At 68.8% G+C, this 56114-nt stretch carries 54 protein-coding genes and 9 pseudogenes (1 of these 63 running past the window's edge); 32 read left to right on the plus strand and 31 right to left on the minus strand.

Annotation, left to right across the window (positions count from 1 at the left end; all coding sequences use genetic code 11):
- Window positions 1-13 precede the first annotated feature (13 nt).
- The 8 genes and pseudogenes from PV419_RS26650 to PV419_RS26685 all read right to left on the minus strand — a co-directional run bounded on the left by PV419_RS26650 (window position 14) and on the right by PV419_RS26685 (window position 4541).
- A complete protein-coding gene (locus PV419_RS26650) occupies window positions 14-679 on the minus strand; it encodes an HAD-IA family hydrolase (protein WP_319693276.1) in 666 nt (221 codons plus the stop codon).
- 54 nt (window positions 680-733) lie between these two features.
- Window positions 734-889, minus strand: a complete 156-nt coding sequence (locus PV419_RS26655; RefSeq protein ID WP_319693277.1) for a hypothetical protein — start codon at window positions 887-889, stop codon at window positions 734-736.
- Window positions 882-1121 carry a hypothetical protein gene (locus PV419_RS26660; RefSeq protein WP_319693278.1) on the minus strand — a complete coding sequence of 80 codons (240 nt, stop codon included), beginning with the start codon at window positions 1119-1121 and terminating at the stop codon, window positions 882-884. The genes PV419_RS26655 and PV419_RS26660 overlap by 8 nt, the downstream gene beginning before the upstream one ends.
- Window positions 1105-1293 (minus strand): hypothetical protein, encoded by a 189-nt coding sequence (locus PV419_RS26665; RefSeq protein WP_319693280.1) that lies wholly within the window; start codon window positions 1291-1293, stop codon window positions 1105-1107. Before PV419_RS26665 ends, PV419_RS26660 begins: the two co-directional genes overlap by 17 nt.
- 291 nt (window positions 1294-1584) lie before the next feature.
- Window positions 1585-1965 (minus strand): VOC family protein, encoded by a 381-nt coding sequence (locus tag PV419_RS26670; RefSeq protein ID WP_319693553.1) that lies wholly within the window; start codon window positions 1963-1965, stop codon window positions 1585-1587.
- A 105-nt stretch (window positions 1966-2070) separates the two neighbouring features.
- A pseudogene (locus tag PV419_RS26675) lies at window positions 2071-3599 on the minus strand (ISKra4 family transposase); the annotation flags it as partial.
- 70 nt (window positions 3600-3669) lie between these two features.
- Window positions 3670-4212, minus strand: a complete 543-nt coding sequence (locus PV419_RS26680; protein ID WP_319693281.1) for a hypothetical protein — start codon at window positions 4210-4212, stop codon at window positions 3670-3672.
- A gap of 122 nt (window positions 4213-4334) precedes the next feature.
- Entirely contained in the window at window positions 4335-4541 is a 207-nt protein-coding gene (locus PV419_RS26685; protein ID WP_415925388.1) for a hypothetical protein, read from the minus strand.
- Between the two features lie 135 nt (window positions 4542-4676).
- On the opposite strand from PV419_RS26685, the gene PV419_RS26690 reads away from it, so the two are divergent.
- Window positions 4677-5378: a 2-phosphosulfolactate phosphatase gene (locus PV419_RS26690; protein WP_319693283.1), complete on the plus strand. Its 702-nt coding sequence runs from the start codon at window positions 4677-4679 to the stop codon at window positions 5376-5378.
- A gap of 59 nt (window positions 5379-5437) precedes the next feature.
- Here PV419_RS26690 and PV419_RS26695 read toward each other — a convergent pair whose 3' ends face one another.
- The 6 genes from PV419_RS26695 to PV419_RS53380 all read right to left on the minus strand — a co-directional run bounded on the left by PV419_RS26695 (window position 5438) and on the right by PV419_RS53380 (window position 10071).
- Entirely contained in the window at window positions 5438-5788 is a 351-nt protein-coding gene (locus tag PV419_RS26695; RefSeq protein ID WP_319693285.1) for a hypothetical protein, read from the minus strand.
- Window positions 5785-5994, minus strand: a complete 210-nt coding sequence (locus PV419_RS26700) for a hypothetical protein (protein ID WP_319693286.1) — start codon at window positions 5992-5994, stop codon at window positions 5785-5787. The genes PV419_RS26695 and PV419_RS26700 overlap by 4 nt, the downstream gene beginning before the upstream one ends.
- 5 nt (window positions 5995-5999) lie before the next feature.
- Window positions 6000-6299 carry a hypothetical protein gene (locus tag PV419_RS26705; RefSeq protein WP_319693288.1) on the minus strand — a complete coding sequence of 100 codons (300 nt, stop codon included), beginning with the start codon at window positions 6297-6299 and terminating at the stop codon, window positions 6000-6002.
- 691 nt (window positions 6300-6990) lie between these two features.
- On the minus strand, window positions 6991-7170 hold the full coding sequence (locus PV419_RS26710) for a hypothetical protein (protein WP_319693290.1): 180 nt from the start codon (window positions 7168-7170) through the stop codon (window positions 6991-6993).
- A 534-nt stretch (window positions 7171-7704) separates the two neighbouring features.
- Window positions 7705-8982, minus strand: coding sequence for a hypothetical protein (locus tag PV419_RS26715; protein ID WP_319693291.1), 1278 nt, complete (start codon window positions 8980-8982; stop codon window positions 7705-7707).
- Window positions 8983-9756: 774 nt separating this feature from the next.
- Complete coding sequence (locus PV419_RS53380) at window positions 9757-10071, minus strand: NAD(P)-dependent oxidoreductase (protein WP_415925389.1); 315 nt, start codon at window positions 10069-10071, stop codon at window positions 9757-9759.
- Window positions 10072-11328: 1257 nt separating this feature from the next.
- Here PV419_RS53380 and PV419_RS26720 point away from each other — a divergent pair.
- Genes PV419_RS26720 through PV419_RS26755 form a run of 8 tightly spaced genes read left to right on the plus strand, consistent with a single transcriptional unit; the run spans window position 11329 to window position 23767 of the window.
- The gene (locus PV419_RS26720) at window positions 11329-12213 is read left to right on the plus strand and encodes a TauD/TfdA dioxygenase family protein (RefSeq protein WP_319693554.1); all 885 of its coding nucleotides are present in this window, start codon (window positions 11329-11331) and stop codon (window positions 12211-12213) included.
- A complete protein-coding gene (locus tag PV419_RS26725; RefSeq protein WP_319693292.1) occupies window positions 12213-12776 on the plus strand; it encodes an FcoT family thioesterase in 564 nt (187 codons plus the stop codon). Before PV419_RS26720 ends, PV419_RS26725 begins: the two co-directional genes overlap by 1 nt.
- Window positions 12773-13156, plus strand: a complete 384-nt coding sequence (locus PV419_RS26730) for an acyl carrier protein (protein WP_319693294.1) — start codon at window positions 12773-12775, stop codon at window positions 13154-13156. Before PV419_RS26725 ends, PV419_RS26730 begins: the two co-directional genes overlap by 4 nt.
- A 39-nt stretch (window positions 13157-13195) precedes the next feature.
- The gene (locus tag PV419_RS26735) at window positions 13196-18598 is read left to right on the plus strand and encodes a type I polyketide synthase (protein ID WP_319693296.1); all 5403 of its coding nucleotides are present in this window, start codon (window positions 13196-13198) and stop codon (window positions 18596-18598) included.
- Window positions 18595-20052, plus strand: a complete 1458-nt coding sequence (locus tag PV419_RS26740) for a polyketide synthase (protein WP_319693298.1) — start codon at window positions 18595-18597, stop codon at window positions 20050-20052. Before PV419_RS26735 ends, PV419_RS26740 begins: the two co-directional genes overlap by 4 nt.
- 28 nt (window positions 20053-20080) lie before the next feature.
- Window positions 20081-21652 (plus strand): long-chain-fatty-acid--CoA ligase, encoded by a 1572-nt coding sequence (locus PV419_RS26745; protein WP_319693299.1) that lies wholly within the window; start codon window positions 20081-20083, stop codon window positions 21650-21652.
- A gap of 20 nt (window positions 21653-21672) precedes the next feature.
- Window positions 21673-22947, plus strand: a complete 1275-nt coding sequence (locus PV419_RS26750; protein WP_319693301.1) for a cytochrome P450 — start codon at window positions 21673-21675, stop codon at window positions 22945-22947.
- 58 nt (window positions 22948-23005) lie between these two features.
- On the plus strand, window positions 23006-23767 hold the full coding sequence (locus PV419_RS26755) for an IS982 family transposase (RefSeq protein WP_319693303.1): 762 nt from the start codon (window positions 23006-23008) through the stop codon (window positions 23765-23767).
- Here PV419_RS26755 and PV419_RS26760 read toward each other — a convergent pair.
- Window positions 23723-24160, minus strand: a complete 438-nt coding sequence (locus PV419_RS26760; protein WP_319693304.1) for a VOC family protein — start codon at window positions 24158-24160, stop codon at window positions 23723-23725. The two genes, PV419_RS26755 and PV419_RS26760, sit on opposite strands and share 45 nt — an antisense overlap.
- A 145-nt stretch (window positions 24161-24305) precedes the next feature.
- Between PV419_RS26760 and PV419_RS26765 the strand changes: the two genes are divergently transcribed.
- Together PV419_RS26765 and PV419_RS26770 are read left to right on the plus strand one after the other, a co-directional pair.
- Complete coding sequence (locus tag PV419_RS26765) at window positions 24306-25043, plus strand: acetoacetate decarboxylase (protein ID WP_319693306.1); 738 nt, start codon at window positions 24306-24308, stop codon at window positions 25041-25043.
- Between the two features lie 322 nt (window positions 25044-25365).
- Complete coding sequence (locus tag PV419_RS26770; RefSeq protein ID WP_319693308.1) at window positions 25366-25812, plus strand: hypothetical protein; 447 nt, start codon at window positions 25366-25368, stop codon at window positions 25810-25812.
- Between the two features lie 31 nt (window positions 25813-25843).
- On the opposite strand, the gene PV419_RS26775 is transcribed toward PV419_RS26770, so the two are convergent.
- The 3 genes and pseudogenes from PV419_RS26775 to PV419_RS26785 form a co-directional block, all read right to left on the minus strand.
- On the minus strand, window positions 25844-26395 hold the full coding sequence (locus PV419_RS26775; RefSeq protein ID WP_319693310.1) for a DinB family protein: 552 nt from the start codon (window positions 26393-26395) through the stop codon (window positions 25844-25846).
- 26 nt (window positions 26396-26421) lie between these two features.
- Window positions 26422-26784 (minus strand): annotated as a pseudogene (locus PV419_RS26780) (MFS transporter); the annotation flags it as partial.
- Window positions 26785-26919: 135 nt separating this feature from the next.
- Window positions 26920-27540, minus strand: a complete 621-nt coding sequence (locus tag PV419_RS26785) for a LysR family transcriptional regulator (protein WP_319693312.1) — start codon at window positions 27538-27540, stop codon at window positions 26920-26922.
- 130 nt (window positions 27541-27670) lie between these two features.
- On the opposite strand from PV419_RS26785, the gene PV419_RS26790 reads away from it, so the two are divergent.
- The 4 genes and pseudogenes from PV419_RS26790 to PV419_RS53385 all read left to right on the plus strand — a co-directional run.
- The gene (locus PV419_RS26790; RefSeq protein WP_319693313.1) at window positions 27671-28633 is read left to right on the plus strand and encodes an alcohol dehydrogenase catalytic domain-containing protein; all 963 of its coding nucleotides are present in this window, start codon (window positions 27671-27673) and stop codon (window positions 28631-28633) included.
- Between the two features lie 147 nt (window positions 28634-28780).
- Window positions 28781-29614, plus strand: a pseudogene (locus tag PV419_RS26795) (FAD-dependent oxidoreductase); the annotation flags it as partial.
- A gap of 35 nt (window positions 29615-29649) precedes the next feature.
- Window positions 29650-29886 carry an FAD-dependent oxidoreductase gene (locus tag PV419_RS26800; RefSeq protein WP_319693557.1) on the plus strand — a complete coding sequence of 79 codons (237 nt, stop codon included), beginning with the start codon at window positions 29650-29652 and terminating at the stop codon, window positions 29884-29886.
- 228 nt (window positions 29887-30114) lie between these two features.
- Window positions 30115-30354 (plus strand): annotated as a pseudogene (locus PV419_RS53385) (FAD-dependent oxidoreductase); the annotation flags it as partial.
- 249 nt (window positions 30355-30603) lie between these two features.
- Here the strand turns inward: PV419_RS53385 and PV419_RS26805 are convergent.
- Together PV419_RS26805 and PV419_RS26810 are read right to left on the minus strand one after the other, a co-directional pair.
- Window positions 30604-31875: an MFS transporter gene (locus tag PV419_RS26805; RefSeq protein ID WP_319693315.1), complete on the minus strand. Its 1272-nt coding sequence runs from the start codon at window positions 31873-31875 to the stop codon at window positions 30604-30606.
- Between the two features lie 380 nt (window positions 31876-32255).
- Window positions 32256-32864 (minus strand): hypothetical protein, encoded by a 609-nt coding sequence (locus PV419_RS26810; RefSeq protein ID WP_319693316.1) that lies wholly within the window; start codon window positions 32862-32864, stop codon window positions 32256-32258.
- Window positions 32865-33702: 838 nt separating this feature from the next.
- Here PV419_RS26810 and PV419_RS26815 point away from each other — a divergent pair.
- The 7 genes from PV419_RS26815 to PV419_RS26845 all read left to right on the plus strand — a co-directional run bounded on the left by PV419_RS26815 (window position 33703) and on the right by PV419_RS26845 (window position 36981).
- Window positions 33703-33930 carry a hypothetical protein gene (locus PV419_RS26815; protein WP_319693317.1) on the plus strand — a complete coding sequence of 76 codons (228 nt, stop codon included), beginning with the start codon at window positions 33703-33705 and terminating at the stop codon, window positions 33928-33930.
- Window positions 33927-34115, plus strand: coding sequence for a hypothetical protein (locus PV419_RS26820; RefSeq protein WP_319693318.1), 189 nt, complete (start codon window positions 33927-33929; stop codon window positions 34113-34115). The genes PV419_RS26815 and PV419_RS26820 overlap by 4 nt, the downstream gene beginning before the upstream one ends.
- 71 nt (window positions 34116-34186) lie before the next feature.
- A complete protein-coding gene (locus PV419_RS26825; protein ID WP_319693320.1) occupies window positions 34187-34477 on the plus strand; it encodes a hypothetical protein in 291 nt (96 codons plus the stop codon).
- Between the two features lie 17 nt (window positions 34478-34494).
- Window positions 34495-34665 carry a hypothetical protein gene (locus tag PV419_RS26830; RefSeq protein WP_319693322.1) on the plus strand — a complete coding sequence of 57 codons (171 nt, stop codon included), beginning with the start codon at window positions 34495-34497 and terminating at the stop codon, window positions 34663-34665.
- Window positions 34666-34899: 234 nt separating this feature from the next.
- Window positions 34900-35481: a hypothetical protein gene (locus tag PV419_RS26835; protein WP_319693323.1), complete on the plus strand. Its 582-nt coding sequence runs from the start codon at window positions 34900-34902 to the stop codon at window positions 35479-35481.
- Window positions 35482-36089: 608 nt separating this feature from the next.
- Window positions 36090-36632 carry a class I SAM-dependent methyltransferase gene (locus PV419_RS26840; protein ID WP_319693324.1) on the plus strand — a complete coding sequence of 181 codons (543 nt, stop codon included), beginning with the start codon at window positions 36090-36092 and terminating at the stop codon, window positions 36630-36632.
- Between the two features lie 121 nt (window positions 36633-36753).
- On the plus strand, window positions 36754-36981 hold the full coding sequence (locus PV419_RS26845) for a hypothetical protein (protein ID WP_319693326.1): 228 nt from the start codon (window positions 36754-36756) through the stop codon (window positions 36979-36981).
- Between the two features lie 101 nt (window positions 36982-37082).
- Here the strand turns inward: PV419_RS26845 and PV419_RS26850 are convergent, their stop codons facing one another.
- Window positions 37083-38327, minus strand: coding sequence for an MFS transporter (locus tag PV419_RS26850; RefSeq protein ID WP_319693327.1), 1245 nt, complete (start codon window positions 38325-38327; stop codon window positions 37083-37085).
- A gap of 95 nt (window positions 38328-38422) precedes the next feature.
- On the opposite strand from PV419_RS26850, the gene PV419_RS26855 reads away from it, so the two are divergent.
- The 4 genes and pseudogenes from PV419_RS26855 (at window position 38423) to PV419_RS26870 (ending at window position 40958) form a co-directional block, all read left to right on the plus strand.
- Complete coding sequence (locus PV419_RS26855; protein WP_319693329.1) at window positions 38423-38875, plus strand: helix-turn-helix domain-containing protein; 453 nt, start codon at window positions 38423-38425, stop codon at window positions 38873-38875.
- 123 nt (window positions 38876-38998) lie between these two features.
- The gene (locus PV419_RS26860) at window positions 38999-39349 is read left to right on the plus strand and encodes a pyridoxal-phosphate dependent enzyme (RefSeq protein ID WP_319693331.1); all 351 of its coding nucleotides are present in this window, start codon (window positions 38999-39001) and stop codon (window positions 39347-39349) included.
- A 26-nt stretch (window positions 39350-39375) separates the two neighbouring features.
- Window positions 39376-39701: pseudogene (locus tag PV419_RS26865) on the plus strand (hydrolase); the annotation flags it as partial.
- A gap of 783 nt (window positions 39702-40484) precedes the next feature.
- Window positions 40485-40958 (plus strand): SRPBCC family protein, encoded by a 474-nt coding sequence (locus tag PV419_RS26870; RefSeq protein ID WP_319693332.1) that lies wholly within the window; start codon window positions 40485-40487, stop codon window positions 40956-40958.
- A gap of 766 nt (window positions 40959-41724) precedes the next feature.
- Here the strand turns inward: PV419_RS26870 and PV419_RS26875 are convergent.
- Window positions 41725-42276 (minus strand): YciI family protein, encoded by a 552-nt coding sequence (locus PV419_RS26875; protein ID WP_319693333.1) that lies wholly within the window; start codon window positions 42274-42276, stop codon window positions 41725-41727.
- 260 nt (window positions 42277-42536) lie between these two features.
- On the opposite strand from PV419_RS26875, the gene PV419_RS26880 reads away from it, so the two are divergent.
- From PV419_RS26880 to PV419_RS26890, 3 genes and pseudogenes are all read left to right on the plus strand, one after another.
- A complete protein-coding gene (locus PV419_RS26880; protein WP_319693558.1) occupies window positions 42537-43031 on the plus strand; it encodes a hypothetical protein in 495 nt (164 codons plus the stop codon).
- 97 nt (window positions 43032-43128) lie between these two features.
- A pseudogene (locus tag PV419_RS26885) lies at window positions 43129-43654 on the plus strand (zinc-binding dehydrogenase); the annotation flags it as partial.
- A 16-nt stretch (window positions 43655-43670) separates the two neighbouring features.
- Window positions 43671-44332: pseudogene (locus PV419_RS26890) on the plus strand (SDR family NAD(P)-dependent oxidoreductase); the annotation flags it as partial.
- 718 nt (window positions 44333-45050) lie between these two features.
- On the opposite strand, the gene PV419_RS26895 reads toward PV419_RS26890, so the two are convergent.
- Window positions 45051-45938, minus strand: a complete 888-nt coding sequence (locus tag PV419_RS26895) for a hypothetical protein (RefSeq protein WP_319693335.1) — start codon at window positions 45936-45938, stop codon at window positions 45051-45053.
- 1090 nt (window positions 45939-47028) lie between these two features.
- Between PV419_RS26895 and PV419_RS26900 the strand changes: the two genes are divergently transcribed.
- Together PV419_RS26900 and PV419_RS26905 are read left to right on the plus strand one after the other, a co-directional pair.
- On the plus strand, window positions 47029-47463 hold the full coding sequence (locus PV419_RS26900) for a helix-turn-helix domain-containing protein (protein ID WP_319693336.1): 435 nt from the start codon (window positions 47029-47031) through the stop codon (window positions 47461-47463).
- A 102-nt stretch (window positions 47464-47565) separates the two neighbouring features.
- Window positions 47566-47791: pseudogene (locus PV419_RS26905) on the plus strand (inositol monophosphatase family protein); the annotation flags it as partial.
- A 364-nt stretch (window positions 47792-48155) separates the two neighbouring features.
- Here PV419_RS26905 and PV419_RS26910 read toward each other — a convergent pair.
- The 8 genes and pseudogenes from PV419_RS26910 to PV419_RS26945 form a co-directional block, all read right to left on the minus strand.
- Window positions 48156-48836, minus strand: coding sequence for a VOC family protein (locus tag PV419_RS26910; RefSeq protein ID WP_319693337.1), 681 nt, complete (start codon window positions 48834-48836; stop codon window positions 48156-48158).
- Window positions 48837-49013: 177 nt separating this feature from the next.
- Entirely contained in the window at window positions 49014-49286 is a 273-nt protein-coding gene (locus PV419_RS26915) for a hypothetical protein (protein ID WP_319693338.1), read from the minus strand.
- Window positions 49287-49550: 264 nt separating this feature from the next.
- On the minus strand, window positions 49551-50195 hold the full coding sequence (locus tag PV419_RS26920) for a hypothetical protein (RefSeq protein WP_319693340.1): 645 nt from the start codon (window positions 50193-50195) through the stop codon (window positions 49551-49553).
- Window positions 50196-50368: 173 nt separating this feature from the next.
- Window positions 50369-51604, minus strand: a complete 1236-nt coding sequence (locus PV419_RS26925; protein WP_319693560.1) for an MFS transporter — start codon at window positions 51602-51604, stop codon at window positions 50369-50371.
- Between the two features lie 173 nt (window positions 51605-51777).
- Window positions 51778-52962 carry an ArgE/DapE family deacylase gene (locus tag PV419_RS26930; RefSeq protein ID WP_319693342.1) on the minus strand — a complete coding sequence of 395 codons (1185 nt, stop codon included), beginning with the start codon at window positions 52960-52962 and terminating at the stop codon, window positions 51778-51780.
- 247 nt (window positions 52963-53209) lie between these two features.
- Window positions 53210-54394 carry an MFS transporter gene (locus PV419_RS26935; protein WP_319693343.1) on the minus strand — a complete coding sequence of 395 codons (1185 nt, stop codon included), beginning with the start codon at window positions 54392-54394 and terminating at the stop codon, window positions 53210-53212.
- Between the two features lie 419 nt (window positions 54395-54813).
- Window positions 54814-55045, minus strand: a pseudogene (locus PV419_RS26940) (MFS transporter); the annotation flags it as partial.
- Window positions 55046-55189: 144 nt separating this feature from the next.
- Window positions 55190-55978, minus strand: coding sequence for an MBL fold metallo-hydrolase (locus PV419_RS26945; RefSeq protein WP_319693344.1), 789 nt, complete (start codon window positions 55976-55978; stop codon window positions 55190-55192).
- Between the two features lie 85 nt (window positions 55979-56063).
- Here PV419_RS26945 and PV419_RS26950 point away from each other — a divergent pair, with 85 nt between their 5' ends.
- Window positions 56064-56114: the 5' end (the start) of a CGNR zinc finger domain-containing protein gene (locus tag PV419_RS26950; RefSeq protein WP_319693346.1), read on the plus strand. Its footprint extends 549 nt past the window's final position; 51 of the gene's 600 nt are visible here — the first part of the coding sequence; the start codon lies at window positions 56064-56066; its stop codon lies off the right edge, out of view.

A 56114-nucleotide genomic window follows, 5' to 3' on the forward strand; every position in this document is an offset into this window, starting at 1 on the left:
GGAGGCCCCGTCTTCATGCTCTCGCCACGGCAGGATCACCCGACCGGGAATCCGCGTTCGACCGCCACCACCCAAGATCGAAAAGACAACAGCTACTTAGATCTTCGGGCTGACGGTAGTGAAGGGCGGTCATTCCCACCTCTCGCGCTGCCACCACGTTGGCGGCGGTGTCGTCGATGAAGAGGCAGCGGTCTGCTGCGGCGCCGAGTCGTTCGGCGGCGATGCGGTAGACCTGCGGGTCGGGCTTGGCGACGCCGATGCGGGCGGTGTTCACGACGGTGTCAGCCAGGTCAGCGAGTCCCTGTCGTTGCAGGTCCCACTCCAGTCGGGTGGTCGCGTTGGAGACCAGAGCGACGGGCGCGACTTTGCGTGCCTGTCGAAGCAGTGCGACTACTTCTTGATCGATCACTGGAAGGAGATCCGACCAGGCCGTGACTGCGGCGAGTGCCCGCTCGCGGGATCCGCAGGTGTCGGTGAGGTCCGCCGCGACCGCGGACCGCCATTGCTCGTCGGTGATCTTTCCGGTGATGGCGGGCTGCAGGCGGCCTGGTGCGAAGGCCGCGGCTGCGAGGGCGCCGTGGGGCAGTCCGTGCGCTTGCTCAAGCGCGTCGGCAGCGGGCCAGTGCCGGACGACGCCGTCGATGTCGCACAGCACGGCGTCATAGGGCGGAAGCGGCATGGTCGATTACTCCTTGTTGGTCGTTCGGCGGCTGATCTCGGCGGCGTAGGCGGCTCAGTCGTCGGCGGCTCGCTGCCATTTGAGCATGGCGATGTTGAGGCCGAGGGTACGGGCGAGGACTACTGCGGGTAGCTCGGTGGCCAGCTGGAACAACGCGGTCGAACGGGCTTCCGCGAGCCGGATGCCGAGATTGCGGAGCCGTTCACCCATGGCCCAGGCGCTGATCGGGCGGCCGGACTGGCCGCCGGGGAAGAGCCAGGACGAGAGTCGCCAGGGCGTCTGCGAGGCGCCGTGACTTCGCGCGGCCGCCCGCGATCGCTGCGACCACGGCCCAAATGGTCTCGGTGTCCAGGTCCTTCTCGACGTCGGCAACGAGATCTGCGATCAGGCCGATCGGGTCGGCAAGAGCGCGGTCGAGCTCGTGATCATGGCCGGTCGGCACCCCGGATCCGGGCCCGCTTGGGCCGCAGCCCGCCCAGGCCCTCCGCGTCGGCGGCCGTGCCGCCGACAGCTGCCTTCTTCGGCTTCGAGGATGTCGAGCAGGGCATTAAGGATCTTTCGCGGTCGGCCATGTCTTTGCGCAGATGCCAGTGGTAGTCGAGTTTGGCGGCCATCGCTGATGGGTGCGGATCCTTTGAAGGGAAAGGCTCGTGCTGAGCTGGGCCGTAGCTATGAAGCGTCGGCGCAGGCGAGGTGGGTGCCGCAGACGGGTCAGCGGATGAGCTTGCGCCCTGCCGGGTTTCGCGCTTCAAGGACGTGTGGAAACTCTCGCAGGCCCCGTCCGCGCAGCTGCCGACCGCGCCCATCGACTGGGCGCCCCCGAGCGGGGTGCAGAGGTCGGTGAACGGGCGGGGCGTCAATTGTGGCCCGCTGCGGAATGAAGACTGCTTCCCCTCACTGCATCGTCATGGCCAAACGTTGGCCTGTGCTCGGAAGGCTTCGGGGTCGCTCTCCACAGGCAGTACGCACATCAAATGACCGCCAGGCACTCGTAGCACGCGGCACTCCTGCCACTGCGAAACCTGCTCAGCACCCAAGGCGATCAAGCGCGTGGTTTCCCCTTCGATATCGTCGGTCTCGATATCCAGGTGGATACGGGGCGCGTCATCGACCGCTTGGACCGCCATGATCAGCCCCGGCAGAGCCTCATGGAGCGTGGTGAACTCCGGTGCCGGCGGAAACGGCCGGGCAACAACACCGAGTGCCGCTGACCAAAAGTCCGCTGCCCGGGCAGCGTCCGCTTCGGGTGTGTCGATCAGGACGGCGTATACGCGGCTTCTATGCATTGAGTCTCTTCCATCTTTACGACGACGTGCGCTGATACACATCAGGACGGCTGGGCTGTGATCCTGATGGGTCGCAGTCTGTCCGCAAGCACGCCCGCGATCAAGCGTGAGGTCGAAGCCCTGCTGGTCAGGGGCGATAGAGACGCTGGTGCTCTCGGGCGGTGTGGCAGCCCCAGTAGGGGTCGAGGTCCCCGTTGGAGACGACGGCGCGTAGTCGCAGGACGGCTTCCGCGCCGGGAAGGCCCCAGCGGGCGCCGGTCATGTCGAGGCGGTCAGCGATCAGGTGGCGGCAGGCGCCCTCGACCGCGCCGGTGGAGATCGGCCATCCGCGTGTTAGTGCCGTGTCGTAGTGGAGTTGGTCGAGGTGGCCGGTCAGGTAGCGGTGGCAGGCGTCGATGGCCTCGCGCCGGGCAGCCGACAGGTGTTCCCGCTCCGCCTGGGCGGTCATCTCGGCGGCGCGTGCGGTGTGGCCGGCGAGGATCGCGGTCAGATGGTCGGCTGCCCAGGCTTCGGCCTCGGCGGTGCCCGGTTTGTGGAATGCGTGGGCGGCGGCCCAGGCGTACTCGGCGACGTGAACGAAGTCCAGCAGGACGTGGACCGTGACGCCGCGGCGGCCGGTTTCTGCCGCGATCAGGTCGAGCTGGTGGCGGGCGCCGTCGACCAGGACGATCCACGGCCGCAGGTGCTTCGGGTCGCGGGCCTCGGCCTGGTCGAAGGCGTCGGCGATGACCTGCTCGGGCGAGCGGACGAGCGAGGCGGTGCACCACTTGTTCTCGGCCCTCGGCCCTCGGCCCCGGGCGGGCGGGGCGCTCGCCGCTGTGGCCGCCGGGCGGGTGGATCACATCGTGCGGGCGTCTGGGCGCCGGACGGGTGTCGAAGACGCAGGCCACGGTCGCCATTCGCTTCTGGTTCGGCTTCTCGCCCGGCGCGAGCCGACCGCGATGGCCGCCAGCTGTCCTGGCGGCGGCCCGGCGGGTGGCCTCGCGCAGAGCCTGCGGGCGCATGACCACGCCCTTGCCGTCCACCTGGACCACCAGCGGCATCTCGCGGCTGCACGGGACCGGGATCTGGGTTCGGCCGAAGCCGTCGACGTCGACCGCGGCGGCGACCACGAGCTCTTCGAGACGTCGCTTGCCGAGCACTTTCCCGCAGCGGCGCTCGACCGCCTGGTGGGCCTGGTCGAACGAGCCGCGGACGGCTTCGGCGACCGCGAGCCGTCGTAAGCCCGTCGAGTGCCGGCCCGCCGGCAGCGACAGCACAGCGTCGGCAGGGTGGACGTTGCCCACGTCCCGGCCACGGTGGGCGACCCGGGTGACGCGGACCATCCCGAACACGGTGGCCAGCCAGCGCGAGTGCCCCGTCTCGCGCCAGGGCCGAACTCGGCCTTCCGGCCCGACCACAACCGGGCCGCCAACGGAACGAACGTGTTCCTCATCCGGTGTCGCGCGCAGGTCGAGGTGGTCCTGCAGCAGCAGCCGAAGCAGTTCCCGTCCGGCCGATTCGAGGTGTTCCTCAGCCTCGGCGTGGGTCCAAGCACGCGCCTGGCCGTTTGACAGCATGGCGGTCAGCGTCTCGAAGGCGCTGAGGGAGCGGGCAAAGGGGTCAGTGGTGGCATGGGTGTCGTACGGTGTCATCTCCAGGGCTTTTCCCGTCCAGCATCGATTGGGTCACACCTTCGAATGTAGGCGCGGAAGAGCCCTGCTGTTAACGGGAGTTGGACGAAACGCCACCCCGGCGGCGGGCCAAGGTGAAAAGGCCGGGAACATCCTCGTCCAGCCAGCCACGCTCCACCAGCCGCTTCAACTTCGACCGCCTGCACTCGATCTTCCCGGTCTCGGCCGGCAGACCGATCCTCGGCACGATCTGCTTGGCGCGGACCGGCCCCGGCGCGTCCGCCACCACCTCGACAATGTCCCTACACACGCGCGGCAGGACCTCCGGTCCCATCCCCGGCTGCCAGTTCGGCACGGCCAGCACCCCGATGACCTGCCGCTCGGCCCCCGCATAAGCCGACGCCACCGGCGCACTCGTAGCTGGCTGCCTGGCATCGCCCCCCATAGCCGCCTTCTCCGGGGTCATCTCCGCGAGGACCTCGGCGACCGTCTCCCGCGCGATCCGCAACCGCTCCAGACTCTCCCGGGCCAGTCCCAGCTTCCCGGACAGCTCGGCGACCTCGGCTTCCAGCTCCTCCACCCGAACCCGGGCAGCTGCTTCGCGTGCTGCCAACTCCTCGAACAGCGAGTTCATCCGCCACTCCTCCTCCACCACCACGGTAAAGACGAGCGGACCCGAGCACAGCCCCGCTCAGCGTTCCTCCAGCTCAGCCCTTCCCTTCAGAGGAACTGCACCCATCGCTGATTCCCTCCTCATCAAGCCCCGGCGAACGCCGGGGCCAGTGCCTTGCGCAGGGAAGTGTTCATGAAGTCGTCGCTGACGTGTGTGTAGATGGCCAGGGAGCTGTCGCACTCGTGGCCGACCTGCTGCTGAAGGAAGCGCCGGTCCACCCCGTCCTCGGTGTCAGGTGCGTGACGTACGGGTGCCTTGTGCCCGCAGAGACCGTGTGCGGATGACCCCATGTGGCGATTGAGCAGGCTGTCGTTGCGTACTGCTTTCGCCACGCAGGCGGCCGGAGGTGTTACATTCCGAGACCGTCGATGTGATGCGCATCACTGCCTGGGGGCTTTGGGTCGGGCATGCGCGATCATGACCGGATGGACTCTCGTTTCCTTGGCATCGCTGAGCTGGTCGAAGCCCCGTCCGTGGCGGTCGTAATCGACGTCATGCGTGCTTTCACGGTGGCTGCCTGGGCCTTTGCCCAGGGGGCGGAAAAGATCGTTCTTGCTGAGTCGCTGGACGAAGCCCTGGCGCTCAAGGCTCACCACCCGGATTGGGTGGCGCTCAAAGACGGTCCGCTCGCGCCCGGGTTCGACACCGTCAACTCGCCGGGCCTGCTGCGGTCTATTGACCTTGGCGGACGGACCGTTGTGCAGAAAACCACGGCAGGGACGGTCGGCGCCCTTGCGGTCAAGGAGGCGTCGCTGGTGCTGTGCGCCAGCTTCGTGGTGGCGGAGGCAACAGCTCGGCTCTTGCGGACACGCGAGTGTGACAGTGTCGCGTTCGTGGTCACTGGCGAAGATGGGCACGCCGATGAGGATCTGGCGTGCGCTCAATACATCGCTCGGAGGGCCACCGAGGCTGGGACGGATGCAGCTGAGTTCCTCCGTCGCGCCGGCGAGTCGCGCGCCGCCGCCGAGCTGGCGGAGGGTGTGCGTCAAGGAGTCCATCCTGATGACGTCGCACTCTGTCTTGAGCTCGACCGGTTCCCCTTTGCCATGGTGGCGACCTTGGAAGACTCGCTCATGGTCCTCCGTCCGTGCGCCGTGCCTTCACTGACCGACGAGGCTTCGATCTGATCGCTGGTGAGGTCCGACTCCCCCCATGCGAGAGCCCGCATCCGGTTGGGTATGCGGCATCAGCTGCGTGTCCCGATGCGGAAGCCCGTGAGCTCGTCGATCGTCCGCTCCGACTGGGCCAGCCGCTCGTTGGGCTTGGCGTTCCGCGCTTTGAGGCGGGTGATTTGGGCTTCGCGGAGGTCGGGGACGTCTCCGCCCTGCTGCAGGGCCTGGAGATGTCGCTCGAATTCGGCGCGGAGGTGTGCGTAGGCGCGGGTGCCGTAGAAGGCAGTGCGGTCGACGGCCGCTTCGCGGGCGGGGGTCTTGACGTCGCACTTTCCGCCGGGTGGGATCTCGCCGCGCAGGAGGCGGTCCATGGCGGCCCGGATGCGGTTCTCGTTTTCGGTCCGCTGAGCTTGGGAGATTGTCATGCGGATTCCTCAGAGGTGGTGGCGGCGGCGATCTGGGCGATGGCGCGGAGGGCCCGGTCGTAGTCGGCCTGTAGCCGGGTGCGTTCGGTCTTGCGGGTGGTGCCGAGCTGGCCGAGGAAGATCTTGGTGCGTTCGGCGTGTTCGGCCGAGGCGGGCCGGTGACAGGGGTGGTGGGTGGCCTGCGGGCAATGGGCGGAGTCACACATCCCGGTCAGGGGCGATCCGCCGTCGGGGTGCCGGCCAGTCTGAGGCAGAGCGCCCGGGACGGGTCGGTGAACCAGCAGTAGTTCGCCAGGCCGAGGTGGAGGACCTTGGCGCGTTTGGTCAGCAGGTTGAGCACGTCGCGGTCGCTGGGCTGTGTCCTGGGCGCCGTTGCTGCTGCCGGATCGAGCTTCTCGTCGATGCTGGTGAAGAACTCGGTGGGCTTGGGGCTCCGGGGCCGGCCGGGGAGGATGCCCTGCCGGTAGTTTCGGAACTCTTCCAGCCGGGACGATGCCGCCGTGGATGTCAAACAGCAGCCGGTAGGCGATCAGCACGTCCACGTGCGGGAACGCGATCCGTACCGATGCTGACGGGCCCGACCCGGGCCAGCAGCCAGCGCAGATTGCCCGGCTGCCAGCCGCCTCCGAGCGGATGCCGTCCCCTGACTGCATCCTCGAGAGCCCGGCGGTGAGCGGCGTACGAATCGTCGACCAAGGTACGGCAGACCACCGTCAGCCGCTGCCATTCCTCCTCCGGATAAGGCGGCAACGGGTGGTGGTAGGGCTGGATGTTGACGTGTGCGGCCCGGCGGCAAGCTCCAGCACCCCTCACCGAGCGGGCCCCTGCCCCGGACATAGCCCTCCGACAAGCTGCGGGTCATGGCCTCCAGCCTTGGCGGACTGAACATTTAGAAGTCGGCCGGCTGCCCCCGCCGCAGATAAGCGGCCGTCCTCGATCTCGTCATGAACTCGGCCGCGGCTTCTCTCTCGGCCACCGCGCCTTCGGTCAGTCCGGCTTCCGCCCCGGCCTCGTCGTATGCCTCCCGGTAGATGGGCGTCGTGTCCAGGCGGCGGAGGTACTTTTCCGTGCATCGGTGTCCCGCACGACTCTCGCGGCCTGTCGGTAATGCCCGGTGACCAGGTATTCCAAGGTCCTCATCGAGAAAAAGTGGCGGAGCCGATGGGGTCAGGCCCGCCGCCGCTCTTCACCGCCGGCAGGCACTAATCGCCGTTCGGGGCGACCAGCCGACGCGGCGGCCGCCACCGGGTGCCCCCGGCGGTGACGGCCCGGTCCGGCTCCACGTAGTCGTGCACCGCGGCGAGGGCCTCGTAGGAGATCCAGGTGGTGCGGAACTTCTTGCCTCTGGTGATCTCGGCTGGCGCCGGGAACGGGATCGGCACCGCGGTCGGCGCGGGCGGCAGCGCGGGTTCTCCCAGGGCAGCAAGTAGGTGAGCCCCTGCAGCCGCCGCAGCCCGGTGGCCAGTGCGAGATCGCCGATCGCGGCGTTGCGGGTCATCTCCCGGCCGTGGAAGCCGGTGTCCTGCGAGCCGCCCGGAGGGAGTGCGCGCAGTCCTTTGCGGAACAGCTCGGCGAAGTCCGGCTCCAGGTACTTGATCGTCACATGCGACTTCGGAGTGCGGCGGACCGCGGGATGCTCATGCGCTGACCTCAGGTCGTCGCCACGAACCGGACCTTCAACGCCCGCGGCCCGGTGCTCGGCGTACCGGCTCGGCCCCGCCCTTATCCACTCCTTGACCGCCCGCACGTAGTTCTCCCACGAACTCGGCGCCGGCGCCCCGCTGGCGGGGAGCTCACGCAGCCACCGGTTCATCATCGCTGTCGGACGCGGCGCGGCCGGTCCGCCCTCGAAGCGCAGGTCTCGTCGACGAGCACAGGCATCCCCGCGGGGATCAACGGTCGATCTTTGTGACCTCTCAGTCCAGCAAGGCGATGACCTCCAGGAAGTCATCGTAGGCCTCGCCGTACTGTTGGGCAGCGACGAGGAACATGGAACGGTCGGTCAGGGCTCTGCCCAGCGCTTCTCGATCTCGATCCGCGCCTGCCAAGTCGGCCAGGCGGCGGGCGAGTGCCACACCTTCGTCGAGGACCGGGCGTAGCGGTTTCAGGATGAGGTGGCTGCGGTTCTCCCAGTAGAGCGCCGAACGGGTGGTCAGCCTGCGGTGTACGGCGACCAGTTCCGGGAGGTGTTCGTGCGGGTCGGTCTTGGCCGTCTCTGCCAGGGCGGCGGCCTCCTCCTCGAGGGTGGACAGGCCGCGGAAGTACGCCTGCCGGATGTCCGGCGACCAGTTGTGGAGGTCCGATCCGAACGCAGGTGCTGGTGCGCTGGGAGACGCCGCGGGCTCCGCAGACCGGCCCGACAAGGCGAGCAGGATGCTCCACCACGAGAGGAAGTTGCTCCAGCCCGTGCGCTCCCCGGTCTCACCCAACTCAGCAAGGAGGGCCAGGGCCTCCTTCCGGGCCCCTCCGGCCTCGGTGCGGCGCCCGGCTGTGTCCAGCATCCCCGCGTGATGGACCAGGTGCCACGTCAGGATGGCAAGCGAAGTGCTGCCGGTCCCGAGTTCGCCACGGCTGGCGCCCACGACTTCCGCGAAGGCCTTCAGGGCCGCGTCGTGATGTCCGGCGGCATCCAGCTCGGCCACCCACTCGACCATGGTCCATAAGGAGACACCTGCTCGGCTCTCCGGCCGCGCGGCTTGAACGATCTTCCCGCAGATCTCCGCGGCCTCCCGGTGACGTCCTTCCTCGGCCAGTACGGCCGCCAGCCGCCTGTGCCCGTACATGGGGCTCGGCACTTGCCCCTGCTCGAACCCCCACCGCCCGGTCTCGGCCATCTCCTCGCACACGGCGAAGCCCTCCGCCCGTCGGCCGGCGGAGTACAGATCGGCCTGGTAGGCGGCCAGGGCACCGACAAGCACCTGTGTCCTCTTCGGGTGGCTTGCGTGGACGCGCCGGGCGGTGGCTACCGCCTCGGCGTGCAGAGCCAGACGCATGTCCGGCCGATCCCGGAACTCTGCCGCGTACCCCTGCGAGACCAATGCGTCGGACAGCTTCGGCAGATAGGCCAGCGGGCTCACCTCCGCGAGCACCTGGTACGCCTCGATCCGTTGGCCGAGGCTCAGATACCCGGATCCGAGCAGCATCATCCGTGCCCTCAGCACAGCATCCTCGTCGACCTTTTCGGAGTAATCCATGACGGCGATTCTCAGAGCCGGAGAAGAGGACGGACAAGGCTGCTGAGCTGTGCTATCGGTCCTACGAAAAGGGCCGCTGAGCTGTCATGATGGGTATGGTTTCAGCTATCGGCGGCTCCACTGGCACGGATGCCGATGGAACAAACCTGGATCCGGACATCGTGACGCCCGGATCAGTCAGGCGTCATGGCCGGCATCTTCCGCCGATTCACGCGATCAGTACCGCAGTCCCGGCCAGCGCAACCGCCCCCGCAGGCCATTCGCGACCTCGGCGACAAGGTCGCTGCCCGCCACATCGCCCAGCGCGCCGGCGCGCCGCTCGTGGCCGGCACGCCCGAGACCTGGTGTCCGGCTCGGAGGAGGTCGTCGCCTTCGCCCAGGAGCAGGGCGTCGCTGCCCGGCAGGGCCGATTGCTGACCACGCTGCTCCCCGGTGGAAGGCGTGCCCCAGTCGTTCCCTGGAGGCCATGATTTTCTGGCGGGTGGCGTCCGAGAGACGGCCACCGCCTCTGAGCACCAGTGAGGCCGTCGCACATCGGACGCCGGTTCCCGCCCCGTAATGCGCGCGGCGAACCGGCGCCATCAAGGGCTGACGTCCGCCGGGCAGAGGGGAGGTCGTGGTCGATGGTGACGCCGCTGGCGTAGCCGCTGTACGCCGGCGTCTCACCGAGCAGTGCCGACTGTGCCATCAGAGGCAAACGTCCCATGATGGAGACCCGCGCGAGACAACAGACCGCTTGGGCTGCCGGTCGCAGCGCCGCCAAGGCCTCCTCCCCTACCAGTTCCTTGGGCGCTGGGGTGAGAGGCGCCGCACGACAAGGAAGTCCGCGGTGACCACGAGGTCGACGTCGCGAATGGTGTCGTGGTGCCGGCGGGCCGCGCCCACCACCGTTCTATGGCAGGCCTTGGCCTTCCGAGCGAGGTCACGTCCGATCGCGCCCATTCCGACCACGACCACCGTCCGTCCGGCGAATTTGCCGTGCGGGTGGCGGTCCCACCCTCGAGTCAGCGAGCGCCGGCGGTCAGGCGCCAGGCGGCGGCGTGTCACGGCTTCGGCGGCGTGTTCCGCCCATGGCGCGGTATCCCGCATGGGGACGACGGGACCGATCGTTCCTTGGCGCGCCGGGCCGGCGTGATCGGCTCCTTCGCGTCCCTGCCGGTTGCGGCGTGCAGGACCGCGGCAAACCGAGCCAGGTCCTACTCGAGGAGCGCGCCCGTCACAGGGTCGGCGCCCTTCTGCGGACCGATGACCTTGCCGTCCCACCGCATCAGAGCGGCGGGGATCGGCAGGTAGGCATCCATGTACCCCGGGAGGCGGATACGACGCGATGTCGACCGCGGTCCCGTTGGGCGATCTGTTCCTATTCTGCCTCGCGCCGAAGTGGCTGTGGCGGAGGGGCGATCGCGTACGGATTTTCCGGTTGTCCCAGTTCTCGGCGTCAGGGTCCGATAGCGGGCAGCTCTCCTGGAGGTCGACGAGTTTCGCCGTTGCGCCGTGATATCCCTATGCGCCGGGCACTTGATGATGTCGACCCTGGCGGCGACGCTCCGGCCGGGGGGCGACACGATCACCTCAGCGATGCCGTTGGTTCCCCGCGACGGGTTGCAATCGATAACCCGGCCCGTCCGCGTTCCAGAGTTGGGTGGCGTATGCCTGCGGTGCGGGGCGCCGATGCCGACACTGGTGGACACTCGGCCTCGAAGGCGTAATTGCTCGAATGCGAGGTGTAACCGCGTTCATCTGCGGGATATCGGGCATTCCCGCTTCTTCGTGTCGATCCGGAACTGGCGGAATGTTATTCTCCGTTTCATCTTCATGGAGTTGATGAGCGTCGTCCCTTGCTTCCCGGCCGTCGGCCTGGGTAGCGTTGCCGGTGGTCGCTGGGGCAAGTGAATACGTGCAGGTTTCACGGGTATCGCGGACTGCGGGAATTGTCGATGGCTGTGCGGTCAGCTGACTACGGGCCAGGAGGAAAGAGGCTCCAAGAATTTCCATCGGAGCGCTCCTCGCTTGATTCATGAGCAGGGGCTGTGCACAACTGCTCCCCAGACCGCTTTCCCGAGAACGTCGCGATCACCACCGCGGGTGATCGGCCCTGAGAGCGCGTGCTTCCGCCATGCACAATGTGATCAGTGTGCTGCGGCGACAGCTACTGGCGCCGACCTATTTACAGATCTGGGTGAATGCTGCCTTCCGCTGGTTATCGCGCTGAGCGCACCGGGACTACACCGGCAGGAAAATGCCAACTTCCTTGCCCGAGCGGACACTGCGATGGAAGAATCGCCCAGCGGACCGGCGCAGGGTCCAGTCACAGGGCTCCCGATGGCCGAGGAACGGATTATTCACATGAAGATCACGCCGCAAGTCGACCAGAAAATGGGTGCTACGGTCACCGAGTTCGACGTCGAAACGCTGTCGACGTCCGATGTACGCTGCCTGAAGGATGCGATCTATCGGGAGAAGTTACTGATCCTGAAGGACCAGAACCTCAGTCCACAGCAGTTCATCGCACTCGGAAAGGCACTCGGTACGATCGAGGTCTATTACGAGCCGATGTACCACCACCCCGACCACGAAGAGATATTCGTGTCCTCCAGCACCCCGGAGTCGGCACAGCAGGTGGGGGTCCCCAGGACCGGCGCGTTCTGGCACGCTGACTACTCGTTCATGCCCAGGCCGTTCGGCATCACGATGACCTACCCACAAGTGGTCCCCAAGACAAACCGGGGAACGCACTACATCGATATGGGAAAGGTGTTCGCCGGCCTGCCCGAACAACTGCGTTCGATGGCGAGGACGACCAAGGGACTGCACAGCGCGAGGCGCTATTTCAAGATCCGGCCGTCCGATGTCTACCGCCCCATCTGTGAACTCCTGGACGAGATCGAGAAGAAGACCCCGCCGGTGATCCACCCCACAGTCTTCGTCCACCCGGCCACCGGGGAAGAGGTGCTCTATGTCAGCGAGGCCCTGACCTGCGAGCTGCACGACCGCCACGGCCGGCCGCTGGAGGACGACTCGCTGCACCGGCTGCTCGAGGCCAGTGGTCAACTCGACACGACGTTCAGCGACGAGCACATTCACACCCAGAGGTTCACCGAAGGCGACCTGCTCATCTGGGACAACCGCAGCCTCGTCCACCGCGCGTTGCACAGCCCGACACCGGAGCCCAGCACCTCGTACCGGGTGACCGTCCACGACGAGCATCCCTTTTACCGGATGGTGGCATGATGGCCGGCCCCTTCGCGCAGCCGACCGCCGGGACCGGCACGGTACACCCCGACGACCCGGCTCTGCGTGAACGGGTTCTGCGCCCCTACCGCACGAACTGCCGGTACCTCGGCCCCGTTGACGTATGCCTGGACAACGGGACCGTCACCGCCTCCGGCGCGTTCCGCATCACCGAGTCGTGCTACATCGACGACACCGGCCACTTCAACGCGGTCGAGTTCAACATCTGCTTCAACCAGATTGCCTACTACCTGATCGCCAAGTGCGTCGAGAACCGGCTGCCTCCCGTCTTCGATGCCTGGACACTCGACGACTACTGGCAGCGCCAGCTCTCCGACATTCTGATCACCCGGTACACCAGCAGGTTCCACCGCGCGATCCGGGGACAGGAGTTCCGCGGCGAGCTGAGCTTCACCGACGTCAAGCTGCGCTCCGGCGAGAATGGCAAGGCGCCGTTGGCCCTCATCGAGAGCGAGTGCCGGTTCTGGGACGAGGACGGTGGGCGGTGCACGGGCGAGATCCAGATCGCGCTGACCAACCCGCCGCAGGGTGCGCCGCGATGACCGAACCGGCGGACGCGGTGGACCTGCTGCTCTCGCTTCCCCGGGCGCGCCGCAGAAAGACGCTGGCGAACCTGGTCGAGGCCGAGGTCAGAGAAGTCCTGCTGCTCCCGGAAGACGCTGAGCTGGGCGCCGACGTCAGCTTTTTCGACCTGGGAATGACCTCGCTCCGGCTGACCGAGCTTCGCCAGCGTCTGACCCGGAGGCTCGACAGGAGGATCGAGATCGAGGCGTTGTTCGAACACCCGACGTCCCAGAGCCTGACCGATCATCTCGCGGGCACCGTGCTCTCCGATGTGTTCCCCGCCACCACACCCGCGCCGCAGAACGCTCAGGAGCTGCCGCCGATGGTCCACGAGATCCTGCGGAACCTCTACCGCTGAGGCCTGCGGAGCGGCCGTGCACCTCACACCAGGAGCGATATGACGACACCCATGGGCAGCCAGAGCGGTCGGCAGAAGGCCGCCGACCCTGACGGAGAGCTGCTCCAGCGACTGCTGCTGGAGAAGTACGAACCGATCGCCATCGTGGGCATCGGTCTGCGGCTGCCGGGCGGTAACGACACGCGGGACTCCTTGGCGGAGTTTCTGCGCTCCGGGCGGGACGGCACCGGACCCATTCCCTCCGACCGCTGGGACGTCGCCGCGTTCGAGAGCACCGACCCGGCCGCGAAAGGCACGATCCGTACACGTGGCGGCGGCTTCCTCGAGGGCATCGACCGGTTCGACCCCGCGTTCTTCGGCATATCGCCGAAGGAGGCCGACTACGTGGACCCGCAGCAGCGGCTACTGCTGGAGACGGCGTGGGAGGCACTGGAGGACGCGGGGCTCGACGCGCACGCGCTACGCGGCAGCGACGGCGGTGTCTACGTGGGGATCAGCTCGGCGGACTACATGATCGCCGCGGAGACCCTGCCGTACGAGGCGATCAACGGTTATCTGGGAACCGGGACCGCCCACAGCGCCGCCTCGGGTCGGCTTTCCTATGTCCTCGGCTGGCACGGCCCCTGCGCGAGCTTCGACACGGCCTGCTCGTCGTCACTGGTGGCCCTGCACATGGCCGTACAGGACTTGCGGCAGCGGCAGTGCGACATCGCCCTGTGCGGCGGGGTCAACCTGGTCCACCATCCGCAGGCGCACATCGTGACCACCGATGCCAACATGCTGGCGCCGGACGGGCGTTGCAAAACCTTCGACGACCGCGCGGACGGATACTCCCGCAGCGAAGGGTGCGGTGTGCTGGCACTCAAGCGGCTGTCCGACGCCCAGCATGACGGCGACCGGATCCTGGCCCTGGTACGCGGCTCGGCGATCCGCCAGGACGGCGAGGGTGCCGGTCTCACGGTCCCCAACGGAAGCTCGCAGCAGCGAGTGATGCGCGCGGCGCTGCTCAACTCGGCGGTGCGGCCCGAGGACATCCAGTACGTCGAGGCGCACGGGACCGGCACCGCGCTGGGCGATCCCATCGAGTTATCGGCGATCGCCAAGGTCTTCGCCGAGTCGCACAGCCACGGCTCCCCGGTCTTCGTCGCGTCGGGCAAGACCAACCTCGGCCATGCCGAGGCCGCTGCCGGTGTCAGCGGAATCATCAAAGTGGCGCTGCAGTTGGGCGAGGGGCTCATCTACCCGCACCTGAACATGGACATCCCCTCCACTCATGTCGCATGGGACGAGCTCCCGGTCGCGGTGCCCCGCGAGCCCGTGTCCTGGCCGACCGGAACCCGCAGGGCGTTGGTGAACTCCTTCGGCTTCGCGGGCACGATCGCGTCCGCGGTCATCGAGCAGGCTCCCGCGTCCGATGCGGCACGGAATGCGAGCACCCGGCCTCGGTCCGGCGCGGCCGTGTTCACCCTGTCGGCCCGGACCCGCAAGGCACTGGCACTCCAGGTGGAGCGGTACCGGCGCTATCTCGCCGACCATCCGGATGCCGACGTCGAGGAGTTGTGCCACGCGAGCAATGTCCTGCGGGCGCATCATGTCTCGCGCGTCGCCGGAGTCGTCGGCGGCCTGGGAGATCTGGAGGCGCTGCTGGCCCGGCATGTCCACGGGACCGAGGACACCCCACAGCAGCGCAAAGTGGCTTTCCTGTTCAGCGGTCAGGGCTCCCAGTACCCCGGCATGGCTGCCGGGCTCTACCGAAGCCACCGGGTCTTCCGCGACACCGTCGACGCTTGCGACCGGCTGTTCGCGGAACACCTGGACGGGCCGCCCGTCCGCGATGTGATGTTCGGTGAAGGCCACGCCGCCGGACTGCTGGACCAGACCCGGTACACCCAGCCGGCACTGTTCACACTGGAATTAGGCCTGGCAGCGCTGTGGAAGTCGTGGGGCATCCGTCCGGACGTGGTGATCGGGCACAGCATCGGTGAGGTGGCCGCGGCCACCGTGGCGGGGGTCTTCCCCCTCCCCGACGCGATCGGGCTGGTGGCGGCGCGGGCCCGGCTCATGCAGTCGGTGTCCGCACCGGGCGGGATGATGGCGGTGCGGGCATCGGGTGAAGAGATCGCTCCGTTGCTCGGCCAGTACCCCGGCCTCTCGCTCGCCGCGATCAACGCTCCCGACCAGTGCGTGGTGTCGGGGGCCGCGGAGCCACTGGAGGCGATGGCCGCGGAGCTGACCGGGCATGGCCTGCGTACCAAGCGGCTGCCGGTATCCCATGCCTTTCACTCACCGCTGATGGACGAAGTGCTGGGGGAGTTCCGGAGCCTCATCTCCGGCGTGCGGTTCCAGGAGCCCGAGACCACCCTGATCTCCAACCTGAGTGGTCAGATCGCCGAGGTGGACGAGGTGTGCTCCGCCGACTACTGGGCGCGGCTGATCCGTGAACCCGTCGACTTCGCCGGTGGCATCCGGACACTGGCCGACCAGGGACCACACGCCATGGTGGAGATCGGGCCGGGCCGATCTCTGATCAACTCCGGACGCGCGGGTGTGACGGCCTCCCGGCACCTGTGGGCGGCATCGCTGGGAGCCGCGGGAGAGCAGGAGCGGGCGCCGTACGAGGCCGCCGCCCAGCTCTACGCGGCGGGCCTGCCCCTGTCGTGGCGAGGGTTCCACGAAGGCCGGCCGAAGCCGCGGCTCACCCTGCCGACCTACTGTTTTGACCGCAAGCGGTACTGGCTGCCGGAGTTCGGCAAAACCACGGGAGTCGGCGCCCATCATCCCCTTCTCGGCACCGAGACCACGACCGAGGAGCAACGCAGCGCCTTCGTAGGGGAGTTCGCCAGCAGAATCAGTGCCGACCGGCCGGACTACCTGGTGGATCACATGGTCGTCGGCCAAGTGGTCTTCCCAGCGGCGGGGTTCATAGAACTGCTCATCGCAGCGGTGGACGCCGTGCACGGCCACACCGGGCTTCCCATCGACGACATGCGCATCCATGAGCCACTGCTGCTGTCGGACGACGCCATCAGCTTGCGTACCCGGATCAGGACCACGGGGGACGGTGACGAGCTCATCGAGATCCTCAGTGTCAGCGACGACGCGGGCATCGAGAGGCTGCATGTCACCGCGATCATCGGCAAGGAGAGCCAGGACGCCGTACCGCTCGACGACGGCTCCGAACTGCTGGAAGAGATCGCCGGAGCCGAGGCCGGGGAGGAACAGCGGGGTCGGCGGATCACCGAGCTGTACGCGGACTTCGCGGATTCCGGTATGGGCTACGGCCCGCGTTTCCGTCTCATCGAGTCCTTCACCCGCCGCGGTGGCAACCTCGCGACGGCACAGATCACCGGTCCGGCGGGCGTGACCACCGAAAACCTCCCCCCAGCGATCCTCGACTGCGCGCTGCAGACCCTGGCCACCATCACCCAGCCCGGCCTTCCCGTCCGGCTGCGGTCCTTCCGACTGCTCAGTCGGCCCCGTGGCGCGACACTGCGCAGCGTGGTCCGGCTGCTCCCCGCACAGCCGTCCACCGATGCGGACTTCGTCGCCGATGTGGTGCTCTGGGACGGCGAACGAGTCGTATGCGTGCTGAACGGCCTGGAACTCAGGCGGATGTCATCGGTCGGCGTCGCTCGGCGGCGGATGTTCTATCAGACCCAGTGGGTCGAAGCGGCCTCCTCGGCCACGCCTGTCCCGGGACGTCGTGTCGCGCTGCTGCACAGTGGCCTGGAGGGGGAGAAGTCACTGGCCGAAGAGGCGGAGCGCACCGGCACCTCACTGGCCTTCGCCTCCGACCTGGCCCAGCTCCCCGAACTGCTCGCGCAAAGACCGGCCGATCTGTGCTGGTTCTGGCAGCCGGGTGAGCAGCCCGGCCTCGACGGCCTGCGTGCCGAATGCGAGCGGCAGTACACCGAGCTGCTGGAGCTGGTTGGCCTCCTGGAGACCTGCGGATTCGGGCCGGACCAGCGGCTGTGGCTGGTGACCAGAGGGGGCCAGTGGTTTCCCCAGGACGAGGCCGACGACGGCCGACGGCTGTCCGCCTCCAGCGTCTGGGGCTTCGGGGCGGTATTGCTGAGCGAGTATCCGAACCACCGGGTGTCTCTCCTGGATCTGCCGGTGGGCGAGACCGACCCGGCCACGGTGCTCAGGGAGTTGTTGAGCAGCGAACCCGACGAGTTCCAGATCGCCTACCGTGACGGCCGACGCCACGTCCGCCGACTGGTCCCGAGCGGCCCCGAGGAGCGGCTCGGGACCGAGGAGCGGCTCGGGACCGAGCCGGAGCCGTCGCCGGTCGACGGTGACCACACCTACCTCATCACCGGCGGGCTCGGTGGCCTGGGCCTGCTGACCGCTCGGACGTTGGTGGACCGCGGCGCGCGCCACCTGGCGCTGGTCAGCAGGCGAGAACCCGACGACGAGGAGCTCCAAAGGGTCAGGCAGACCCTCGGCGAGCAGGTCAGTGTCCGTGTGCACACCGCGGATATCGCGGAACCCGCCGCCGTCGACGCCTTGTTCGAGAGTCTCACCAAGGAAGGACCGGCCGTGGGCGGTGTCGTCCACGCGGCGGGGGTACTGTCCGACCGGCCCGTGAACTCGCAGGACTGGGACAACATCGACAAGGTCTTCCGGGCCAAGGTCTACGGAAGCTGGCTGCTGCACCAGGCCACATCCGACCTCCCCGAGGTCAGGTTCTTCATTGGATACGGATCCAGCTCCGCCGTGCTGGGCCAAGCGGGCCAATGCAACTACGCCGCGGGCAACGCCTTTCTGGACGCGCTCATGCACTGGCGCGGCGCTCTCGGCCTGCCCGGTACCGCGATCGACTGGGGTCCATGGGCGGAGATCGGCATGGCTGCCGCCCTGGACGAGGCGCACAAGCAGTCGTTCGAGCGGCAGGGAATGGTATTCATCCAGCCCCGGGACGGAGCCCGCGCGCTGACCGCGTTGCTGGACAAGCCCGTCCCACAGATCGTGGTCGGCGCATGCGACTGGACCACGTACGCCGCGACAAGGCCGTTGTCCAACGCCCTGTACGAACAGCTCGCACGTCCGAGGGACAACACCGTACCCACGGTCGACGTCGATCAACTGGCCGGGCTGCCCGAGGACGGACGGCGGCAGGCGCTCGCCGATCTGGTCCGGGGGACCGTGGCCAAAGTGCTGCGCTTCGACGCCACGGGTGACATCCCGGCCGACACGCCCTTCACACACCTGGGGCTGGACTCACTGGCCGCGGTGGACGTCAAGAACGGCTTGGAGGCGGCACTGCGCACCTCCCTGTCGGCGTCGATCACGATGGACTACCCGACAACGAACCTGCTCGTGGAACACCTTGACTCACTGGTCCGGCCGGACCATGGCGAGACGAGCGACCCGGGCGGCGGGTTGGAATCCCCCTTGGACGCCGAGGCCGAACTGGCGGCGTTGAAGGACCTCGGATGAGGGCGTACATCGAGTCGCTGGAGAAACTGTCCAGAAGTCAGTTGATGCTGCTCCTCGCGCGGCAGCACCAGGCCGAGACCGAGGGCTTGGCGGTTGTGGGGATGAGCTGCCGGCTGCCCGGAGGCATCGACACCCCCGCCGAACTGTGGGCGCTGGTCGGCGAGGGCAGGGCGCTGGCCACCGAGCAGGCCGGTGTCCCCACCGACAGCCTGGGCAGGCCGCGGTGGAACCTCGCGGCACCCGACATCGCGCCGTTCGCCGCCGCGCTCCGCCAGGGCGGATACCTCACCGACATCGACCTCTTCGACGCCGAGCGCTTCGGCATTTCCGAGGAGGACGCCCGTTGTCTCGACCCGCAGCAGCGACTGCTGCTCACCGAGACGTCCCGGGCGTTGGAGGACGCGGGCCTCACAGACCCGGGCGGTCGACGCGTGGGCGTCTTCGTCTCCGTCACCACGCCGGAGTACGGCCTGGCGGGGATTCGCAACGGCGTCACCACCGAGGGGATGTCCGCGCCGATGGCCACTGGCACGGTGGTCAGCGCGGCCGCCGGGCGGATCTCCGTCGGCCTCGGACTGAACGGGCCCGCGCTGACGGTCGACACCGCCTGCTCCTCCACTCTCGTCGCGGTGCACCTCGCCGGCGCCGCACTGCGCCGCAAGGAATGCGACGTGGCGATCGTGGGAGTGAGTCACCTGTTGCTGTCACCGGTCACCACCGCGGTCTTCGCCAAGGCGGGCATGCTGTCGGCCGCCGGGCGCTGCCGGCCCTTCACCGCCCGCGCCGACGGGTACGTCCGCGCCGAGGGGAGCGTGGTGCTGGTGCTGAAGCGCGAGCAGGACGCCCGTGCCGACAAGGACACGCCGTACGCCCTGGTCCGGTCGAGCGCGATCCATCAGCACGGCCGACGGTCCACGATGTCCGCCCCGTCCTCCGCGGGACAGCAGCGGGCGATCCGGGAATGTCTGAGCGCGGCCGGGGTCGACGCGGCACGGGTCGGTTACGTCGAGGCGCACGGCAGTGCTGACAAGGTCGCCGACGCCATCGAGATCGATGCGATAGCCACCGCGTACGAACGCGACTCCACGGACTGCCCGCCGCTCTACGTCGGCAGCGGAAAGGCCAACATCGGTTACCTGGAGACTGCCTCGGGGGCCGTGGGACTGGTCAGGGCTATTCTCGCGCTGCGCCACCGCACGGTGCCCGCGCAACCCGATTTCACCGATCCCAATCCGGCCATCTTCGGCCGGCCGATGTCGGTGACGGTGCCGACCAAGGCCCTGCCGTGGCCCTCGGAGGAGCACCGGCTGGCAGGCGTCAACGCGTTCGGCTTCACCGGGGTCAACGCACACGTCCTCATCGAAGCCGCCGGCACCGCACGGCCCGGCCCCCCTCTCGGCCCGACGCCGTCGGCCGGCGGCCGCCACTGGCTCGACTCCTACACCTGGCACTGACCGTTACTCCTGGCGAGCGAGGCACCGAATGAGCAGAACGCAGTCCAGCACAAGGCCCACGACACTTCAGGACAGCGTGGCCCGTCACGCGGCCGAACGGCCCCATCACCCCGCGCTGGTCTGCGGATCGGTCCAGGTCACCTACCAGGAACTGGACCGAAGGAGCGACCGGACCGCTCAGGCGCTGGCCGCCTTTGGCGTCCGGCGCGGCAGCCGGATCGCGCACTTCGCCCCCGACTCGGAGAGATTTCACGAGATCGTGCTCGCGTGCGCCAAGACCGGTGCGGTCCTCGTCCCGATCGACTGGCGGCTGACCGCCGCCGAGGTCACTCACATCCTGCGTGATTCCGGTACCGAGCTGTTGTTCTTCGGGCCGGCCCTGGCTCCGCTGGTGCAGGAGGCCCTGCCGGCCCTGCCGAGGCTTCAGCACACCGTCCCGCTGGACACGGCCGGTTTCGAGGCATGGGCTGACGACCGGCCCGCCGACACCGGGTTCGCCATCCCCGCCGACGCGGACACCGAAGTGGTACAGATCTATACGAGCGGCACGACCGGGGCGCCCAAGGGCGTCGTGCTGGCCCAGCGCAGCTTCTTCGCCGTCGCCGGCATGCTCGCCGAACACGGGCTGGAGTGGATCGACTGGCGTGCGGACGACCGGAGCCTGGTGTGCGTTCCCGGCTTCCACATCGGCGGCCTGTGGTGGGCGACGCAGGGACTCAACGCCGGAATCACGAACGTACTGCTCCCCGCGTTCGACAGCCTGCGCGCGGTCGACCTCATCAGGGAAGCCGGCATCACCACCGCCTGCATGGTGCCCGCGATGATGCGCATGATGTTGGACGAGCCTCATGTCGGCAGACCGGACTTCGCCACGCTGCGCAAGGTGGTCTACGGGGGGTCCCCGATCTCGGACACGCTGCTGCGACGCGGCCTCGACATCTTCGACTGCGACCTGGCCCAGATCTACGGGCTCACCGAGACCGGCAACACCGCGGTCTGTCTGCCTCCCTCGGAGCATCGGCCGGGCAGTCCCCGGCTCGCCGCTGCCGGACTTCCCTATCCCGGCGTACGGATGAGGATCGTGGACTCCCAGGGCGACGACGTGCCGACCGGAGAGATCGGCCAGGTGTGGCTGCACACGCCGGCCCGGATGGCCGGGTACTGGAATCTGCCCGATGCGACGGCGCGCACCCTCGTCGACGGCTGGATCGTCACCGGGGACGCGGGCTACAGGGACGAGGACGGCTACCTCTACATCCGCGACCGGATCAGCGACACCATCATCGTTGGCGGGGAGAACGTATACCCGGCTGAGGTGGAGAACGCGCTGTGCCGGCACTCGGCCATTGCCGAGGCCGCGGTGGTGGGCGCCCCCAGCTCCGCGGCGGGCGAAGAGGTGCGCGCGTACATCGTGCTGCGCCAGGGCCATGACGTACAGGCACAGGAGCTGACACGGTTCCTGAGCGGCCAGCTCGCCCGTTTCAAGATCCCCGGCAAGTACCACGTCATCGACGTGGTACCGCGTAACCCCAGCGGCAAGATCCTGCGCAGAAAACTGCGCGAGCAACTGTGGGCGGACAGCGACCGCAAGGTCAACTGACCTTGAGAAGAGGACATCCGATGATGGGCATCCGAGGTGCTCGTACGGCGATCAAGCTCGCCATGTTCCGGACCATGATGGCGGGGGCCGCGCTGTCCGGGGATCCCGCCGCGAAACTCCTGGCAATCCGGCAGCCCGCGAATCCGTTGCCACTGTACGAACAGATCCGGGAGCAGGGCGATGTGTACCGCAGCAGGCTCGGGATCTTCTGCACCGTCTCACACGCCCAGTGTCGATCGGTCCTGAAAGACCCTCGGTTCGGCATGCCGGTTCCCCCGTCACCCCCGGCCTGGGAGATGTGCCAAGGGGACGCGGACGCGCTGATCCACCCCATCGAGCGGTCGCTGCTGGCGGTGAATCCCCCCGAGCACACCCGGCTGCGCAGACTTGTCGCGCCCTGGTTCACCGCAAGTGCACTCCGTGCCCGCGCCGCCACGGTCGAGAAGATCGTCCACAGCCATCTGGACCGCATCTCCGGCGGCCAAGGCTTCGATCTGGTCCGCGACTTCACCGCGCAGGTGCCCACCGCCGTCATCGGTGACATGCTCGGCATCGAGATCGAGGACTACGAGCAGTTCGGCCGGTGGGGCATGGCGCTGGCCACCACCATCGACGGCGTACGCACCATGGGTGAGCGACGAATGGTACGCGCGGTGCTGGCGGAGATGACGGCGTTCTTCACTCAGCTGATCGAAGAGAATCGCCGCGCTGCCCGTGACAACGCGATCAGCGGCTTGGTCGGCGCCGAGGTCGACGGCCGGCCGGTCACCGACGAAGAGCTGATCGGGCTGATGGGGCTGCTGCTGGCGGCCGGTCTCGAGACCACCGTCAACCTCATCACCAACAGCGTGCGCTTTCTGCTGGAGCACCCGGATCAGAAACGACTGTTCCTTAACCGCCCCGATATCGCGCCCGACGTGGTGGAAGAGGCTCTCCGCTACGACCCCCCGGCGATGTTCACCGTCCGGATGGCCCTTGAGGACGTCGAACTCGACGGCCAGCTGATTCCTCGCGGCGGTTGGCTCGTCCAACTGCTGGGGGGCGCCAACCGAGACCCGAAGGTGTTTACCGACCCTCATCGCTTCGATGTCACCCGGGGCAACATCCGGGAGCACATCGCGTTCTCCGCCGGTGCGCATCACTGCGTCGGCTCAGGGCTGGCGCGGCTGGAGGCGGAGATCGCCCTGCGCGAGCTGTTCGCCCGCTTCCCGGACATGCGGATCGCCGGAGAGGTCACGATGAGGACCGCCCGCAGCGCGCGAGGTCCCAAGAGCGTCCCGATCAGCGTCGCCTAGATGGTCGATTCCAAGGGATCGGCTTCGCGCATGAGGCGAGGGAGCCCAAAGTGCGGTTGTGACGCCAGACCTGGACTCCCTCGCCATCGCACCGTACGTGAAAACCGACGACCTGCTGAAGGCATCGCCGCATCTCGCGCCGCGGCGACCGGCTGTCGGGATCACCCCGAAACTGACCGACGCCGAGCTCGTCACCCTCACGGTGACGGAGGCCCTGCTCGGGTTCACCTCCGAGGCCAAGCGGCCCCGCCACGCCCGCGCTCACCTGCGGAATCTGTGCCCGTACCTGCCCCAGCAGCCCGGCTGCAACAAGCGCCTGCGCAAGGCCACCGAGCTGCTCCGCCGAATCACCCGGCTGCTGGCCACCGACACATCCGTGTGGAGCGACGACGTATGGATCGTGGACTCCACGCCCGTGGAATGCGGCCGCTCCCGCGAGACCGTCAAACGCTCCGAGCTGGCCGGATGGGCCAAGTACTGCTACTGCGCCAGCCACAGCCGCTTCGGCCGCGACTTCGAGCACCAGCTGGCCGAGCGCGGCATCCGGCTGCTGCAGCCAACCCGCGAGGGCGAACCGAAACGGCCCGGAGCCGAGCTGTTCACACCACTGCGGCAGGTCATCGCGTCGGTCAACGAGACCTTCAAGGGCCAGCCCGGCCTGGAACGGCACCACGGCCGCACACCCGCCGGCGTCGTCGCCCGCGTCATGCAGCGCATCCTCACGCTGACCACCGCCATCTGGCACAACGACCAGAGCGGACAGCCCGTCCTGCGCTCACTGACCGCCTACGACCACCAACCCTTGGGAGTGATCATCTAACTTGGACGGCGCCAGGGTGCGCAGGACGTCGAACTCGTTGGCCTCGGGGTCGGCCATGACCACCCAGCTCCGGCCAGGGCCGTGGCCCACGTCCACCTTGGCGGCGCCAAGGCCGAGCAGCCTGGCCACCTCGTCGTCGGTACTGCCATCGATCGGGCTGACGTCCAGGTGGAGCCGGTTCTTCACGGTCTTGCCCTCGGGTACCCGGATGAACATCAGGGTGGGCGGCATCTGGCGGGCCCGGACCTCCTCGACGGTCGGCTCCCAGGAGCCGATCTCGACCTTGCCCTCGCTCCGGTCGATCACCTTGAAGTCCAGGACCGCGCACCAGAAGGCCGCGAGGCGCTCCGGATCGTGGCAGTCGACAACCAACTCGGTGAACCTACTGGTCATTACTTCCCCAGGCAGTGCGGACGGGTGCTCAGCCTATGGGGCCGCGCCACCCGTCCGGCAAGTCCGGGATCACTACGACCACTAACCCTTGGAATCGATCATCCAGGCCGTCGGGCCCATCCGTCCCAAAGGAGCCATAAGAACCATGCGTGCCGAAGACGTGCGCCGTCACTATGCCACCCCGATCGGCGCTCCCGCCTACCCGCCGATGCTGCCCAAGTACATCGACCGCGAGTACCTCAACATCTTCTATCGGACGGATCCGGACGCCGCCAGAGCCGTGACACCGGAGCCGCTGGAGATCGAGGACCCCATCGTGCGGTTCGAGGTGATGCGGATGAACGAGGTGACCGGGTACGGCCCCTACACCGAGGCCGGACAGGCCATCTCGGTCAGCTACCACGGCGAACCCGGCGAGTATCTGCGCGCGATGTACCTGGACAGTTTCCCGGCGGCCGCCGGTGGACGCGAGGTCGGCGCCTACCCCAAGGTCCTGGGATCGCCCTCGCTCTACATCGACAACGCCGCACTGGTCGGCACCCTCGACTACGGCACGCTCCGGGTGGCCACCGCGACCATGGGCTACAAACACCACGCCATGGACCCTGAGGACGCTCGTGCGCAAATCTCCATCCCCACCTACATGCTCAAGTTCGCCCCGGACTATGACGCGTCGATGCGGGCCTGCGAGCTGGTGCGCACCGAGATCACCGACATCGAGGTCAAGCAGGCGTGGACCGCGCCGGCCAGGCTGCAATTGTTCGAACACGTCCTCGCTCCCCTGGCCGACCTGCCTGTGCTGGAGATCATCTCCGCGAGCCATATCGTCACGGACCTGACGCTCGGTCCGATGAAGCCGGTACACAACTACCTCGAAGTCTGAACGGATTCCGCTTCGTCCGATCGATTTGCGAGAGCGCTCCGCATCGCGCACGTGGGCTGGTGATGGCCCGGCACTTCGCCGGCGAGGCCACGGCAAAGGGCCCACCACATATCCCCCGCTCCCTGCACCGCTCCTTCCAGCGGCAGGGCCTGACGGTGGGATCCTGCCTTGGCCTCCGGCGCCTCGAACGCTGCCGCCGGGTGCCAGCGGTGCGCTCAGTGGATGCGGCTCAACCAGGCCCAGCCCGGCCCGGGTGGGGGGCCGACCATGACCTGGTCGTCCACAGGACGACCTGGGAGCCGTCGGCCACGAGGCGTACGAGTTGCACGATGTGCTGCGGAAGAAGGCCGACATCGCGGGCGCGGGCATGGACAAGAGCGGGTCGGGTTCCACCGCGCAGGCCGCCAGGGAGCTGTCCGTGCAGAACATGACCATGGGGAACGAGCTCTCGACCACGGTCTCGGTCTGGGACACGCAGGTCAAGACGGTTCTCCAGATGTGCGCCCACGTCTCGAACCACCTGGACTATTCGAAGAAGGCACATACGAAGGACGACGAGTACCTCGCGGCATCGCTGCGCCACCGCGACGGCGCCGCGGTCCCGGTCTCGGAGATCTCCAAATACGTGACGACGGCGGTTCCGCCGGCGTGGAGGACGTGGCGGGCGACGGCGTATCCCATGCCGCTGGTGCCGCCGATGACGACGACCTTCTGGCCGGTGAAGTCGGGGGTGGTGCTGGACATGTGGTGCTCCTGTTTCGCTGAGTGACTGGACTGAGGCAGGTGGGCCGGTGCGGTGGTCAGGCGTAGGGGTTGAGAACGAGGTAGCCGTCGATGCGGCTGAGCCGGTCCGAGGCGGGGTCGGGCGGGAGGGCGTGGCCGAGGTTGTCGGCACGGACCTCGCTGATCCACTGGTCGTGCTGGTACTCGTGGTTGATGAGTGCGGTCAGCAGGTGGGTCACGACGATGGTCAGCTGAGTGGGGGCGGCGACCTTGCCGGTGGCGATGTCGCCGATGCGGGCGTGGACGCGTTCGGCGACGGTGTCGCGGAAGGTGGTGAGCCGTCGCACGGTGGGCAGGGCGCCGCGGAACTTCTCCAAATTCGCGGAGTCCATGAGCCCGTCCAGCTCCGGGTCGGGGCTGGGCTCGGCCGCGGTGAGGTTGCGGATCATGAAGTGGGCGACGTGGGCCTGGTGGCCGAGGTGCCAGCCGATGGCGCTGGAGTTCTCGTGCGGGCGCCAGGTCACCTCGTCCGGCGTGAGGTCTTGCCCATGAAACTGCCGAGCAGCAGGGCGGCGGAGAGGTTGGAACCGATCAGCGCTCTGTTGTTGTTCGGCGCTGGCCGCGAGCATGAGGAGGGTGCCAGGGATACGGGCGTTCAGCGGCTGGCGGGGATAAGCCGGAGGCCCGCCGCGAAGAAGACCACTGCGATGGGGCCGGGGACGAACATGGTCAGCCGCCAGCCGAACTCGGTCAGCACTCCCCCGAGCACCAGGCCGAGGCCGAAGCCCATGGTGCCGAAAACGGAATAGATGGTCAGAGCCTTGGCCCAGTTGTGTCCGGCGGCGAACGACGTCGACACGATGGACATGCCGGCGGGGACGGTGAATCCTGCCGCGACACACTTGACGAAGCACAGGGCGATCAGCGACGTCTCGCCGCTCATGAAGGCACTGACGATCGAGGCGATGCCGAAGACGGCGATGGCCGTGATGGAGACCTGGCGCAGCCCCGGCAGGTCCGCCGCCCGGGCCGCCGAGCAGCAGGAATCCGCCGTAGCCGAAGATGTGGGCGTTGACGATCCAGGCGAGCGCGCTGGCTGTCAGGCCGAGGGACAGGTCGACGCCGTCCAAAAACGGCGCGCCGGACACGAGGATCAGAAGTCCCCAGCTCGCTGCATCCCAGCGTTGGGGTGTGGCAACAGCGGTACTACACATGTGTCTCTTCCGAAGGAAGCGTCTTCCCCGCCATCGGGGCTGACGACGACGATCGGCTCGACGTCGATGACCCGGTGCTCGAAGCGCGGCATCGCGGCGACGGCCGGGATCAGGATGATGTCGAGCCGGCCGGCCGGCAGACATTCGCGAAGTTCCCGCATATTCGCCTCACGCAGCACGAGGTCGCGGGGCACGGGCAGGTCGCAGACCATGCTGAATGCCCGGGCGACCAGGTGCGAGCCGATCAGGGGCGAGACGCCCATACGGATCTTCTGCTCGCCGGGTTCGGTCAGCCGCCTGGCCTCCGCCGCGACGGCGCGAGCGCAACCAGGGCGCGCTCGATCAAAGGCAGGATCCGGGCGCCGAAAGCGGTCTGGGTCACCCCGCGCGGCGACCGGTCGAAACAGCTTCTCGCCGAGGCGCTCCTCCAGCTTGGCGATCCCGTTGGACAGGGCGGGCTGGGTGACGCCGTACGCCCGTGCGGCGGCGCTGAACGACTTGGTCTCGGCGACCGCCTGCGCGTACCGGAGCCCTTCGAGATTCAGGCGATCTAACGTCATAGGCATGCCTTATCGCTGCATTCACTGATGTCCGCTACCGGGCTCGTTTTCCTCGGCCTACGGTGGGGCTCCTGCTGATTCAGCATAAGCAGCAGCTATAGAGATCGTCGTGTTCGGATGAAAAGGCACCATGTCAGACTCTGCCGTGACCATGGTCGTGACCGAGTCCGGAGGGCCTCTGGGCCCCTCTGTGGCGCAGACGACATCGCCGACGGGCAAGTGGGTCCGTGTGTCCGTCACGGCGAGCGGCGTGTGCAACGCCGACATCGGAACGGCCGCGGCCACCGGTCCGGGCACCTCCTTCCCGGTCACCCCGGGGCACGAGGTCGCCGGTGTCATCGCCGAACTGGGCGACCAGGTCGAGGGCTGGGAGGTCGGGGACCGTGTGTCCGTCGGCTGGTTCGGTGGCAGCTGTGGGCACTGCGCCTTCTGCCGGGTGGGCGACGTCGTCCACTGCGCCGAACGCAAGGTGCCCGGCCTTTCCTACCCGGGTGGCTGGGCACAGAGCATCACCGTGCCCGCCGATGCCCTCGCACGCATCCCTGACGGATGCGACCTTTTCGACGCGGCCCCGTTCGGCTGCGCGGGCGTGACAACCTTCAACGCCGTGCGCAAGGCCGGCACCCGTGCGGGCGGACGCGTCGCCGTGTTCGGGATCGGCGGGCTGGGCCACCTCGCCGTCCAGTTCGCGGCGAAGCTCGGTTACGAGACCATTGCCATCGCCCGCGGCGGCGACCGCGAGAAACTCGCCCGCGACCTCGGCGCCCACCACTACATCGACAGCAATGCCCAGGCGCCCGGAGCCGCCCTGAAGCGACTCGGCGGCGTGCACGGACAGCTCACCCTCGTCGGTGTCGACGCGGGATCTCTGACCGTTCCGGCGGCCCAGCTCGTCATGAACGGCCACGCCGTCACCGGACACCTCACCGGCGGTGCGCGCGAGACGGGGGAGGCGATGGAATTCGCCGTCACCCACAACGTGCGCCCCATGACCGAGCGCATGCCGCTGGAGCAGGTCGGCGAAGCCGTCACCCGGCTGCGCTCCGGAGCCCCCCGCTTCCGCATCGTCCTGGACACCTCCAGCGGCATGTGACCAGGCCCTCCGGGCCGTCGGCCGCCGTCTTCGCCCAGTGCGGGCGAGTCCCCTGCCTGATGCCAACGGCTCGGCAACGCAGAATCAGCATGCCGGAAGTCGGCCCGAGGACACCGGACCACGGCCTGACCAGAAAGGAAGCCACACATGTCCCACCGGGACAGCCACGACGTGATCGTGGTCGGCGCCGGCGCCTCCGGGCTGGCCGCGGCCACCGCCCTGCACGCCGCCGGCCGCGACACGGTCTGCCTGGAGGCCCGCGACCGCATCGGCGGACTCCTGCTTTCGGCCCCCGTATTGCCCCCGGACCGGGCACTCGACCTGGGAGCCACCTGGTTCTGGGACGGAGAGGAGCGCGTGCGGGCTCTGGCCGCACGAGGCGGCATCGAGACCTTCGAGCAGCATCTCGCCGGGGACACCATCCTCCAGGACACCACCGGCACACGCCGCCTTGCCGGCAACCTGATCGATGCCCCCTCCCATCGATTCGCCACCGGCGCCCAGAGCCTCGCCTGTGCCCTCGCGGCCGCGCTGCCCACCGACGTCCTGCGGTCGAACACGCCCGTCACCGCCATCCACCCGCACGTCCGTGGCGGTCTTGACCTGCACACCCCGGCCGGGACCCTGCACGCCGAGCACGTCGTCCTGGCCGTCCCCCCGGCCCTGGCGCTGGAGCGCATCGACTTCGGCGACGCGCTCCCCGCCGACACCGTGTGCCTCGCACGATCCACCCCAGTCTGGATGGGGGCCGTCGCCAAGGTCGTCGCTCAGTACTCTGTCACCTTCTGGCGGGAGGCGGGGCTGGCCGGTGCGGCGATCAGCAGGACCGGCCCGCTGCAGGAGATACACGACATGTCGGGGCCCGACGGCGGACCCGCTGCCCTCTTCGGGTTCGCGCACGCCCGCACCGTCCGCCCGGGATTCGACGAGGCGGTCCTCGCCCAGCTCGCGCAGCTCTTCGGCCCGGCCGCGGCCACCCCTGACGTCCTGCACGTGCAGGACTGGAGCACCGAGCGGTGGACCGCCCCGTCCACCGTCCAGCACCTTGCCGACTACTCCTCTTCGGCCACTCCCTCTATCAGCGGCCGACGCTCGACGGCCGACTGCACTGGGCGTCCACCGAGACGGCGACCGACCACGCCGGACACATCGAAGGCGCCCTCGCGGCAGGAGAGCGGGCAGCGGCTGCCGTGCTGGCGTCGCGCACCGGCGCGAACGAACCCGGCATCAGCCTTACCGCCGCGAGCCGATAGGGAACCCGTCCATGGACAACCACTTCGATCTCGTCGTCGTCGGCTCCGGCTCCGGCTCCGGAAACTCGATCGTCGACAAGCCCACACCGCCGACACCGCCCGCGCACCGGAGCACGGCGCCGTACTGGGCGTCGACCTGACACTGCGCGGTGTCGACTGGCCCGCGGTGCGCGACCGGATCTTCGGCCGCATCGCCCCCTCGCAGCCTGCGGCGAACACTAGGTCGTGGTGGCTGTCGGCAGCCGCCCGGACGCCCCTGGCGTACCCGGCCTGGACCAGGAGCTCGGCTACCACACCAGCGACACCGTCATGCGCATGGACCGGCTTCCACGCCGTATGACGATCCTGGACTCGGGCTTCGTCGCCACCGAGATGGCCCACGTGTTCTCCTCCCTGGGCGTCGAGATCACCCTGATCGCCCGCGGCGACGTACTGCTGCGCCACGAGGACACGGACGTGGCCCGGCACTTCACCGAGCTGGCGCAGACCGGATGCGGACTATGCCTTCGAAGAGGAGGCGGACCGTTCGCTGGACATGCTCGACAGGGCCCTGGCATGTCCAACTGGGTATGTCAGCGAGGTTTTCTCAGTGGCGCGCTTCTTCCCATCCCGATTGGCGCTGATCGTCGCGATGACAGCTCCGTCGCTGACTGGGAGCGACATGTCAACGAGCAGCGCCTCTGCCATCGGGCAGGACGTTGCGCGAGATGGTCTGTTTCAGGATGCCTTTTGGTCGGCGGGCTTCTTGATCTCGGTGGTCACCCGTGCCCCTCGGAAGAGCACCGGGAGCCACAGGAGACATGCCAGCAGGGGGACTGCGGCGTAGGTGGCCATGCCCACACTCGAGCCCAGCCCGTCCATGAGCGCGCCGAGGACGAGATAGCCGATGCCGATGAGCGCCGACTCCACGAATGCGATCATCGACAGCAGGCTCGCCCGGTGGCGCGACGGCACAGCCTCGTTGAACACGTTGTCCACGATCACGGCGGTGATCTCAGGAATCCCGGCCAGGGCCAGGAACGCGGCGATGGTGACCCAGACAAGGCCGAGGCCGCTCAGGCCGAGTGCCGCGGCGAGCGTCAGGAGAGACACCGGGACTATGATCCGATACCCGATGCGCCGGTCCGCGCGGTCCGACAGCAGCGGAGTGAGCCCGCCGGCGATGAATCCCGCCGATATGACCACGCTGACCAATGCGGTGCCCGCTCCCTGATCGGAGAGGGTCTTCTGCGTAAAAATGATGTACGGCGTCAAAGTCGCATGCATCAATCCGGACACCACGACAAGCGTCACGAGCGCCGGCGTGGCGACCCGAAGCATCGCCCGCCATGCTGTGACGTCGCCGTGCTCCTCCTCGGCTCCCTCCTGCTCGTCCACCGCGTCCGCGCCGCGGATCTCGGGCACCCCTGACATCAGCACCACCACTGCCAGGACGAGGCACGCCGCCGAACCGACGTAGACGACTCCCCAGGAAATCTGCTGCAGTTGGCCGCCGAGGACGATGGCGGCTCCCGAGGTGACCGTCCCGAGCATGGTCAACCGGGACTTGATCTTGACGTAGCTGGCCGTTGCACCACGACGCACGAGCAGGTCGTACAGCAGGGCGGTGTCCGAACCGGACACACATGCCATGCCTACACCCTGCCCGATGAACAGAGCCAGGAACACCCAGTAGTTGGAGAACACCACCTGACCGAGCAGACATCCAGCTATCAGCATCTGGCCGATCACGATGCTGGCACGCCTGCCGATTCGGTCGGCGATGACTCCCGTCGGCAACTCCGCAAGTCCGCTGACCAGGTACAGCAGTGTTTGCAGTAGGGCCACTTGCGCGGCGGAGAGGCCGCGCTGATAAAGGAAGATGACGAATACGCCGCGCTGGAACAGCGAGTTGGTGAGCACGGCGTATACGTAGAACGGGCGCGTGACACTTCGTGCTGCATTGTCGACTGCAGCCGACCCGCTAAGGGCCTCTGTGGTGCCGGTCATGCTGCGGACTCCCTGGTGACTCCGGTGATCATTAGTGTTGGGCCTCCGCCGCCGACCGGAACCTCCAGTCCATACTTCGCGCTAGATATTGGGCCGGTCATCCGGGAACCGTTGCCAGCGCCGCGGCCATCTTCGGCGGTGGTGTCAAAGGCTGGAAACAGTAGCGTGCATCTTCTGGAAACGGTTGCGTACGTCTTGGAGCCGGCGTGCGCGTGAAGTCAGGGCAATCCCAGACCTCGTCACTGAGAAATGATCTTCGCTATACTCCAGCCGTAGATCGTGATCTTCATGTCTGATTCGCGGCTTGTCGGTGGTAGTGGCTGGCTCGGGCTCGGGCTTGGTGGCGGCATCGCCAGGCGGACCAGGCCAGCCGGTGCGCTCTACACGCTCTCGGGCAGGAACCTGGCGAGCGGCGCGTCGTCCCATATCTGCGCCTCGATGTACCGCTCGGGCCCTTGGCTTCCGTCGCGGTTCCAGTCCTGCGGCAGACCGTACTCGTCGATCAGCTGGAAGATCTCGTCCCTGGTGTAAACCTGGCCCCGGTATGGTCTCCCGTCGCCGCACCGCATCGTCGGGAACAGATCGCCATAGGTAAAGCTGACCGCCCGGGGATCGAACTCGTCGACGCGAAGCTTTACTTCCCGCCCCTCGCGGTACCACTGCCTGATCCACTCGCACGCGCCGAGCGTCATGTAGTGCGGACGGGCTCTGGCAGGTTCCCCGCCCTTGAAGATGAACAGTTCCCGCGCCCGCTCTTCAAGCTGCCGTCGGATCGCCAGGTAATCATCGGATCGGCGGCTCGCGAAGACATCCCCCCGCTCCTTGAGCCTCCGCTGAACGGCCTCGGCCGCTTCCTGCGCCAGATCCGACAGGTTCCTGAACGGCCCGCATTCGTGCTCGTAGTAGTGGTGCAGGAACCAGGCCCTCGTCGTGCGTGCGCCCATGGCCCCCCGGCAGATGACTCGCTGACCCACCCACGCCTTGTGCATGGGCGCTCAGTGTCACATACGCCGCCCGGCATCCGACAACGGCGCTGCCCGGGGCAAGCCGCAACAAGATCCCGATCTACGGCTGGAGTACTAATACTCCAGCAGGATTTTGCTGTCTGACCTGCGGGTTTCACTGGGCGGCTGGAGTGTAGCGGGCCGTGGAGTGGTCAGGGGTGGCCTTCGGCAGGCCGCCCCTCGATCGTGCGACAGCGCCGCAGGGCCTTGGTCGCGGCCTGGACCCATTGGAGCAGGCGCTCCCATCTGCCGTCCGCCGACCACAGGCGATGTGAAGTAGACCGCCGGCGAGGTGCTCGTGGTGCGAGCCCTTTCCGACGGCCCCTTCCCGAACGGAGCGGGCTAGTTTCCCAGCACACCGCTCTCCAGTGATTCTCTTCGAGTGGACGAAGAAGCCCGTCCTGCGTGAATTCCATGCTATGGGTCACCCTGGCCTGCGTCGACCAGATTGTTTGAGACGCCTCGCCATGACCTTCCGCAACTGACCAGGAGCGCCTGACCGCCCAGAGTTCGTTGAAACGGGACAGCTGGTGTCACGTTGTCACGCGGAATCCGCCCCAGGGAGGTGGAGGGGGTTCGGTGCCGCGACGAACAGCAAAACGGGCCCATTACGAATGCCCGTGGCGGTGCCGACACTGCCCGCATGCCTCCCCCACACGGGTAGCACGGCTTCGACCGTGTGCGCAGGCACGAGCGCGAGCGACGGCCCTCCGGCGGGCCCGGGCTCTGCCAGCACGTTCCCCGTGGCCGTACGGCCGAGGGGGAGGGCGCGGGGATTCGCGAGCGAGGCTCGTTACGGTCGCCGCGGGCGCTGAGGTGGGTGGTGATCGTGGTCGAGGTGCCGGTGGACCGGGTGTGGGTCGGCTACCTCACCGGGCAGCGACTGCCCGAAGGCGACGTCACCCGCTGGGCGCCGCCGGTGCTGCTGCTTCCGGCCGCCGTGGTGTTCTGCGTGGCGGCCGGGTGGGTGTGGTGGACGAGCGTGGTGGCGCGGAACCGCTCCCCGCTGCGCGAGCCGTGGGTCGTCGCGACGCGGTGTTCGTCGCGATGACGTCGGTGTTCTGCGACGTCGCGTCGGTCGGCAGTCGCTCGGTGTCGGTCGACCTGCTCGGCGTGGTGGTGACCGCCCTGGACGTGATCGGCCTGTTCTTCATCCCGGCCGCGTGCTCCCGCCACCCGCCGGACGTCATTCGCCGACGCTCGGCAGACGCCCCAGACTGCATGGAACCGAAGTAATCGCGCAGGCCGACAAATTGTTCGAGCAGCGCCCGCCGGGCATGCTGCGCGTCCAGGGAGAAAGGCAGATCATGTCCGAACTCGACAGTCAGGCGGTGGAAGCGTCGCTCAGGAAGGCGTGGAGCCGCTGCAGGGGCGACGACGCGGACGACGGCGCCGAGGCGGTCCACCAGACTGTCCGGGGGGCGGTCCAGCCTCTCCCCGGCGAGCCGCGGCCGGGATGGACACCCGAACAGGAGAGGCAGATCCAGGCCACGGTGGGCCAGCTCCGGAAGGTCCGGGATCTGGCCGGCCCGATGCGGGCCGGTGGCGCCGGCACCGGGAGTGGCGGGCACGGCAGCGCTTCGCTGACCTGGCGATAACGGGCGGCGCGGAGCTGGTGGACGAGGCGGTGCTGCGGCACTGGAAGAACCACATGGCGGTGGGGGCGCTGCTGGAGTTCGCCGTCAGTGCGATGAAGCACGACGATAGCGAGCCGGCGCTCCGCCGGATGGAGACGGTGCACGCCACCGCGTACAAGCACGAGTCCAGCCGCGGATCCACTGTCTGACCGTAGTGGTGAGCGTTGGCGGCGGTGTCCTGGCTGTCGGAGTCGATGAGCTTGTTGATCCACTGGGCAAGTGCGCCGGGGCCTCCCCCGCTGTACCCGACGCTGTTGCCGCGTCCGTTCTCCTCTGGAGGGAACCGCAGAACGCCGGCAGCGGTCCTGATCCAAAACAGGCCGACGCGCACTCTGCCTCTTGCGGAGTGTCCCGGCACGAGGCAGCGCTGTTAGTTTCCTTGCTTGACCAAGGACGACGGGAGATGGATACCCATGAGTGGTGAGGCGGAGAGCGCGAGGCGACACGCCCCCTTGGCCCCTTGTTGTCGGGTTCTTGTTGCCGCTTGTCTCAGCCTATTACTCACGCTGTTGACGGCTGCATGCTCGGAAAGCAGCACAGGCTCCTCCGACGAGAACCGACCTGCATCCTCGGCCAGCCCGAGCACATCCGCCGGCAAGCACTTCCTCTTCTACGCCCTCTATCGCAACAGCTCGGGCCAGCACTACTTCGATCTGCTCGAGTGGCGGACCGACCCCCATGGGGTTCTCTCGGGGACGTGGACGAGTGTGTCCTTCTCCTCGGACAGCGGGCGTATGCTGCGCGATCCCGAGCCCTTCAATGGCCGGCAGGACGGCAACAACATCACCATCGAAACGGAATTGGGCGGGATCGGCAGGCCTGCCCATGGCTCGATCAGCGGAGGCACTCTCACTCTGGACGTCGATCTGGCAGCCCAGTCGAACACCTATAAGGCTACGAGCCGGGAGGCCTTCGACAAGATCGTTGGTGAGGCGGAAGCAGCAGAAGCATCTGGATCGCCCTGATCCTCTGGCGTCCTGGGGCCTCGGCCGACCGATCACGCGGCCTGCGCGCGTGGTGGTGCAGCAGCTGACTCGGCGGGGCGGTCTCCCGGTCCGTGTTCACCCGCGGAGCCTGCCCAGCCGCTCCTGGACGTGGGACCGAGCCTGGGTTCGGTGTAGAGAACGAAATGGGTGACCCCCTTCGTGGGGTTGGTCAGGTTCAGACCCCGCTGCTCGTAGGTCAACTTGCTAGTCTTGGGCTTGGTTGATCGTCTGGCCGGGCGGCTTCGACAGTGCTCCGAGAGACGCTGCCCGGCTGGCGCGTCAGGTCAATCCCCTGTGCGGCGGCCACCAGGAGCAACAGGCGAGTACGGGTTGTGGGTCAGGTGGGCAACGAGTCAGCGCCGGGGGCCGGTGAACGGCCAGCCTGCGGGGTGGAGAAGGTGCCCGGTTGAGCGCGTGCCGGACGTACTTTCTGACCGTGTTCGCGTTCGCCGGCGCCGCCGCCCGTGCCCGGAATCGCCGGCGGCACGGACAGGCTGAGCGCGCTGGAGGGCTTCGGGCAAGCGGCGGAGCTTCTGATCGGCCACTGCATGGTCGCACGGGCAGCGCTGACGGCCCCGTAAGCTGACGTGCGGCTTGCCGCTCTGCCCCGCCTGCCGTGCCCCGACGACGAGTTCGATGCCGTGGTCGGCAACTTCGTCCTCAACCATGTCGGACGGCCCCGGGAAGCCTTGAGGGAACTGCGTCGGGTGACGCGGCCTGGCGGGAGGATAGCCGTCACCGTCTGGGCGGTTCCCGCGGCCGCCGGGCAGGCCCTGCTGGGTAGGGCTGTCCGGGCGGCGGGCGTCACCCGTCCCGCTCACCTGCCGACTCTGGCTCCTGAGGAGGACTTTCCGCGCACTGAACAGGGCTTCGCCGCGTTGCTGGGCGAGGCGGGTCTGATGGACGTCGTCTGCGACACGCTGTCCTGGGACCATCGGACAACTGCCGAAGAGTGGTGGAGCGGACCGGCCGCCGGAGTGGCGACGATCGGGCAGATTGTGACGAGCCAAGATCCAGTGGTAATTGCCGATATCAAGGACTGCTTCGAGTCGCTGTGTGCGGAGTTTGCCGGCCCGGGCGGCGTATTGGTGTTGCCTCACGCGGCCCTGATGGCGCATGGCCGGGCATGATGTTGCCCTCCCCGGAACGGGCAGGGCGGGGCAGGTCAGGGATTGAGGTTTTATCGTCCAGCTTCGGGCGGCGCCTTTGCGGGCCAGACGCCTGGTGATGAGGGTGATAGCGGCCCACGTGATGAGCGTCTCGGAGCTTCCGCGTCTTCGGCGCCGTATTCGCTTCTCCCTGTGCGTCGGAATTGTCGGCGCCGCGTCCTACGTCATCGCTCAGGGCGCAGCCGCAGCCGGCGCCGGCCCGCTGGGCACGGGGGCCGCCGGCGCCATGGGTATCGTGTTCCAGCGCGGTCGCAACCAGCAGCAGTCCATCGGCCAGCAGGAGTTCCGCACGCTGAGTGCCTGGCACTGAGCAGCCTCAGCCAATCCCGGCGTCACGAAGCGTGAACGCCACCCGATGATCTGCCGCACGATCCGGTCTCGGCAGTCGGCATGAGGAATCGCTGCGAGAGGTCATCTTGGTGGCGGGGTCGGGGTCCTGTGTCGTGTGAACGCCCACAGTACGAGCCCGAGGCAGCTGAACGTGGCACCCAGTGCACATACGGTGCCCCAGCCGGCCACCGTGTAGAGGGAGGTGGCGGCGACGGCGCCGGTGGCGCTGCCGATCGAGTAGAAGACCATGTATCCGCCGATCAGCCGACTGCCCGCGTCCGGGTGCAGCGCGTAGATCAGGGTCTGGTTGGTGACATGGACCGCCTGCACGGCGAGGTCGAGAAGGATCACCCCGACGAACAGGGCCCAAAGCGAGCTGCGGGTGAAGGCCAAGGGCAGCCACGAGGCTGCGAGCAGTGCCAGGGCGATGCCGGTGGTCCGCCGGGAGAGCCCGCGGTCATTCAGGCGGCCCGCCACGGTTGCGGCCAGGGCGCCGGCGACACCGATCAGCCCCAGCGCCCCGATCGCGCTGTGGGACAGGAAATACGGGGCCTCACTGAGCGGCAGCGCGACGCTGCTCCACAGGGTACTGAAGGCAGCGAAGATCAGCAGACCGAACAGGGCCCGGAGGCGCAGCAGTCGTTCCCGCGCGAACAGGGTGATCGTGGAGCGCAGGAGCTGTCCGTAGCGCAGAGTTGTCGGCGGAGCCTCACTGTGGCGCGGCAGCACGCGGTACAGGACCAGGGCGAGCAGAGCGGTGAGTAACGCCGAGGCGAGGTAGACGGAGCGCCAGCCTGCGAGATCGGCCATGAGGCCGGATACGGTGCGGGCGAGCAGTATTCCGATGACCACGCCGCTGGTTACCAGACCGACGACCCGTCCGCGGCCGGCGGGAGGGGCCAGTGATGCCGCGAAGGCCACCAGCGTCTGCGTGACGACCGCGAGGAGCCCCATCGCGGCCATGCCCGCGAGCAGGATCGTCGCCGTGTGGGCGGCGGCTACCACGGTCAGCGCCACCACCAGGAGCAACAACTGGGCCACGATGAGCCGTCTGCGGTCGGCCACGTCGCCCAGCGGCACGAGGAAGAAAAGTCCCAGCCCGTATCCGACATGCGTGAGGGTGACCACGCTGCCGACAAGTGCCGGGCTCATGGCGAGGTCATGGCCCATGGTCACCAGGAGCGGCTGGGAGAAGTAGACGTTGGCCACAGCTGCCCCGCAGGCGACGGCAAACAGCATGACGACGCCACGGGACAGGACGAACGCGGGACCCTCCCCGCTTCCGGCCTCGGTCCGTCGTGTCACAGCCTCGCCGTTGCCGGACATCAGCACTCCCCCGCATTCTGGTTTCATCTTGCTACCAGTGGCGACGGTAACTTCTTTGGTAGCATGTTGCAACCATCGTGAGAGTGAGGGACGCCATGGTGACCAGGACGCGCTTCGACAACAGCGAATGTCCCGTCGCCCGGTCGGTGGACGCGATCGGCGACTGGTGGTCCCTGCTGATCGTGCGGGACGCCTTCGACGGAAGCCGGCGTTTCGGGGAGTTCCAGCGCAGCCTCGGCGTGGCGAAGAACATCCTCACCGCTCGTCTGCGCACCCTGGTCGCCGGCGGTGTCCTCGAATCCGTCCCCGCCTCGGACGGCAGCGCCTACCGCGAGTACGTACTGACTCCGAAGGGCAAGGCGCTCTTCCCCGTCATCGTGGCACTGCGGCAGTGGGGCGAACAGAACTTCTTCGCCCCCGGCGAACCGCACTCACAGTTGGTCGACCGCCGACAGGGACATCGCCTCCGCACACTGGAAGTGCTGTCCGCGGACGGGCAACGGCTGAACGCCGACGACACCACCGTCCACAAGGTCTCCGCCCAGTGATCCGAGCCGGAGACGCACACTGCCCTGTGCTGGCCGGGGTTTGGGGCGGTGCTTACCGCTCGGAAGGGCTGACGACGTCGACATCGGAAACCGCCGCCTGACCATCGCCGGGCGAGGGCGACAGTGAAGCTGGAGACGGCCAATCCGGTGCGTAGCTTCAAGGGCCGGGGCGCCGATCCGATGCTGAGCACACTTGCCCCCGGTACGCCGGTGGTGTGCGCCAGCTCGGGCAAGTTCGGGCAAGCCGTCGCCTACACGGGACGGGCCCGCGGCATGCCGGTCGAGGTGTTCGTGCCCGAGACCGTCAATCCCGCCAAGCGGGAGCGGATGGAAACCTCGGCGCCCGGGTCGTCGCGGCGGGGCCGGACGGCGCGTCGGCGCGCAAGGCCGCGGCCGCCCACGCCGAACGCCATCCCGACCGCGTCGACCTCCAGGACCGTCTCCAGACGGCGATCGCCGAGGGCGCAGGGATGATCGGGGTCGAGCTGCGTCTACGACATACGTCGCTGGCGCAGATGCAACGCACCGTCCCGGTCATCTCCCAAGAGGGAAAGACGATCGACTACGGCCTCGGCCTGCACCCGATGGAGGCTCCTGGCCAGGGCACCTTCTGGGGCCACGGCGGCACGGTCTGGGGTGCTGGAGCGCTGGCCATGACCCGCGCCGACGGCAACCGGCAGACGCCCATCGCGGTGAACCTGCAGAGTGCAACAGACTCGACTCCTCGGGCAAGCCGCAACCCCATCCCGTCGACGAAGCGCTTGCGGCCCTCTACCAGGTGGCGATGTACGGCAACACCGGAGACGCCCCGCTGGAAGAGCGATGACCACCACAAGGTCCCCTTTTCACCAAGCCGGCGAGTACCTCAAGACGGGAGAATCGAGATGGCAGTAGGAACGACCACAGCACGTTTGACGACATGGCGACGCCGCAGGCTCCTGGCGGCGATGTGGATCGGGCTCGCCCTGACCGCCATCGCCGCCGTCTACCCGTTCGTCGACCATGCCACCACCCATCTGCTGGCCGACCACATCCGGGCCGGCTATCCCCCCTACACCCGGGCGCGCGTCGACTCGGCCGTCACCACCTACCTGATGCTGTTGTCGGTCATCGGGGCGCTCGGCGTCATCGCCTGGCTCTGGACGATCCGGGGCCGTCCGGGTGAACAAGCGGTGGGCCCGCCCCGCCGTGACCGTGATGTTCCTGCTGTGCCCGAGCGTCGGGCTGACCGGGCTGCTCACCAAGGACACCTCCGACGAGACCGCTCCGCGCCACGATGCCACCCCGGAACACGCGGAGCGGTTCGAGGCAGGGCCGCAGGCATCGCGGTGCCCGCGACACGGACTCGACTGGGCCCCTTCAAAAGCGGGTTGTCGGGTGACGTTGCTGGTCACGGTCTGGTCGCGGTGGCGTGTCGCAGGATGCGTATGGGTGAGACTGCCTCCCCGGCCCTCGAAACTTGACCCTTACAAGCCCGCATTGGTGGTACGGGTACGGGTCCGCCCACACGACCGATGAGTTCCGCCTCGCCGCGTCGTCTGCATATGGGGAACGTCCCCCTTCCGCGCCTGCGGGAGACCTAGATGAGATGACAAGGAGCGTGCACACCATGGACCAGGAGAACGTGAGCGCCACCCTCACTGTCGCCGTGCCCGCCGCGACAGTGTTCGCGGTGCTGGCGGACCCGGCGACCCATTCTGCGATCGATGGCACCGGCTGGGTTCAGGAAGCTGTCGACCGGGCGCCGCTGATCGAGGTGGGGCAGATTTTCCGGATGGACATGTATCACGCCAACCATCCAAACGGTGACTACCAGGTGGCCAACAAGGTCCAGGTGTTCGACCCGCCGCGCGCCATTGGCTGGCTGACGGGGCAGGAGAAGGACGGCGGGCTGGAGTTCGGCGGCTGGATCTGGCGCTACGACCTTGCGCCGCTCGGTCCGTCCAAGACTGAGGTCACCCTCACCTACGACTGGTCGGCGGTGCCGCAGTTCATCCGGGAGTACATCCAGTTCCCGCCGTTCGGCCCTGGGCATCTCACCAACTCGCTGCATCACCTGGCCGAGCTTGTCTCCGGTAGGTGATGTCGTCGACCAAGATGACCATCAGTACCGGAGACCTCGGATGCAGACGATACCGGCTGGCGCCCGCTTCGATCGGCTGGCGGGTGCGGGTCAGTGCGCCCTGACGGGGCATGCCCGAACGCAACGGGCCCTGGCAAAGCGTGTACACGTTCTTCCGTCGGTGGCAGGCGGCCGGGGTGTGAGCGAAGCTGGTCACCGCGCTGCAGGCACGGGCGGGTGCCCACGGACTGATCACATGGGGCGTCTCGGTCGACTTCAAAGCCCTCAACAAGGCCCTTGATGACCTCCTCACCGGCCTTGAGGGACAACGGCACAGCGGTCAGCGGTAGCCGCCTACGCCCGCTCCTTGCGGGCAAACGGGGTCCCCGGGCCGCACATCGCCCAGAAGCTCGTCATCACCTCGGGTGAGAACCAGGGCAAGCGCCCCTCGGTCGTCCCCAGCACAGCTGTGGTCGGTGGCGTGCTGAACGGCCGCCAGGTGACCCTTCGAGCATTAACCCGGCCAGCTTGACGAAGGTACCCGGCGTTCGGGCCGGGCCGAGGTCGACGGACCTTCGTTTTCCGGCACTTGCCCCCTTCGCGCTGGTGACAGCCTTCCTACCTCGACGTCGGCCGAGCCGCTGACCAGCGGAGACATGCCTACTTTGCACCTGGTGTCAGAGATAGACAGGAGTCCGGGGCTGTGATCCCCGTGGGTTCTGGTGAAACACGAGGATGTTGAGCGATCCGAAAGGCTTCGGCGGTGACATGGGCCGTACGTCCTCAGTCATGACGGCCGCCCGCCGAACTGCCAGTTGTGCACCTCGATGTCGGCGTACCGCTCCGGGGTCAGGACGGCGCGTGCCGTGTCCGGGTTCGGCGCCCGGACCAACACCGCCGTGCCCAGCCAGGTGGCGCCGTTGTCGGACAGAAGCGGCCCGTAGGCGATCAGCTCGTCCCGGTCGGGCGGCACCGCGAGGTCGGCGGCCTGCCCCGTGCCGAGGCCGAGCACCAGGTACCGGTTGCCGTCGGTCCGGCCGCCGGGGAAGTCCCACATGGTGCGCCCCAGCGTGTTGCGCCAACGTCGTAGCAGCACGTCCCGGTAGACGCCGGCCTGGTAGTTCGGCTCGTCGAAGGCGAACGCGCGGGCAGCGGCGGGATCGGGCAGGTCGACGATGTGCACGCTGCCGGTGGGTGTGTCGCCGTCGTCGGCGAGGGTCGGGCCCCGGGCGATCATCTCCTTCGCGTACCGGTCCATATAGGACCAATGCTCTTCCGATAGCTCGTAGCGCAGCGGCAGGGAGCCGGGCCGGTCGCGGTGGTAGCAGAGAAACTCCATCCCCGAATGATCTCTTCAAGGGGGGAACCAGGTCGAGCGGGTTTCGCTGCGCTGACTGCTCGGCAGCCTCATCCAGAAGCACGCGTGCCGACGCGCACCAGCGAATCCGAGGCCGCGGCAGATTCCGGCCCCTTCAACAAACCGTGGAACCCTCAAGACCCTGATGCGCAGCATGCCGCAGGATGGAGCTGCCGCCGGCTTGGCCCGGGCCGGCAGGATTCATCGTGTGCGAGCACGTCGAGATCTGGGGAGATCAGGGGATGGCTGGTGAGGGCGGCGTCGGTCGGGAATCTGCCGGGTTCGAGGTGGCTACCGGCGCCGGAGCGCTCCCCGCGGGGAACGCCCGGGAACGAGAAGCTGCGGTACAGGCGGCGTTCGAGGGACTGCTGCAGATCCGGCGGCTGATGAACACCGGGACTGCTACCCCCGAGAATGTGCCCGCTGAATGGGAACGGCGCCAGCCGGTGCGCGCCGTTGCCCTCGCCCTGGAGGCTGCCGGCATCCCGCCGTCTGCCACCGACCCAGAAGAGCGCCGCATCGCGACCGGATACTGCGTTCGCGCCGCCGACCAGGCCGACGTCGTGCGGATCGAATGGCTGGGTCCTCCAGGAAGCGGTGCCGCGTACGCAGCCCACGAAGAGTTGAAGCGCTGCGTGGACGTGCTGCGCCGCCTGGGCTGGGAGGCTTTGGAGTACCGGGGGCCACGCGGCCGCCGCTACCTCGAGGCCGAGCCAGCCTCCCCACCGCTCAGGTGAGGCGGGAGACCGAATCAGCGCGTGAGCCGGGTGGCGGTGAGGGCTGCTGTTCTACTGACCGCACGAGCACTCCGCTTTGTCCGCGCTGTCCAACGCAGCGTCTGGCGTGCGCATCCCCCATGCGCAGGGCACTCTGGTCGCCACCGACGAACACCCGGCCTAGGAGTTCCTGCCCAGCCTGCTCGCCGTGTCCGACGTGATGGGCACCTGCTGGTACGCCGCTTGGGCCGCGGAGGTCAAGCCCGGTGCCACCGCCGTGGTGGTCGGTGACGGAGCGGTGGGCCTGTGCGGTGTGATCGCCGCCAAGGAACTCGGTGCGGAGCGGATCATCGCGATGAGCCGCCACGAGCCCCGCCAGAAGCTCGCCCTGGAGTTCGGCGCCACCGACATCGTCACCGAACGCGGCGAAGAAGGCACGGCGCGCGTCAAGGACCTCACCGGCGGGATCGGCGCCGACTCGGTACGGGAGTGCGTCGGCACCACACGGGCCATGCAGCAGGCCCTGCACTCGGCCCGGCCCGGCGGCAACGTCGGCTTCGTCGGCGTTGCCGCACGAGGTGCGGTTCGACGGGCAGGAGCTGTTCTTCTCCCACGTCGGCCTGCGCGGCGGCCCCGCCCCCGTCCCCACGAGGACCCACCGTGACCACATTCGCTCTCGTCGGCGCCGGACCGGGCCTGGGGCTGGCGGCCGCCCGGCGCTTCGGCGCCGCCGGCCACAGCGTCGCGCTCATCTCCCGCAGCGCCGACCATCTGGACGGCCTGGTGGCCGAACTGGGCGGCGACGGCATCCAGGCCTGCGGCTTCGCCGCCGACGTTCTCGACCCCGCCTCCCTCACCACGGCCCTGCAGGCGGCCGCCGAGAAGCTCGGCCCCATCGAGATCCTCCAGTCAGCCCCGTGCCCCGTGCCGACTTCATGAAGCCGGTCCTGGACACCAGCGCATCCGACCTCGACGCCCCGCTGGCCTTCTCCGTCAAGGGCCCGGTCACCTGCGTCAACGCTGTTCTGCCCGGGATGCGGGCGCTCGGCCACGGCGCCCTGGTGTTCGTCAATGGCGGCAGCGCGGTGCGCCCGCATCCCGAGCGGGCAGGCACCTCGATCGCGTTCGCCGCCGAGAGCGCCTGTGCGCGCATGCTCCACGACACGCTCGCCCCGGAGAACATCCACGCAGCCCAGCTGATCATCCCCGGTGCCATCCGCCCCGATGCCGAGCGCGGCAGCCCCGGCGTCCTGGCTCAGCGCCTGTACGCCATCCACACCGAGCGCAACGGGTTCCGGCACTATGCCGAGCCCCTGCCCGGCTGCCCCCGGGACGACGCCCATGCACCCGACCGCCCCTCGTGTCCTGGCCCGCGCCGTCCCGGCAGCCGCGCTCCTGCTGGCCATGACGGTCTGCACCGAGAAGTCCCCGGCCTCCTCGTCTGCGGCGTCCTCCGCCGCGCGGACGCCGGCAGGCCCACTCTCGGCACTTCAGCGAAGACGCGTAAGAGCTCGCGACCGAGCCGAAGGAACTCCACGTCGTTTCGGGCGCCCCGCTCGGCTTGCCGGTACTGCCACAGGGCCAACCAGACGAGCGCGACCAACTCGCCCTCGCCCCCGCCGTCGCCGTAATCGAGGCAAAGGCAGCCGAGGAGTCACGAGTCCTGGTGTTTGCCCCGCGGTATTGGGCGGTTGCTGCTGGACCATGTGGCCGACCAGGCCACGGGCGAGGGGGCGCCCGCGCCGACCTCTCCTCGGGATCGGCCGAGGGCGTGATCGTCCGGCCTGGATCTGCTGAAGGGCCGGGGCGACACGCGCTCCAGGGCGTAGCGGCGGAATCGGGTGTACACCGTCTTCCACGGCCGGCAGGTCGCGCCAGGCCCGTCGCGGCTCGCGGTAGCAGTGGTGCGAGTGACTCCCACTCGTGGCCGGTGAGTTCATGGCGGCGTATCACGGCCACCATGATCCGCCACCTAATGATCTTTGAAGACGGACCCTGGTTGGCCGCGACGGGCGCTGAAGGGCAGGCCGCTCGCCGGTGTCATCGGGGGGCGGCCGCACCGAGCGCGTCGTGCGCGGCGCGGATCTGCCGGTCGCGCAGTGCGGTCCAGTCCCGTTCGACGGTCGGGTGCTCCGTCAGCCACGCCCGCTGGGCGGCGCCGAGCACGGTGTAGGCGGTCGTCAGGTAACCGGTGCTCTCCTTGCAGCGCAGGTCCGCGCGCGCCCGGGGGCCTGTCCGGGCGTCCGCCTCGGCGGGCAGGTCCCGCTGCAGCGCGACGGGGTCGGAGTCGTCGAACCCGGCCTGCCGCATGCAGCGCTGCCACCGGTCGCCCACCGCGCGGAACTCGACGCTCTGGCCGATGGCCCCGCGGGACTGCTTCTCGCCGTCGTCCAAGCGCAGCCGCAGCGTCAGCCACCGCACGCGCCCGTCGCTGAGGAGGCGCTCCTCCGCGTCGGCCTGGCAGCCGGTCGCGGGGCGGGTCACCCTGAGCGTGCGGTCCGTCGCGGAGATCCGCTTGTCGGGGTCGCCGTACAGGGCGCGTACGTACGCCTCGCCGCGGGGCTCCTCCGGTACGGCGGGCGGGACGAGGTCCGCGGGCTCCAGGCCGAACGGCGCCGGGTAGGAGGTGGCGTGGTCGGAGGTACGCGGGGCGGGTGGCGGGGTGTACCGGAAGCCGTGCCGGTCCATGCAGGCCGCGATCAGTCGCTGCCGGGCCTCGCTCACCCGGACGTCGTCGGCGGTGAGGGCGTACAGGAACCGGTACAGGGGCAGGCGAGCCTTGAGTTCGGCCAGGGAGGGCGGTGGCTCCGGTGGCGGCGCCGTGCCCCGCGAGCACCCCGTGAGCACTCCCGCGGCGAGTGTGGTGACGAGGACGAGCGCGACCACGAGGCCCCGGGGAACACGGCGGGCACGGGTGTCGCCAGGCATGCGGACTCCTTCCGTACGGGCCCGGCGGCAGGCGGCGCCGAAGGGCCCGTGGACGGTTCGGGTGAGGGAGCGTCAGTAGCAGTTGACCGACGTCGTCCCGCGCAGCCGCAGGGAACTGGCACGGTCCTTGAGCGCGGTCGGCAGTTCGTACACGGAACTGCCCGGTTCACACAGAACAGGAAGCCGTTGGTCTCCCAGTCGCTGCCGACGCCGGTGTAGTAGTGGCTCTCGTAGCCGCCGGTGCTGGAGTTGCTGGCCGCCCACACGTTGTTGTGGACCACCGTGCCGTCACCGACCCGGTCGTTGCTGAAGTCGGTATCGGTGTCGAAGAAGGCGTGGCTGGTGGAGCCCCGCTCGAACTTGAAGACGCAGTGTCACCCAGAGGCGCAGTTGGGCGCGGCCGACGCGGGCGTCGCCCCCAGGAGCGCTTGGGACGACATCGCCACGACGGCCGCGGCGGTGAGGACCGTCCACTTCTTCCCCATGCGCATTGCATCCACCTTCCGGTGCTGGTCGGTTGTCCGTTGATGTGCCGTGCCGCGCGGCGCCGAGGACATCCCGCGGAGCCGCGGAGCCGCGCGGCAGTACTCTGCCGCCCGCCGGAGACGGCCGTCATTACCCCTCGACGCCCGCTTGTTGGCGAATAGCGCACTTCCCTCACGCGGCCCCGCGACGTGAAGCTGATGCCGGCGTCACCAGCGGTCGGCGACGCCGTACACGGGGACCGAACGGGGGCTACGGATGCGGGCACTTTTCGACAGCACGGACTTACCGGAGCGGGAAGCAGGGGAGGGGTGGGCCGAGACGACGGCACTCGCCCTGGTCACCACCCGCTTCCGCTTCCTGGAGCCGGAGTCGTTCGGGGCGCGGATACGGGCCATGTCCTCGGGCGCGACACAGATCTCGGCTTTGGCCTACGACTCGTTGTCCTCCCTGCGCGCCCCGGCACTCATCAGGCGGTCCGATCCGGGGCTGTACCAGTTAGCGGTCATCACGTCCGCTCGCCCGGTTCCTGACCGGCCTGGTCGCGGAGTCCGCGCAGTGCACACCGCGCGACATCACCCGGCTCGGCGGCACGGTCGTCGACCTGGTGGCAGCCACGCTGGCCCACCACGCCGACCGCGAGAACGCGCTGCCGGCGGAGTCCCGACGGCACGCGCTGTTCCTGCGGGCGAGCGCCTTCGTCCGGGAACGGGCCGGCGAGCCGGACCTCAGCCCCGCCGCCATCGCGGCGGCGCACGGGATCTCGCCGCGCTATCTTCACCGGGTGTTCCAGCAGCACGGAACAACGGTGTCGGGATACGTGAAGCGGCTCCGCCTGGACCGCTGCCGCCGCGACCTGGCCGACCCCGGCCTCGGCCATCTGCCGGTGCACGCGGTGGGCGCCCGCTGGGGGTTCCCCCGGGCCGCCGAATTCAGCCGGGCGTTCCGGGCCGACACCGGGATGCCGCCGGGCGAGTACCGCTCCCTCGTCCAGCGGTCCGCGGTGGTCCCGGCGGGCGACCGGGAGCGGACCGACCCCTGACCGGTCGGGCGCGGCCCGTGCGGTGGCGAGCGGGCCGCCGCACGGGCCGAAGGTCAGACCGCCGTCCGCTCGTGCACGTACTCTGCGCAATGTGATCAACTCGTAGTGCGCAGCATGTACCGCCAACGGCTCCCCCGTATCGACAAGGGCGCCGGGGACTTCGCCACCGTCGCCGATGTGGAGGCCGAGAAGACGATCCTCAGCGTCATTCATGCCGCCCGGCCCGATGACGCTCTGCTCGGCGAAGAGGGCGGACAGCAGGGTGCCACGGAGGCCCCGCCAGTGGTTGGTGGACCCCTTGTGCGGCACGCTGAACTACGCCGTCGGCAAGCGCGCCGCGTACGTCACGGACGGCGGCGATCTGTCCGGGAGCGTGTCGTGGCCGCCGACAGCGAAACCCACCAGTTGCTGATGTCGATGGTCCGCAACTGGCACTGCGCCCGACGGGTCGTCCGAAGTTCGACCCGTGCATGTGAACAAACGCCTTTGTCAAAGCGGTTGGGCCGGCGGTTGGCGCCGCGGGCCCAGGATGCGGCGCCTGGCCGACTCGGGTTCGCAGCTCCTACCTGCGGTTTCCCGGCGACGTACCGAGTGCCGGACGAAGCGTCGTACTCCGCTGAAGTCGGTCTCCCGATCCTGTACTTCACCGGCTTTGCCCGATGCGGACACGAGGGCTGCCGAGCAAGACAGAGCTAGTCGCGGTCGAGGGCGGTGCAGACGCAGACCTTGTTGCCGTCGGGGTCGGCCAGCACGGTGTACGACGGCGCATGGGTATCGTCGACGACGGTGCCTCCCGCGGCGACGGCGGCCGCGATGCGCTCGTCGGCCACCTCCGGGGCCAGCCACAGGTCGATGTGCCAGCGTTGGCACGGGGTCTGATGGGCGTCGGTCCCCTGGAACCATACGCTCGGCACACGGTTCGTCGGGTCGAGGACGTCGAGGACCGCGTCGCTCACCGTGCGGCTGGTCCCTCCCGTGAGCAGCGCGGACCAGAATGGGGCCACTGCCGTCTCGTCGGCGGTGTCGAGCGCGAGCTCCAGCTGTGCCACCTCGCTGGGAACGGCGGTCAGGCCGCGCTCCCGGGCAAGCCCGGTGATGGCGCGGGCCAGCTCGACGTCTTGAGTCGTGACCCACCGCCCACCGGTGTCAGCGTCGACGGTGGACACGGCCACATCGACGAACCCGCGCCCCAACCGGATCTCCGGCTCCTGGCCGGCGGCGACCGCCGCCTTGGCGACCGCGGAGACGAACTCGGCCCCACTGGCGGTGTCGGCGACGCGGTAGCGGGCGGCGAGGGGCTGGGCGAGCTTGCGCCAGTCGCCGAGCCCGGCCGCGATCGCTCCGAGGATTTCCTGGGTGCCGAGTGTCTCCATGGCCCAATGCTTCCACGGCTCCCCGAAGTCGTCATTCGGCTCGCTGTGTTCGGCAGCACCACCACACAAGTGGAGCCAGACCCGCGAGAAGTGAACGAAGCCACATCAGGCGGCTCTGCCCGACACTGCACGATCAACCGGTCATGTGCGGGCTCTCAGAGGTCACTCTCCGGCCTGTCACTGGCGCAGCAACTCGGCTGCGATCGAGTATGGCGGTGCCACTGCCTGGGAGCGGGCGACATGCTCGACGATCGCGTTTCCTGGACAAAGCGGTCGTCGGCGGGTCGGGGGTATGTGCTGGCCGGCCGCGAGGGTGCTCAGCCCCAGATCGTGCATCACGCAGGCGGCGAGCTCGGCCAACAGGCGGGGGAACTGGAAGCCGCGGATGCTGTGCTCGGCGATCGGCGTGCTCTCCGACTTCTGTACGAGGGCGAGGCTCGCGTCGGCCATCGGCAGCGTGTGGCACCCTCGCGGCGGTCGGAGCCGACCGGCGCCGGGCCCTCGAGCTCCTTGGGGCCGCCGTGTTCGAGCTCAGGACGGGTCGACAAGGGTGAACCGCGTTGAATCGGGGTGGAAGCGTGTGATGCGCGGGAATCCCTTGGCCAGCACCTTGCCAGAGCGAGGTAGAGGTACGGGCGTGTCCAGCCCCCAGCGAGTGGGCGCCCACCGCCGCCCGCCGCTGAGGCTTGACCAGTTTCCCCTGTGACCGCACATCTAGACCGGGAAGACGCCGGGGCAGGGCTCGGCGCGGGACCGGGTGCGTATCCGCTCGGCCGCCGTGGGCGGCCAGACCGTGCCGGACGCCCAGATGATGTTGCTGAGCCGGCCCGCTTCGCGGGGCTCGAGGCCGGTGAGATCGGCAGCGGACAAGTCGAGGACGACCGTGAAGAGGGCGGCCTGCAGCGACTCGCCGATCTTGCTCATGCGGCATGCGGTGCCCGGCATGCTCCCATCGCGTACCAGGACGGCGAAGGGTTCAGGGCTGCGCAGTTTCGACAGGGCACGGGCGAGTCGGGCGACACTTCTGCCGATGTCGGCGAGACCGCCGTCGTCGAGAGTGTCGCGGTCGTGGACGCTGACGAACCTGCCGAGCCGGTCGTGCCCTCGGATGCGTGCGCACGATCCTGTGTACAGGCGGCGACTGATACGGCTCAGCCGGCGGGCGAGGGCCTTGGCCTGGCGGCGAGCGTTGACGTTCCGCTTTTCGTTTTTGTAGGTCCGGGTATCCGCGAGAGCACAGATGAGTTCGTACAGGTCCGCTTGGGCTGACGCGAGGTCGAGGGCGAGCTTGGCGGGGTCGCGACGGGCCAGGACACAGTTGATCGACGACGGCAACGAGACGGACTTCGCAGCGGTCACGCAGGTGCTCCTCACGGTGTTCTCCGCTCTCGCCGAGGCGGTCGCGATAGCCGGTGTCCCCCACGATGCGCTCACTGCCCCGGGACCGGTCCCCAGGCAGCGAGCACTGTCTGCTGACGCGATGACGAACCGCGCTTCGCAGTACGCGACCCACGACGTTTCCCGCTGGACGGCTACCGGCTCGTGCTCTCCCTGCGTTCCTGGTCCGGCCAGGCCTGACCAACCCCCTGGTCGGGGCCGGTCGGCGGAGGTGTGACGGCACGCCCGGTGCGTGCGGTGAGCACCATCACGGCCAGGCCGAGCGCCACGACCGCCGCACCCACATACAGCGGCGCGGTGTAGCCCAGGCCGGTGCTGATCGCCAGGCCGCCGAGCCAGGCGCCCAGGGCGTTGCCGACGTTGGAGGCCGAGACGTTGGCGCTGGCGGCGAGTGGCGCGCCGCCGGCGGCGTCCGTGACACGGGTGATCATGCCGGGGACGGCGGCGAACCCGAAGACGCCCATGAGGAAGACCAGGACGACCGACGCGACCCGCCCCTCGGCCAGCAGCCCGAACACGGCGAGTGTGGCGGCTAGTCCGGCCAGGGAGGTGATCAGCGTACGGTCGCGGTCGCGGTCGGCCGCCCGGCCCCCGGCGATGTTGCCGATCACCAGACCGGTGCCGTAGACGACGAGCAGCCAGGCGACGTCCGTGCTGGAGAAGCCGGTGACCTCGGTGAAGGTGTACGCGATGTAGCTGAACGCCCCGAACATGCCGCCGTAGCCGAGGGCGGTGGCGGCCAGGGTCAGCCAGACCTGCCCGGAACGGAAGGCCCGCAGCTGCGGGCGCAGACCGGCCGCCCGGTGGGCCTTGTCCACGGCGCCCGCCCAGGCCGGCACCCACACGGCGATGGCCGCCACGGCCAGCACGCCGATCCCCGTGATCGCCCAGAACGTGGCCCGCCAGCCCCAGCGCTCACCGACCAGGGCACCGAACGGCACCCCCAGCACATTGGCGACCGTCAGCCCCGCGAACATCACGGCGACCGCGCGCGAGGCACGCTCCGGCGGGACCATACGGCGGGCGACAAGCGAACCGATCCCGAAGAAGGAACCGTGACACAGGGCAGCGACAACCCGGCCCAGCAGCGCCACAGCGTAGGTGGGCGCCACGGCCGACAGCAGATTGCCGAGGACGAACAACACCACCAACCCGACAAGCACGGTCTTGCGATGGATGCGAGTGGTAGCGGCGGTCAGCAGGATCGCGCCGATCGCAACACTCAGAGCGTATCCCGAGATGAGCCACCCGGCCGCGGCCTCCGAGACATCCAGGTCATGGCTCACCTGGGGCAGTAGACCCGCGATCACAAACTCGGTCAGACCGATCCCGAAACTGCCCAGCCCGAGCGCGACCAACCCAGCCGGCATCCGCCGCCCGCCCCCGCCCTGTCCGATGTTCACGCAAACATCATGGAGCCCGGCCGCCGAACTCGACAAGGCCCTCGCCGCGGACGCACGGTCGCCGGCAGCCAGGCCACCGCCGTGGTGCTGGTCGACCTGCGTGATGATGATGCACCTTTCGTTCCGTACCGGCCGCGGGGTCAGGAACAGAAATCGGTGATGATGTCGGTGAGGATGGCGGTGAGGCGGTCCAGCGAGGGGAGGTCGACGTACTCGGTGGCCGCGTGCGCGCCGGCGCCGTCGACGCCGAACAGCAGACACGGGATGCCGGCGCGGTCCAGGAGGGCGCAGTCGGTCCAAAAAGGCTCGGCGCGCACCACGGGCGGGTGGCCGAGGGCCCGCTCGGCGTGGCGGGCGAGGGTACGGACGACGAGTGCCTCCCGGTCGGCTTCGAAGGGGTCGCGGTGCAGGCCGCGCGTCAGCCGGAAGCGGAAGTCGGGGACCGTGTCGGCGAGACGGTCGAGGACGCCGGTCATCTCGCGTTCGACACCCTCGACGCTCTCGCCGGGGACGGTGCGGCGCTCCAGGGTGATGCGGCAGTGCGCCGGGTAGGTGGAGGGTTCCTCACCGCCGTGAATGACGGAAGCGTGCACAGTGCCGGTGCCCAGGAGGGGGTGGGCCGGGCCCTGCGCGAGGCGCTGGCCCAGTTCTTCCAGGGCGACCAGGAAGTGCCCGGCCTTGGCGATGGCGTCGATGCCGAGTTCGGGCATCGAACCGTGGGCCGCGCGGCCCTCGATCTCCACGTCGAACCACGCGAAACCCTTGTGGGCGAGGGTGACTTCGAGATGGCTGGGCTCCGTGACGATCGCCGCGTCGGCCGTGAAGGACTCCAGCACTTCCTCGGTGCCCAAGCTGCCGTGCTCCTCGTCGGCGACGCAGGCGAGGATGACATCGCCGCGCAGGGGCCCGTGGGCGGTGGCGCGGGCGGCTGCGACCATCATGGCCGCGATGCCACCCTTCATGTCAAAGGTGCCGCGGCCGTACATCCTGCCGTCCCGGATCTGCGGGTCGAGCGGGTCGCCGTCGTAGTCGGCAAGGCTGACCGTGTCGAGGTGGCCGTTGAGCATGAGGGAACGGCCGCCGCCGGTGCCGCGGGCGATCGCGACAAGTGAGGGCCGACCGGAGCGCTTTTCCAGACTGCGCACCTCGAAGCCGCGGGCGGCCAGCCACTGGCTGCAGAAGCCGGCGACGGCGCTCTCGCCCGCTCCGCCGGGCACGAGGTCCGGGTTGACGGAGTCGATGGAGATCAGCCGGGCCAGCAGGCGGCCGGGCTCCGAGTCCAGGGAGGTGACAGCCGCTGGAGTCGAGGGGATCTCGGGGAGCATGAGGACCTTCCAAAATCTGATGCCGCCCGGGGAGTCCGGAGCGGGACGGTGAGAGGGGCACGCGGGCATGGCGTCCTTTGCCCAGCACCGTGCCCCGCCCGCCTCAGATCGGTCCAGCGAAGTTTTCCGAGCACCAGTCATCGGGAAATCCGAACGATCTGCCGACGAGTGTCAGCAGCGGTCGATGTCCGGGCAGCAGGTGTTCGACGGCCAGGCGGATCGATGATCTGTCGGCCTGCTCGTGGCTTTATGCAGTCCGGTGCCGAGCGGTGGCGGAGAGGATGAGGAGAAGGAGCCCGGCCGCAGGGGCCAGCGCGAAGGCGGCGGAGGCGCCCAGCTCGTCGGCGGTGCGGCCGGCGAGGGATGCCGCCAGCGCCGAGCCGGCCGCGCTGGCGGAGTTGTTCCAGGTGAACGCCTGGGTGAGGACCGCCGGGTGGACGGACTTCTCGGTGAGGACGTTGAGCAGGACGAGCGTGGGCGGTACCGCCGCCTCTGTGACCACCACGGAGGCGCCGAGCCAGATCGCGGACGGGGCAAGGGGAAGCAGCAGGCTCGTGCCTGTCAGATATGCGGCTGCGATGACGAGTTGAAGATGTGCCGGGGCGCGGTGTCGGCGCAGCCCGTAGAGCCAGCCGGAGAGCAGCCCGCTGAAGCTGGAGGCGGCGATGATCGGCGCGGCTGCTTCGGGCGCGTCGTGTCCCGTGGCGAAGGCGCTCACCGAGACGCCCATGGTGCCGAAGTACATCCCGATGGCCAGGTTGAGCGTGGCGAGGAGGAGGAAATCCCATCTCAGCAGCGTCCGTTCGGGTTGGGCGCGCTCTGTGTACTGGCGGGCCGGCCGGGGCGCGGTGCGGCGCTGGGCGGTCAGTGCCGCACCTCCGCCCAGGACCAGGGCAGCGGCGGTGGCGCTGGCGATCGCCGCGTCGCCGGCCGCACCGAGCGCGGAGACGAGCACGGGACCGAGGAGGAAAGCGGTGGCGTTGGCCAGTGATTCCAGGGAGAAGGCGGTGGGCAGTTCGTCGCTCCGCTCCTCGCGCAGCAGGTGGGCCCAGCGGGCTGCGGAGAGGGCTCCGAGCTGCGGGATGGCCGCGCCGGCGCAGGTGGCGGAGGCGACCGCCGCGGCCTGGGCGGTGGACGCAAGGACGCCGGCGACGGCGGCGGCGTGGGCGAGGAGGGCGAACGGCAAGACGCGGATTTGGCCGAACCGGTCGATTAAGCGGGCCAGGTGAGGGCCGATCAGCGCCTCGGCCAGGGCGAACCCGGCGGTGGCGAGGCCGGCGGTGCCGTAGGAGCCGGTGCGGGCGTGCAGCAGCCAGACCAGACCGAGGCCGGTCATGGCGATGCCGACGCGGCCCACTGTGGCGGCGAGGAAGAAAGCGGCGGCACCGGGGGTGCGCAGCAGTGAACGGTAGCCGGAGGCGGCGGACGACATGAGGAGTCCTTCGTCGTCGCCGGGCGGGACGGGCCACACCCAGGTCGCCGGCGCCTGGCACCCCTCCGGGGTGCGATGAAATGGTGCGACCCATGGCCCGCCAGGGACGTCCAGAACTGCGGAAGGACGGGACACGCGTCCTCACCGCCGCCCCGTTCACCAGGCGGAGGAGCAATTTTGGGCCCGGTCCAAGGCGGGACCGAGCAACTGGGAGGACGGTAACAGGACGGAGCAGGGTTCGTGCAAGGGCTTTGCGGACGGCGGCGGCGCGGGAGGGCCGGAGGAAGAGGCGGTTGCGTGGCGGCTCACGGCGACGGTCGGCCCAGACTGCGCCCCCGACGACCAGCACGTCGGCCATGGCGGTGGCGAGCAGGCGCCCGGTGGCGTACGGGCGCTTCGGTGCGGGGCTGGTGATGTGGGCGAGAGATACGTCCGACCGCGATGGCCGTCGGCACCGAACCGGTGGCGGGCCGGGCACTGAGCAGACCGGCGAGGCCGGTGGAGCCGAGCATGTCCTGCGCGCGCGAGCAGGGCACCGACGGTCGCACCCGCCGCCAGACCGGCGCCGCTGAGGATCTGAACGGCGATCAAGACGCTCAGGACGCGGCGCCGCACCTGAGACCGCTGCAGAGCCTCGATCCGAGCAGGCAGGGTAGTCGTCGCAAGAGAGTTCTCTCGCTGGGCGCGACCCGGCCGGACAGTGTCACCGGTGGGTCCGGCCGAGCCGGGGAGCGCGCGGGCCGGCCGGCCTTGCCGAGGCACCGGTCGGCAAGGCCGGCCGGCCCGGCTGCGTGGTCAGCAGTGGTCGCCCAGGTCCAGGCGGTCAAGCAGCCCGGCATCGGTGAAGGCGGCGACCAGTTCGTCGCGGCCCTCGGTGAAGTGCGCCCAGCTGTCGTAGTGGACGGGAACCACCCGGCGGGCACCGAGGATCTGGGCAGCGTCGGCGGCCTGTGCGCTGTCGAGGACGATCAGCGCGCCGTCGAAGAGGACGGGGAAGCGGGGAGCCCCGGCGAACAGGATGGCGGTGTCCACCGGGCCGAACCGCTCGGCGATCTCCTTGACCAGGTCGAGCGAGGCGTTGTCGCCGCTGACGTAGACCGTGGGCAGGCCTTCCCCGGTCAGGACGAATCCGACGACCTGGCCGGTGATCGGTTCGACTTCCTCGCGCGCGCCGGGCCCGTGGACGGCGGGCACGCCTGTGACCGTGATCGTGCCGCCGTCGGGGCGGTCCAGCTCGATCGACTCCCAGTCGGCCAGCCCCCTGGCCCCCTCCCCCAGGCGCTGCCCGCCCCCAGGTGTGGTCAGGGTCAGCGGGACGTCGGCGAGCAGTGCGCGGCCGGAGTCGTCGAGGTTGTCGGGGTGCTCGTCGTGGGAGAGCAGGACCACGTCGATACGGCCGAGGTCGGCCGGCGCGGCGGAGGGGGGCGCCGTCTTGGTCAGCCGGCCGCCCGGCACGTGGTAGTCGCGGGGTGCGTCGAAGGTCGGGTCGGTCAGGAAGCGCAGGCCACCGTAGGCGAAAAGGGCGGTCGGGCCGCCGAAGACGCGGATGGGGACCTGCTCAGTGGTCGTGCTGGCAGCAGCCATCGGAACCTCACGGATGGGGAGCAGTTTATCCGTGAAGAACGATAGCGGCGTCTCACGGATGAACACAACCCGTACCATGACAGCTATGAGCGAGACCCCGACCGCCGAATCCGTGCCACCGCCCGCGCCGGGGGCG

It is taken from the genome of Streptomyces sp. ME19-01-6, assembly GCF_033793745.1.
Taxonomy (GTDB): Bacteria; Actinomycetota; Actinomycetes; order Streptomycetales; family Streptomycetaceae; genus Streptomyces.

Coding starts and splice junctions, on each gene's coding strand:
- PV419_RS26855 (WP_319693329.1), top strand. CDS start 38,423: ATGGTGACCAGGACGCGCTTCGACAACAGCGAATGTCCCGTCGCCCGG.
- PV419_RS26880 (WP_319693558.1), top strand. CDS start 42,537: ATGGCTGGTGAGGGCGGCGTCGGTCGGGAATCTGCCGGGTTCGAGGTG.
- PV419_RS26740 (WP_319693298.1), top strand. CDS start 18,595: ATGAGGGCGTACATCGAGTCGCTGGAGAAACTGTCCAGAAGTCAGTTG.
- PV419_RS26945 (WP_319693344.1), bottom strand. CDS start 55,978: ATGGCTGCTGCCAGCACGACCACTGAGCAGGTCCCCATCCGCGTCTTC.
- PV419_RS26750 (WP_319693301.1), top strand. CDS start 21,673: ATGATGGGCATCCGAGGTGCTCGTACGGCGATCAAGCTCGCCATGTTC.
- PV419_RS26735 (WP_319693296.1), top strand. CDS start 13,196: ATGACGACACCCATGGGCAGCCAGAGCGGTCGGCAGAAGGCCGCCGAC.
- PV419_RS26870 (WP_319693332.1), top strand. CDS start 40,485: ATGGACCAGGAGAACGTGAGCGCCACCCTCACTGTCGCCGTGCCCGCC.
- PV419_RS26845 (WP_319693326.1), top strand. CDS start 36,754: ATGAGCGTCTCGGAGCTTCCGCGTCTTCGGCGCCGTATTCGCTTCTCC.
- PV419_RS26910 (WP_319693337.1), bottom strand. CDS start 48,836: ATGGAGACACTCGGCACCCAGGAAATCCTCGGAGCGATCGCGGCCGGG.
- PV419_RS26760 (WP_319693304.1), bottom strand. CDS start 24,160: ATGACCAGTAGGTTCACCGAGTTGGTTGTCGACTGCCACGATCCGGAG.
- PV419_RS26925 (WP_319693560.1), bottom strand. CDS start 51,604: ATGCCGGCTGGGTTGGTCGCGCTCGGGCTGGGCAGTTTCGGGATCGGT.
- PV419_RS26725 (WP_319693292.1), top strand. CDS start 12,213: ATGGCCGGCCCCTTCGCGCAGCCGACCGCCGGGACCGGCACGGTACAC.
- PV419_RS26695 (WP_319693285.1), bottom strand. CDS start 5,788: ATGACAATCTCCCAAGCTCAGCGGACCGAAAACGAGAACCGCATCCGG.
- PV419_RS26810 (WP_319693316.1), bottom strand. CDS start 32,864: ATGCACAAGGCGTGGGTGGGTCAGCGAGTCATCTGCCGGGGGGCCATG.
- PV419_RS26650 (WP_319693276.1), bottom strand. CDS start 679: ATGCCGCTTCCGCCCTATGACGCCGTGCTGTGCGACATCGACGGCGTC.
- PV419_RS26765 (WP_319693306.1), top strand. CDS start 24,306: ATGCGTGCCGAAGACGTGCGCCGTCACTATGCCACCCCGATCGGCGCT.
- PV419_RS26935 (WP_319693343.1), bottom strand. CDS start 54,394: ATGTCGTCCGCCGCCTCCGGCTACCGTTCACTGCTGCGCACCCCCGGT.
- PV419_RS26850 (WP_319693327.1), bottom strand. CDS start 38,327: ATGTCCGGCAACGGCGAGGCTGTGACACGACGGACCGAGGCCGGAAGC.
- PV419_RS26715 (WP_319693291.1), bottom strand. CDS start 8,982: ATGGATTACTCCGAAAAGGTCGACGAGGATGCTGTGCTGAGGGCACGG.
- PV419_RS26680 (WP_319693281.1), bottom strand. CDS start 4,212: ATGAACTCGCTGTTCGAGGAGTTGGCAGCACGCGAAGCAGCTGCCCGG.
- PV419_RS26775 (WP_319693310.1), bottom strand. CDS start 26,395: ATGCTCGCGGCCAGCGCCGAACAACAACAGAGCGCTGATCGGTTCCAA.
- PV419_RS26825 (WP_319693320.1), top strand. CDS start 34,187: ATGTCCGAACTCGACAGTCAGGCGGTGGAAGCGTCGCTCAGGAAGGCG.
- PV419_RS26820 (WP_319693318.1), top strand. CDS start 33,927: ATGACGTCGGTGTTCTGCGACGTCGCGTCGGTCGGCAGTCGCTCGGTG.
- PV419_RS26720 (WP_319693554.1), top strand. CDS start 11,329: ATGAAGATCACGCCGCAAGTCGACCAGAAAATGGGTGCTACGGTCACC.
- PV419_RS26745 (WP_319693299.1), top strand. CDS start 20,081: ATGAGCAGAACGCAGTCCAGCACAAGGCCCACGACACTTCAGGACAGC.
- PV419_RS26790 (WP_319693313.1), top strand. CDS start 27,671: ATGTCAGACTCTGCCGTGACCATGGTCGTGACCGAGTCCGGAGGGCCT.
- PV419_RS26730 (WP_319693294.1), top strand. CDS start 12,773: ATGACCGAACCGGCGGACGCGGTGGACCTGCTGCTCTCGCTTCCCCGG.
- PV419_RS26875 (WP_319693333.1), bottom strand. CDS start 42,276: ATGGAGTTTCTCTGCTACCACCGCGACCGGCCCGGCTCCCTGCCGCTG.
- PV419_RS26655 (WP_319693277.1), bottom strand. CDS start 889: ATGGGTGAACGGCTCCGCAATCTCGGCATCCGGCTCGCGGAAGCCCGT.
- PV419_RS26685 (WP_415925388.1), bottom strand. CDS start 4,541: ATGGGGTCATCCGCACACGGTCTCTGCGGGCACAAGGCACCCGTACGT.
- PV419_RS26785 (WP_319693312.1), bottom strand. CDS start 27,540: ATGACGTTAGATCGCCTGAATCTCGAAGGGCTCCGGTACGCGCAGGCG.
- PV419_RS26700 (WP_319693286.1), bottom strand. CDS start 5,994: ATGTGTGACTCCGCCCATTGCCCGCAGGCCACCCACCACCCCTGTCAC.
- PV419_RS26690 (WP_319693283.1), top strand. CDS start 4,677: ATGGACTCTCGTTTCCTTGGCATCGCTGAGCTGGTCGAAGCCCCGTCC.
- PV419_RS26930 (WP_319693342.1), bottom strand. CDS start 52,962: ATGCTCCCCGAGATCCCCTCGACTCCAGCGGCTGTCACCTCCCTGGAC.
- PV419_RS26670 (WP_319693553.1), bottom strand. CDS start 1,965: ATGCATAGAAGCCGCGTATACGCCGTCCTGATCGACACACCCGAAGCG.
- PV419_RS53380 (WP_415925389.1), bottom strand. CDS start 10,071: ATGCGGGATACCGCGCCATGGGCGGAACACGCCGCCGAAGCCGTGACA.
- PV419_RS26915 (WP_319693338.1), bottom strand. CDS start 49,286: ATGGCCGACGCGAGCCTCGCCCTCGTACAGAAGTCGGAGAGCACGCCG.
- PV419_RS26665 (WP_319693280.1), bottom strand. CDS start 1,293: ATGGCCGCCAAACTCGACTACCACTGGCATCTGCGCAAAGACATGGCC.
- PV419_RS26895 (WP_319693335.1), bottom strand. CDS start 45,938: ATGCCTGGCGACACCCGTGCCCGCCGTGTTCCCCGGGGCCTCGTGGTC.
- PV419_RS26805 (WP_319693315.1), bottom strand. CDS start 31,875: ATGACCGGCACCACAGAGGCCCTTAGCGGGTCGGCTGCAGTCGACAAT.